The sequence below is a fragment of the Granulicella aggregans genome (genome assembly GCF_014203275.1).
In the GTDB taxonomy this organism is placed as follows: Bacteria; Acidobacteriota; Terriglobia; order Terriglobales; family Acidobacteriaceae; genus Edaphobacter.
The window spans coordinates 1-57,671 of record NZ_JACHIP010000014.1; the positions used below are offsets into that span (position 1 = coordinate 1).

47 protein-coding genes and 4 pseudogenes (1 of these 51 running past the window's edge) are annotated in these 57,671 nt (G+C 55.6%); 19 read left to right on the forward strand and 32 right to left on the reverse strand.

Going from position 1 to position 57,671, the window contains the following annotated elements:
* Positions 1-417: 417 nt before the first annotated feature.
* The gene (locus HDF16_RS24915) at positions 418-726 is read right to left on the reverse strand and encodes a hypothetical protein (RefSeq protein WP_184222761.1); all 309 of its coding nucleotides are present in this window, start codon (positions 724-726) and stop codon (positions 418-420) included.
* A 109-nt stretch (positions 727-835) separates the two neighbouring features.
* On the opposite strand from HDF16_RS24915, the gene HDF16_RS24920 reads away from it, so the two are divergent.
* Together HDF16_RS24920 and HDF16_RS24925 are read left to right on the forward strand one after the other, a co-directional pair.
* A complete protein-coding gene (locus HDF16_RS24920) occupies positions 836-1,027 on the forward strand; it encodes a hypothetical protein (RefSeq protein ID WP_184222763.1) in 192 nt (63 codons plus the stop codon).
* 10 nt (positions 1,028-1,037) lie between these two features.
* Positions 1,038-1,295 (forward strand): hypothetical protein, encoded by a 258-nt coding sequence (locus HDF16_RS24925; RefSeq protein WP_184222765.1) that lies wholly within the window; start codon positions 1,038-1,040, stop codon positions 1,293-1,295.
* A gap of 19 nt (positions 1,296-1,314) precedes the next feature.
* On the opposite strand, the gene HDF16_RS24930 is transcribed toward HDF16_RS24925, so the two are convergent.
* From HDF16_RS24930 to HDF16_RS24940, 3 genes are read right to left on the reverse strand one after another with little or no spacing between them, the layout of a single operon-like run.
* On the reverse strand, positions 1,315-1,638 hold the full coding sequence (locus HDF16_RS24930; protein WP_184222767.1) for a hypothetical protein: 324 nt from the start codon (positions 1,636-1,638) through the stop codon (positions 1,315-1,317).
* Positions 1,635-2,363 carry an SOS response-associated peptidase gene (locus tag HDF16_RS24935; RefSeq protein WP_184222769.1) on the reverse strand — a complete coding sequence of 243 codons (729 nt, stop codon included), beginning with the start codon at positions 2,361-2,363 and terminating at the stop codon, positions 1,635-1,637. Before HDF16_RS24935 ends, HDF16_RS24930 begins: the two co-directional genes overlap by 4 nt.
* Before the next feature lie 3 nt (positions 2,364-2,366).
* Positions 2,367-2,606 (reverse strand): hypothetical protein, encoded by a 240-nt coding sequence (locus tag HDF16_RS24940; RefSeq protein WP_184222771.1) that lies wholly within the window; start codon positions 2,604-2,606, stop codon positions 2,367-2,369.
* A 170-nt stretch (positions 2,607-2,776) separates the two neighbouring features.
* Between HDF16_RS24940 and HDF16_RS24945 the strand changes: the two genes are divergently transcribed.
* Both HDF16_RS24945 and HDF16_RS24950 read left to right on the forward strand, forming a co-directional pair.
* The gene (locus HDF16_RS24945; RefSeq protein ID WP_184222773.1) at positions 2,777-3,211 is read left to right on the forward strand and encodes a PA2169 family four-helix-bundle protein; all 435 of its coding nucleotides are present in this window, start codon (positions 2,777-2,779) and stop codon (positions 3,209-3,211) included.
* 130 nt (positions 3,212-3,341) lie between these two features.
* Entirely contained in the window at positions 3,342-4,259 is a 918-nt protein-coding gene (locus HDF16_RS24950) for a Ku protein (RefSeq protein WP_184222775.1), read from the forward strand.
* A gap of 1,428 nt (positions 4,260-5,687) precedes the next feature.
* On the opposite strand, the gene HDF16_RS24955 is transcribed toward HDF16_RS24950, so the two are convergent.
* Entirely contained in the window at positions 5,688-8,318 is a 2,631-nt protein-coding gene (locus HDF16_RS24955) for an ATP-binding protein (RefSeq protein ID WP_246410012.1), read from the reverse strand.
* 7 nt (positions 8,319-8,325) lie between these two features.
* A pseudogene (locus HDF16_RS32130) lies at positions 8,326-8,625 on the reverse strand (hypothetical protein); the annotation flags it as partial.
* 596 nt (positions 8,626-9,221) lie between these two features.
* Between HDF16_RS32130 and HDF16_RS24970 the strand changes: the two are divergent.
* Positions 9,222-9,608: a response regulator gene (locus tag HDF16_RS24970; protein WP_184222779.1), complete on the forward strand. Its 387-nt coding sequence runs from the start codon at positions 9,222-9,224 to the stop codon at positions 9,606-9,608.
* Positions 9,609-9,782: 174 nt separating this feature from the next.
* Here the strand turns inward: HDF16_RS24970 and HDF16_RS24975 are convergent, their stop codons facing one another.
* On the reverse strand, positions 9,783-11,174 hold the full coding sequence (locus HDF16_RS24975) for a PAS domain-containing sensor histidine kinase (protein ID WP_281383565.1): 1,392 nt from the start codon (positions 11,172-11,174) through the stop codon (positions 9,783-9,785).
* A gap of 125 nt (positions 11,175-11,299) precedes the next feature.
* Positions 11,300-12,796, reverse strand: a complete 1,497-nt coding sequence (locus HDF16_RS24980; RefSeq protein WP_184222867.1) for an ATPase domain-containing protein — start codon at positions 12,794-12,796, stop codon at positions 11,300-11,302.
* Between the two features lie 419 nt (positions 12,797-13,215).
* On the opposite strand from HDF16_RS24980, the gene HDF16_RS24990 reads away from it, so the two are divergent.
* Positions 13,216-13,560 (forward strand): (R)-mandelonitrile lyase, encoded by a 345-nt coding sequence (locus HDF16_RS24990; protein WP_348641424.1) that lies wholly within the window; start codon positions 13,216-13,218, stop codon positions 13,558-13,560.
* Between the two features lie 256 nt (positions 13,561-13,816).
* Here HDF16_RS24990 and HDF16_RS24995 read toward each other — a convergent pair whose 3' ends face one another.
* The 4 genes from HDF16_RS24995 to HDF16_RS25010 form a co-directional block, all read right to left on the reverse strand.
* Entirely contained in the window at positions 13,817-16,108 is a 2,292-nt protein-coding gene (locus HDF16_RS24995) for a hypothetical protein (RefSeq protein WP_221313147.1), read from the reverse strand.
* Positions 16,109-16,378: 270 nt separating this feature from the next.
* Positions 16,379-17,941, reverse strand: coding sequence for a family 43 glycosylhydrolase (locus HDF16_RS25000; RefSeq protein ID WP_184222783.1), 1,563 nt, complete (start codon positions 17,939-17,941; stop codon positions 16,379-16,381).
* Positions 17,942-17,946: 5 nt separating this feature from the next.
* On the reverse strand, positions 17,947-19,542 hold the full coding sequence (locus tag HDF16_RS25005) for a GH39 family glycosyl hydrolase (RefSeq protein ID WP_246410031.1): 1,596 nt from the start codon (positions 19,540-19,542) through the stop codon (positions 17,947-17,949).
* Between the two features lie 88 nt (positions 19,543-19,630).
* Positions 19,631-23,389, reverse strand: coding sequence for a TonB-dependent receptor (locus tag HDF16_RS25010; protein ID WP_184222787.1), 3,759 nt, complete (start codon positions 23,387-23,389; stop codon positions 19,631-19,633).
* A 235-nt stretch (positions 23,390-23,624) separates the two neighbouring features.
* Between HDF16_RS25010 and HDF16_RS25015 the strand changes: the two genes are divergently transcribed.
* Both HDF16_RS25015 and HDF16_RS25020 read left to right on the forward strand, forming a co-directional pair.
* Positions 23,625-24,971 (forward strand): hypothetical protein, encoded by a 1,347-nt coding sequence (locus HDF16_RS25015; protein WP_221313149.1) that lies wholly within the window; start codon positions 23,625-23,627, stop codon positions 24,969-24,971.
* Between the two features lie 490 nt (positions 24,972-25,461).
* On the forward strand, positions 25,462-25,665 hold the full coding sequence (locus HDF16_RS25020; protein ID WP_184222790.1) for a hypothetical protein: 204 nt from the start codon (positions 25,462-25,464) through the stop codon (positions 25,663-25,665).
* Positions 25,666-25,801: 136 nt separating this feature from the next.
* On the opposite strand, the gene HDF16_RS25025 is transcribed toward HDF16_RS25020, so the two are convergent.
* From HDF16_RS25025 to HDF16_RS25055, 7 genes and pseudogenes are all read right to left on the reverse strand, one after another.
* Complete coding sequence (locus tag HDF16_RS25025) at positions 25,802-28,408, reverse strand: protein kinase domain-containing protein (protein ID WP_221313153.1); 2,607 nt, start codon at positions 28,406-28,408, stop codon at positions 25,802-25,804.
* Between the two features lie 823 nt (positions 28,409-29,231).
* Positions 29,232-29,645, reverse strand: coding sequence for a hypothetical protein (locus tag HDF16_RS25030; protein ID WP_184222794.1), 414 nt, complete (start codon positions 29,643-29,645; stop codon positions 29,232-29,234).
* Positions 29,646-29,785: 140 nt separating this feature from the next.
* Entirely contained in the window at positions 29,786-30,001 is a 216-nt protein-coding gene (locus HDF16_RS25035; RefSeq protein ID WP_184222796.1) for a hypothetical protein, read from the reverse strand.
* A gap of 45 nt (positions 30,002-30,046) precedes the next feature.
* On the reverse strand, positions 30,047-30,331 hold the full coding sequence (locus HDF16_RS25040) for a hypothetical protein (RefSeq protein WP_184222798.1): 285 nt from the start codon (positions 30,329-30,331) through the stop codon (positions 30,047-30,049).
* A gap of 890 nt (positions 30,332-31,221) precedes the next feature.
* A pseudogene (locus HDF16_RS32135) lies at positions 31,222-31,527 on the reverse strand (PGN_0703 family putative restriction endonuclease); the annotation flags it as partial.
* 231 nt (positions 31,528-31,758) lie between these two features.
* The gene (locus HDF16_RS25050) at positions 31,759-32,430 is read right to left on the reverse strand and encodes a hypothetical protein (protein WP_184222802.1); all 672 of its coding nucleotides are present in this window, start codon (positions 32,428-32,430) and stop codon (positions 31,759-31,761) included.
* A 71-nt stretch (positions 32,431-32,501) separates the two neighbouring features.
* Positions 32,502-33,479, reverse strand: a complete 978-nt coding sequence (locus HDF16_RS25055; protein WP_184222804.1) for a formylglycine-generating enzyme family protein — start codon at positions 33,477-33,479, stop codon at positions 32,502-32,504.
* Between the two features lie 200 nt (positions 33,480-33,679).
* On the opposite strand from HDF16_RS25055, the pseudogene HDF16_RS32140 reads away from it, so the two are divergent.
* Positions 33,680-33,904, forward strand: a pseudogene (locus HDF16_RS32140) (winged helix-turn-helix domain-containing protein); the annotation flags it as partial.
* Positions 33,905-34,513: 609 nt separating this feature from the next.
* Positions 34,514-35,998 carry a tetratricopeptide repeat protein gene (locus HDF16_RS30965; protein WP_246410014.1) on the forward strand — a complete coding sequence of 495 codons (1,485 nt, stop codon included), beginning with the start codon at positions 34,514-34,516 and terminating at the stop codon, positions 35,996-35,998.
* Between the two features lie 213 nt (positions 35,999-36,211).
* Here the strand turns inward: HDF16_RS30965 and HDF16_RS32145 are convergent, their stop codons facing one another.
* From HDF16_RS32145 to HDF16_RS25070, 3 genes are all read right to left on the reverse strand, one after another.
* Positions 36,212-36,430 (reverse strand): ECs_2282 family putative zinc-binding protein, encoded by a 219-nt coding sequence (locus tag HDF16_RS32145; protein WP_432432282.1) that lies wholly within the window; start codon positions 36,428-36,430, stop codon positions 36,212-36,214.
* Between the two features lie 10 nt (positions 36,431-36,440).
* Complete coding sequence (locus HDF16_RS25065) at positions 36,441-36,686, reverse strand: hypothetical protein (RefSeq protein WP_184222809.1); 246 nt, start codon at positions 36,684-36,686, stop codon at positions 36,441-36,443.
* Between the two features lie 615 nt (positions 36,687-37,301).
* Positions 37,302-38,801, reverse strand: a complete 1,500-nt coding sequence (locus HDF16_RS25070) for a hypothetical protein (RefSeq protein WP_221313155.1) — start codon at positions 38,799-38,801, stop codon at positions 37,302-37,304.
* A gap of 543 nt (positions 38,802-39,344) precedes the next feature.
* On the opposite strand from HDF16_RS25070, the gene HDF16_RS31675 reads away from it, so the two are divergent.
* Positions 39,345-39,866 (forward strand): helix-turn-helix domain-containing protein, encoded by a 522-nt coding sequence (locus HDF16_RS31675; protein ID WP_184222813.1) that lies wholly within the window; start codon positions 39,345-39,347, stop codon positions 39,864-39,866.
* Positions 39,867-40,137: 271 nt separating this feature from the next.
* Here the strand turns inward: HDF16_RS31675 and HDF16_RS25080 are convergent, their stop codons facing one another.
* Positions 40,138-40,992 (reverse strand): helix-turn-helix domain-containing protein, encoded by an 855-nt coding sequence (locus HDF16_RS25080; protein ID WP_348641429.1) that lies wholly within the window; start codon positions 40,990-40,992, stop codon positions 40,138-40,140.
* Positions 40,993-41,170: 178 nt separating this feature from the next.
* Here HDF16_RS25080 and HDF16_RS25085 point away from each other — a divergent pair, with 178 nt between their 5' ends.
* The 4 genes from HDF16_RS25085 (at position 41,171) to HDF16_RS25100 (ending at position 44,769) form a co-directional block, all read left to right on the forward strand.
* Positions 41,171-42,106, forward strand: coding sequence for a cysteine hydrolase family protein (locus HDF16_RS25085; RefSeq protein WP_221313159.1), 936 nt, complete (start codon positions 41,171-41,173; stop codon positions 42,104-42,106).
* A 97-nt stretch (positions 42,107-42,203) separates the two neighbouring features.
* The gene (locus HDF16_RS25090) at positions 42,204-43,760 is read left to right on the forward strand and encodes a tannase/feruloyl esterase family alpha/beta hydrolase (protein ID WP_184222817.1); all 1,557 of its coding nucleotides are present in this window, start codon (positions 42,204-42,206) and stop codon (positions 43,758-43,760) included.
* 99 nt (positions 43,761-43,859) lie between these two features.
* Entirely contained in the window at positions 43,860-44,318 is a 459-nt protein-coding gene (locus tag HDF16_RS25095) for a cupin domain-containing protein (protein WP_184222820.1), read from the forward strand.
* A 103-nt stretch (positions 44,319-44,421) separates the two neighbouring features.
* Positions 44,422-44,769, forward strand: a complete 348-nt coding sequence (locus tag HDF16_RS25100; RefSeq protein WP_184222822.1) for an EthD family reductase — start codon at positions 44,422-44,424, stop codon at positions 44,767-44,769.
* 73 nt (positions 44,770-44,842) lie between these two features.
* Here HDF16_RS25100 and HDF16_RS25105 read toward each other — a convergent pair whose 3' ends face one another.
* From HDF16_RS25105 to HDF16_RS25125, 5 genes are all read right to left on the reverse strand, one after another.
* On the reverse strand, positions 44,843-45,571 hold the full coding sequence (locus HDF16_RS25105; RefSeq protein WP_184222824.1) for an AraC family transcriptional regulator: 729 nt from the start codon (positions 45,569-45,571) through the stop codon (positions 44,843-44,845).
* A gap of 739 nt (positions 45,572-46,310) precedes the next feature.
* On the reverse strand, positions 46,311-46,895 hold the full coding sequence (locus tag HDF16_RS25110; RefSeq protein WP_348641425.1) for a nucleotidyl transferase AbiEii/AbiGii toxin family protein: 585 nt from the start codon (positions 46,893-46,895) through the stop codon (positions 46,311-46,313).
* The gene (locus tag HDF16_RS25115; RefSeq protein ID WP_184222828.1) at positions 46,814-47,119 is read right to left on the reverse strand and encodes a hypothetical protein; all 306 of its coding nucleotides are present in this window, start codon (positions 47,117-47,119) and stop codon (positions 46,814-46,816) included. Before HDF16_RS25115 ends, HDF16_RS25110 begins: the two co-directional genes overlap by 82 nt.
* A gap of 9 nt (positions 47,120-47,128) precedes the next feature.
* Entirely contained in the window at positions 47,129-47,731 is a 603-nt protein-coding gene (locus HDF16_RS25120) for a type IV toxin-antitoxin system AbiEi family antitoxin domain-containing protein (protein ID WP_184222830.1), read from the reverse strand.
* A 396-nt stretch (positions 47,732-48,127) separates the two neighbouring features.
* Positions 48,128-49,213, reverse strand: a complete 1,086-nt coding sequence (locus tag HDF16_RS25125) for an IS110 family transposase (protein ID WP_184222832.1) — start codon at positions 49,211-49,213, stop codon at positions 48,128-48,130.
* Between the two features lie 225 nt (positions 49,214-49,438).
* Here HDF16_RS25125 and HDF16_RS25130 point away from each other — a divergent pair, with 225 nt between their 5' ends.
* Entirely contained in the window at positions 49,439-50,548 is a 1,110-nt protein-coding gene (locus HDF16_RS25130) for a hypothetical protein (protein ID WP_184222834.1), read from the forward strand.
* A 446-nt stretch (positions 50,549-50,994) separates the two neighbouring features.
* Here the strand turns inward: HDF16_RS25130 and HDF16_RS25135 are convergent.
* Positions 50,995-51,816: pseudogene (locus tag HDF16_RS25135) on the reverse strand (IS91 family transposase); the annotation flags it as partial.
* On the opposite strand from HDF16_RS25135, the gene HDF16_RS25140 reads away from it, so the two are divergent.
* On the forward strand, positions 51,736-51,966 hold the full coding sequence (locus HDF16_RS25140) for a hypothetical protein (protein WP_184222838.1): 231 nt from the start codon (positions 51,736-51,738) through the stop codon (positions 51,964-51,966). The pseudogene HDF16_RS25135 and the gene HDF16_RS25140 overlap by 81 nt on opposite strands.
* Before the next feature lie 2,585 nt (positions 51,967-54,551).
* On the opposite strand, the gene HDF16_RS25145 is transcribed toward HDF16_RS25140, so the two are convergent.
* Together HDF16_RS25145 and HDF16_RS25150 are read right to left on the reverse strand one after the other, a co-directional pair.
* On the reverse strand, positions 54,552-54,959 hold the full coding sequence (locus HDF16_RS25145; RefSeq protein WP_246410022.1) for a low affinity iron permease family protein: 408 nt from the start codon (positions 54,957-54,959) through the stop codon (positions 54,552-54,554).
* 25 nt (positions 54,960-54,984) lie between these two features.
* Complete coding sequence (locus HDF16_RS25150; protein WP_184222840.1) at positions 54,985-55,572, reverse strand: ferritin-like domain-containing protein; 588 nt, start codon at positions 55,570-55,572, stop codon at positions 54,985-54,987.
* 559 nt (positions 55,573-56,131) lie between these two features.
* Between HDF16_RS25150 and HDF16_RS25155 the strand changes: the two genes are divergently transcribed.
* Together HDF16_RS25155 and HDF16_RS30350 are read left to right on the forward strand one after the other, a co-directional pair.
* Positions 56,132-56,866, forward strand: a complete 735-nt coding sequence (locus HDF16_RS25155) for a Crp/Fnr family transcriptional regulator (RefSeq protein ID WP_184222842.1) — start codon at positions 56,132-56,134, stop codon at positions 56,864-56,866.
* Positions 56,867-57,182: 316 nt separating this feature from the next.
* Entirely contained in the window at positions 57,183-57,431 is a 249-nt protein-coding gene (locus HDF16_RS30350; protein ID WP_221313160.1) for a hypothetical protein, read from the forward strand.
* 58 nt (positions 57,432-57,489) lie between these two features.
* Here the strand turns inward: HDF16_RS30350 and HDF16_RS25170 are convergent, their stop codons facing one another.
* Positions 57,490-57,671, reverse strand: partial view of a hypothetical protein gene (locus HDF16_RS25170; protein WP_184222848.1) — the 3' portion only. The gene runs 76 nt beyond the window's last position; 182 of the gene's 258 nt are visible here — the last part of the coding sequence; its start codon lies beyond the right edge, outside the window — the gene reads right to left on this strand; the stop codon is at positions 57,490-57,492.

The window sequence follows — 57,671 nt, forward strand, 5'->3', positions numbered from 1 at the left end:
CCTGCGCCTCAATCAACGCCCACGCAAGACGTTGGATTTTGAAACTCCAGCTAGTAAACTCCATGCCAGTGTTGCATCGACCGGTTGAGACCGCCCCTGTTTTCGGGCAATCAAGCTGCCCTGGACCGTCTCGCGGTGTGAACTTGGTCGAGATCCCGTTTCGCGGGAGCAACGCCAGTCTTGACCTCTCAACGAGCAGGCAGCCTTCATTTAGAGAATTGCTCTTCTCTAGGGCGATTGGCTGTCTTTGGAGCCAGGGCAAGGATCGAATGAACATCACCTCTTCGCAAAGAGATTTAAGTCCCGATGGCGGGTCGCTCATCTTTGAGATTGGAGTCGCCATGAGTCCGGCGTCATACCTTTCCGGGAGCGATCACAGCCTCGTCGCAGCTGCGGCCGGTTCCCTTCCCGCAGCGCCTAACGCATGGCGGCGGCAGTGGCGATTAGAGCGGTCGGAGTGATCAGCGCGTCGATCTGAAAGACGGGGATCGCTGCCTCTTCGGCTAAGGCGCGTAGCGTGCGGCGATCTTGCTCAGGTGCCGTGTGGCAGACAATCAGCAATCCATAGGCCGTCTTCGAATCCAGCTTCGCCTGGATCTCCGGCAACGCCTCCGCCATGTCAGTAGTGAACCCGGCAATCTGAAGCACGCGCCGGCGCGTATCGAGCAGGATTGGGTCCCGGCCGTAAAGCAGCAGAGGCCCCGCATTGGACGGGGTTATTTGCAAGGTATTGAGACAATACTATCTTTTGCGGCGAAGTGTGCTCAATCCGACATAAACGCATCGGACGACGAAGGGGTCACACAAAGAGCCACATCGACCTGAAACGAGGAACATGGACGATAACCGAAATAGTCTGGAAATTCTCGTGAACCTGATCTATCTGGCGAAACACAACACCGGCGATGCCGCAGCAGTTGAGCATTACCTCTCGCAGGCGGAGGAACAGGTTTCGCGGCTTGTCGCTATTTCTCGTCAAAAAACGGACCCGCTGCTGGCAAGACCGGCCGCCTCTAGTGCGTCATAATTGACTGACCATGAACACAGCAACAGAACTTGAACGCCATAGCCAGGCCCTACTGGCTGGCATTGCCCGGCAGGTGAGTGCTCCCGCGTTCGATCAGCTGGTGGCCAATGTTACGGATGCCCTCGCTGCCAGCCTCGCCAAGGGCGACAGGATCCGTGTTGCAGGTACGGATCAGCGTCTCACTACCAGGCTGCAGGTCTTGAATGCCCTCAATCAGGGCTATGCGATCAAGGTCACAGCAGCTTCATTAATTCTGCAGCAGCGCTAGCCTTCGAGCCGATCAAGCGTTAGTCCCGCCCCGGCTGCGCGGCGAACCAGTCAGCATAGGGTGTGTTTTTGGCCAAGTGCCGATTCCAGTCCTGCGCGCCGTCCGTCCACCAGACCGGGCCGCGTTCGCCGAGCGCCTTCTTGGCCGCGTCGACCCGCTGCCGCGCCCTTTCCCTGCCCTCTTCGTCGCCAGCGCGCATGGCGCGGCCCTTATCCCGCCTGGCTTCCATCAGCGTGTGCGTGAGCTCCTCACGGCGGTCTGCCGGCAGGCCGGGGTTGGAGCAGCGCCACAGGCGGCCACGCACGACGAAATAGCGTCCGTCCGGCGTGACCGGGTACTTCATCCGACCGAGCTTCGAACTGGAAACGTTGCAAGCGACGCGCCGGGATTGGCGATCATGTCTGGGCCGTTGTTTGAGGGCTTGCCGACCATGGGATTGGCCTCGTGCATCTCCATCGCTTCCGCCTCGTAAGGCCGCAGGAGATCGACTGGCAGGCGTTCGGTCTCCCCGCGATCGAGCCAGCGATCGTAATCGCGCGCGTGCAGCATGACCGGAATTCTGGAGTGTATTTGGGCCATCAGCTCGTTTGCTTCGGTCGTCACCATGGCGAACGACTGTATCCACCTGCCGGTGTCGTCTTTCCATGCGTCCCATAGGCCCGCAATGGCAAAAGTATTGCCGTTGCTCATTTCCATCCGGTAGGGCTGTTTCGGCGGCTTCCCTGCTTCCGGCCACTCATAGATCCAGCTCGCCGGAACCAGGCAGCGACGCTTCTTCATTGGCTCGCGCCAGCTCGGGGATGATTCGACCTTATCGGCGCGGGCGTTGATGGTGCGCAGGTTCTTGATGTCGGCAGCGCTCTTCGTGAAAAACGGGATCAACCCCCATCGCGCCATGACCAATTCCCTTTCACCGGTCTCGCGGTTTTGGCGGATGATCGGCTGATCGGTCGAAGGCGCGATGTTGTAATCCGCGACCGGAAACGCCATGTCCGGCAATTCACCACTGACGTTAAATTGTTCTGCGATCTTTTGCTTGTCGCCGCGCCTTCCGTAGCGTCCGCACATGCTCTAGACCTCGTTGCAGTCGCTGCAGTTCGCGAAGTGATCGAGGAAGGCGTGCCACAGCGGATGCACGCGCAACTCTTCGTCGGGCGGATCGCAGAAGCCGTATCGTTCGGCAATGGCGTAGAGGCGCGGCGCGTCTTCGGATAGTTGTCGAAGGAAGGATAGCCCTTCAGTGCAGGCAGGATATTCGTCCATTATCCATTGCGCGGCGAAGTGGAGCTCGGCAGGCGGCGTGTTTGGCATAGCGCATTCTTTCATGGCGATGGACTGTTTTAACGACCCATTCCACCCTCAATCGGGCAATTTTCGAGGTGCGGCACAACTTGCAAATAAGTCTTGCTACGCTTCCCGGAGGTGCGGCAACACAACTCAAATAGGACGCCTAGCCATCGTATGTCGAGAGGTGACACACAATGGCAGTCGAAGTAAGCAGCTCAATTAAAACCGTAATAGAGGTCCTCCATGATGGACATCAGGGCTTCGCCAAAATTGGGGAGCATCTGGAAGATCCGTCGGCGAAGGCGTTCTTCCTTAAGGAAGCCGAAACTCGTCAAACCTTCGAGCATGAGCTAAAGACCGCGGCCGGATTGAGTGGCGAGGATGTCGGTGGCACTACCGCCGGTACCGTCCATAGAGTGTGGGGCGACGTGAAGGCGCATCTGGGCGGCGGAGACCATACTCTTCTCGACACCGCCGAGCAAGGCGAGGATGCAGCAAAGAAGGCGTATAAGGAAGCTCTTGAAGACAGCGATGTCACGATAGCTGTAAGAGAAGTCCTCGTAAAGCAGCAGTTTCATATCGTCGCTTCACATGACAAAGTGAAGGCACTTCGGGACAGCAAGGCATAGTTCAACGTTCTTTTCCGCCAGCAAGCCCTCTTCGGAGGGCTTCTGCTTGCCTAGAACCTTCTAAGTATGGGCAATCGCAAGACATCCATCGCCCTGCCGCCCGAATCTGATCACTGAACAGAGGTGCAACATGGCACGTCCATACTGGTCAGGTCAGGTCCAGATCTCACTCGTCTCATTCGGTGTCAGCCTATATGTGGCGACGGAATCGAAGAGCAACATCAGCTTCCACCAAATCAGCCGGAACACCGGCGAGCGCGTGCGGCACCAAAAGGTACTGGAGAGCGCTGCTGAGACCGGTAACCAAATGCCCGGTGCCGTGGTTGAGAAGAACGAGATCGTCAAGGGCTACGAGTACAGTAAGGGCCGATACATCATCATCGAGCCGGAGGAACTCGACAACTTGCGGGTGCCTTCCAAACACACTATCGCCGTCTCCCAATTCATCGAACAGGCTGAGCTGAATCCGGAATTCGTCGAGAAGCCGTATTTCGTCGTTCCAGAAAATGCGGCTCAGGCCGAAGCCTTTGCGGTAGTGAGGCAGGCTCTGCTCAAGAGCGGCAAAATAGCTATCGGCAAGATCGCATTCTCCGGTCGCGAACATATCTTCGCTCTGACACCGGCAGGTACTGAAGGGCGAGGAATGTTGGGCTATACGCTCCGGTACCAGAATGAGCTTCGCAACCAGATGGATTATTTCAGGGACATCAAAGAAGCCGAGATAAGCGAAGACTCCCTGGAACTGGCGGAAGCCCTGATCGCGAAGAAGTCAGCCAAGTTCGACCTGAGCAAGTTTGAGGACGGATATGAAGTAGCGGTCAAAGAGCTGGTCGACGCCAAGATCAACCACCTGCCTATTCCCGCCGACGAGATTCCCAAAGTCCGGCCGGCGAATTTGGTCGACCTGATGGATGCGCTTCGAAAGAGCCTCGGCTCAGAGAAGCCAGTGCCAAAAAAGCCTTCGATAAGCGAAAAGTCTTTGCCTTCCAAAGGCATTGGCCTGGTGAAGACACCTGCCAAGGCCGCCGCGAGACGCAAGTCCGCCTAGCTCCGAACAAAATGCAAGGTTTCGTGGGAAGTCTCTCGATTGAGCTCTCGATCCCACAGACGTTTCGTATTAGCAGATGATTACGATGTTAAGTCAAAGCAGGTTTTTTGCACTCGTGGCTAAGAATCAGAACTGCTAAAGAATAGAGCAGCCCCGGTTTGGCCTCTTCGTGTTGTGGGTGGCTAACGCAGCGTCGGACTCAATTGCTCCATCCTCCAGACGGGACCGCCCTCGTAAAGAGCTCCTTCCTCGCGAACGAACGCAGGCGGCTTGCCGTCCTGCAGCCAGATATGAAGTCGGGTGGTCGCTTCCGAATGACGGGTGCAACGACTCCAGCGAGTTGACGTGGAGCGTAAAGTCTGTTGCCTTGCGTCGAAGGGTTCCGACACTGAACGCCGTTGTGCCTGTGGGTTTAATAGAAACATGGATCAAACGAGGCTTTTTGCCAGCAACGATGTAAGAAACCTTTGTCTCCGCGGTTGACGGAGAGATGTTCACGAGCAGGTTTGGTGGGAGCCCATTCGATACGTCTTCGGGCAGATCAATGTGCGTTTGAGTGTCGGTTCCACCCTCGTCGCGCCAGATGAGTTCGCCATCTAAGGAGTTGATCAGAAGGTCAATCGGCTTTGGAAACCACGGGCCATGTTGTCTATGGTGATCCGAGAGAAGGCGGAACACGCCTTTTTGGGAAAAGATCGTCTCATCGTCGTCGATTGAGCCGTCGCGAAAGTGGAAGGTCAATCTTGACGTGACCTGATTGCCGCGCACAGTCTGGGTCGACTCGCCGGTTGCAATGATCTTTCCGTCAAAAGTCCTCAGCTCCAGGAATCCGTGAGTTGAACCTTGCGGATAGCGCACGCGGATCGTCTCTGCACTTGCTATGAGGGCTACCGTTGAAATGAGCAGGGCTGTTCCGAACCATGTCCTGGAAAAAAGCACATGGCCTCGACTTCGCCGCAGCGGATTCTATGTAGTCTCTTCGTATAGGGGGCGCAACGGACTATCTGGATGCTAAAACTCAACTTCTAAAACTTGACTCGTTATTTAGTCGGTGCGCCGCTAAGCACGTTATGGCTACTGAGCGGCCGCACGGGACTGCGCCATGTCGCTCATGCGGAGGTCAGTCTCCGCACTTCTCGCACCAATAATTCTGGGCCATCCATGGCTTCGACTTGCGAGTCTTCGACACTCAAATTACTTGGCAATCTCGCCGTAGCGTGGATCACGACGAGGATCTTCGAGGCTGGAGACTCGCGGTGAGTGAACTCTTACTTTCTTGTTCATCCACTCCGATGCTAGAGCAAAGCACGTTCAGGTCCGTGCGCGTGGTTGTCAGAAATTGCTCAACGCGCAAACGATCCGTGGCCGTCTCAGGAGAGATCCCGTTCCAAAGTTCACTCTCGCCCTGGGGGGAATCGATCCTCGAGATCATATACCACTACGTAGGGGTGGGAGCAAATTATCACTTGGCTTGAATGGCAGGGTCATCTTCAATTGGGCTCCTTCGCCCGTCTTGCTTTCCGCGACCAGGGTGCCTCCGTGTCGTTCTACAATCTCTTGCGAAATGTAAAGCCCCAGCCCGTTTCCGAGATCTCCTTTGGTGCTGAAGAACGGTTGGAAGATAAGCTTTTTTATCTCTTCATTCATACCCGGTCCACTATCGCCGACAACAAATTCTGTGTTCCCCTCCCTTGAGCATGCTGACAGGCTTACATGACCCCCAACCTGCACGGCATCGAGAGCATTCGAAAAAAGATTCACAACGACCTGCCGAATCTGTCCCAGGACACCGAAGAAGTGCGCTTCCCGTCCGATAACCGTAACCGTTACGTCGCGGTTGCGAATCTTGCCAGCGAATAGGCGCAAGACGTCATCGAAGAGCGCTCCCGCAATTCCTTCCTCTGCACTTTGCGAGCTTTCCTTCGACCAACGAAGCGTTTGTTTGGTGATTCCGGAGATCCTCTCCAGCTCATGATCTGCCATTGCAATGTAGGCGATTGCAGGATCGTTTCCACGTACCTCCTGGCTGAGAAGATAGTGAATGTTGGTGATTGCTTCGAGCGGGTTATTGATCTCGTGAGCGATGAAACTCGTCATGCGCCCCGTGAGCGCAAGCTTCTCGGTCATCTTGAGAGCTAGCTCTCGCTCGCGGCGTTCAGTAAGATCCGTAAAGGTGCCTACCCAACCGGCCCGAACTCCACCCGCACCCTGAAAAGGTAGAGCTCTCACGAGGTTCCATTGACCTGCGTCACCGTCTCCATCGTTTATGCGCAGTTCGACCTCAAACGGAGTCTCTGTCGCGATCGCATTTACCCATGCAATCCGGCAGCTATCCTGATCTTGGGCCGTCAGTTGATCCTGCTCGTACCAAATGCCGCTGCCTCTAAGGCCTCTTTGCCTCCATCTCTTATTGACGTAAGTTAGTTGCCCGTCGTCCCCGGCAGCCCATATAAGGTTCGGCAGGGAGTGTGTCAATTGCTCAAAACGTGCTTCGCTGAGTCCTACAGCCTCTTCGGCACGCTTAAGGCTGATCGTCATAACAGCAGTACGAAACTCCTGGGCTGATTGAACCTCCATGTCAGTCCACGGAACGCTGTGTCCATGCACCCGCTCTTGCCACGCGCCAAAGGAATTCCGGGGATGCAAGCCTAGACCCTGATCTCCGAGCTTGACCGGTTCTCCGGCCCAGGTGACCGTACTAACAACCTCCGGGCGAAACCACATCAGATAGCTTTGCCTCACGTCTGAGAGGCGCACCGCCAGGAACCCGCTTGCTTCATTCCTGATCCGTCCGGCCCAATCACACACGTCCTGCATATAGCTCGTCTGATAGAGGTTCGAATGAGGTTGAGCATCCATCCATGCGGTCAACTGGATGACGTCCGTTTTCGTCGGAGTGCTCCCACCCAAAATGCACCTACCGTCCATAATGAGGGCGGCGCCGTTCGCGTTGGTCACCTGCTGTAGTTCATCAATTCTGGACACAAGTGCGGCCACATAGTTGTGCTCCGCAGCCATTTGGGTGAGCAGATTTCGTTGTACAGAGTGAAAGTGTAGAGCCCTTTCAAGCTCCGTTGCGCTCCGGAAGGCGAGCAGTTGCGTACTGACCATCTTCGTCAGCAAATCACATGCGCTCCGGACCACGTATGGCACGCTTCGCGGTTCAGCGTGATGACAACTGATCAGTCCCCAGAGACGTCCTTCGAAGACGATGGAAATGGACATCGAGGCCACCGTTCCCATGTTTTTCATGTACTCAAGATGAATGGGCGAGACGCTGCGAAGAATCGAGGATGAAAGGTCAAAATCCTTCATCTGTCTCGAGGCGGCTCCCTTTAGGGGCGAGGGGGTATAAACGGCGTTCGGGATGATCCTCACTGTATTCGCAACGTACAGCTCTCTGGCCTGCTTAGGAATATCGCTGGCCGGGAATCGAAGATCGAGATAGCTTGGCAGGACCCCATCGTTCTCCTCAGTGAGAACGGTCCCGTTGCCCGACTCATCGAAGCGATAGAGGAGGATGCGGTTGAAGCCGGTGAGATCCTTGACTTGAGTTGTGATTGCCCGGCAAAGCGCCATCTCGTCTCCGAGCTTGCTCAGCTTCCCTACAAAATTAGTAATGACAGCATTCATCAACTCCGGACTAACCAACCGGTCGACCCGCTCGAACTCAAGCACACGTCGTCCGTCCACCAGATGTGTGACAACGCTGTACAGATCCTGCCGAAGAGGAAACGACCCGAGATAGGTGATTTGACCGGCGGCCTCACTATTGTGGACAAGCGCCCGGACCACCGCGAGAACCTCGCGTTCAAGCACCGTCTCAACGGGCGTACCCAGGATGAGTCGTAGAGGGACTTCGAGGAACTCTTCGGTATTTTCACTCGCTGCGACTACTGATTCGTTTCTCTCGTCGAGCAACAGCAGAAAGCCATGTCTCTGGATACTCCCCGGGATCCTAATGGGTTCGTCTTCGCAGTTCTCGATCGTAGTCCGGATCTCGTCTGCCGACTTCGACATCGACGAATGACTGCCTGTGCCCGCTTCATCTTTGTTCATTGCTCATTCACTCCCCGCACTCCAGATGTTGCGTTGTTTCAGATAAGAAGGGTCGCGAGTTCGGACGTTTCATCCAATCGCCAGACACTTGAAACATCTCTCGAGCCGCTTTCATGGCAAGTTCTGATTGCTCGTCGGGAATCCTTGTTCGCAAGACTTCACAGAACTCTCTCCACAGTGAATCTGTGCGTGAGGCGTGGCCGCGAAAGAATGCGCTCCCGCAACCGGCCTCCAGGCCCAAGCTCAGCTCTACATTCTTCGCGATGATCTGGCCACCAACGTAGGCCCTTCCATGACGTACATGCTGCCAAGCAACTCCGCTTCTAGAGTCATGCCAGGTAAAGTCACCTGCTCTACGCCACGATCCTGAACGCCAAAGAACTTGAGGTCTTCCTTAATCACACCAAGCCTTGTTCTAGCCGAAAGACCTCCTTGCAGCCACTGCGGAGCTCGCTGTGCTGCCGCCTGCTCCCACGCAGAGACGATTTCGTACATCCGAAGTAGGCAAATGAGGTACTCGTCCCGTTGTAATGTGGAATCATCAAAGGCATGATTCTTTCAACGGCCTCATGCTCTAGGGACGTCTCGCGCCTCAGTCGTTCAACATCCACAATGGCACTCCTCTAAGACCGCTCAAGTTCAATCCACTTGTGGATCCGTCTCGGCTGTCTGATTCCAAGAGCAGAAAGATAGAGACTGGCCCAATCATGGACTACTTTTCAGGTGCGTGCCGCCTTTTGTCAACGCGCCAGCAGCGTTGGACTCTAGAGAAGACTGTGTCCCCGCGGACAGACAAGGCCCGCGGATGCAGCTATCATAGTTTTCTCTCTACACACAAGCCTCGAAGCAGTTCGCTCTCGTTTGTGTCGGCCGAGGTACTCATTGTCCAATAAGTCAGCTCCAATGGTGTTCGTTGTAGACGATGAGATCGTCATCGCCGAAACTCTCGTCACAATCCTCAAGAGATGTGGCTTCGAGGCAACTTCCTTCAACGATCCGCTGAAAGCTCTAGCAAACGCCGAGGTTGGCGCGCCGGACATGCTCATTTCCGATGTAGTCATGCCGCAGATATCCGGGGTGGAGCTTGCTATTCGCCTCAAGGCTCTATGCCCCAGTTGCAAGATTTTGCTCTTCTCGGGACAGGCACAAACAGCTAATTTGTTAGAGAAAGCTCGCGAACTGGGCCACGACTTCAACTTACTCACGAAACCCGTCCATCCCAGGGAGCTCCTCCGTCAGATCCGCGAACAACACGATGGCTGGATGCCGGGGGAAATGACTGGAACATGAACGGCTACGCCGAGCATCGCCTTATAGAAGCGAACTCGAAGAAATGGTAATCATCACTAATCTTTCACTGATGATGGTTTGGCCTGTTTTTTGTGTCAAAGCACGTCGGGACGCTGTAAAGAGGCCCTGCAACGCTTTTCTTCACTCGGGCATACATTGAAAGACGATTCTACGCTAAAGGCCTACATTCAATGGGATGAATAGCATGAACACTGTCCCGCTCTTCCCGGATGTAATGCTGGATCGTACCCTTAAATCGCCATGATGCTTCTCGATGATCCCCCAGGATATCCAAAGTCCCAAGCCTGTGCCGTTGATACCTTTAGTTGTATAAAAAGCATTGAAGATTTGGCGTGAGATGTAGGCGTCCATCCCGTGGCCAGTGTCAGCAATGGTGATGCGGATACCGGCTGCGCCCGTTTTCCTGGAGTGCGAATCACTTGTGTGGATCGTCAATCTTCCGCCACTCTTCATAGCATCCACAGCGTTGCCAACCAGATTGTTCAAGACCTGACGTATCTCTCCCTCGAAGCAAGTGGCGAGGGCTACGCTTCGCCGTCGCACTTTCAGGCTGATGGCTGAGTTCTGAAGCCGTCCTCCAAAGAGACCCAATGTTGGTTCCAACAGTTCATCTGCCGAGACAGCGCGGGGATTGGTCGATTGACGGTGGAAACGCAGGGTGTGGCTTACGATTTGGGAGACCCTGGAGAGCTCTTGATCTGCCGTATCAAGCAATACTTTCATCTCAGGCGAAACTGCTGCGTCCGTTCGAGCCAGATACAGAAGATTGGTTACGGCTTCCAAGGGGTTGTTGATTTCGTGCGAGATCGAGGCAGCCAGCCTACCCACAGCAGCGAGCTTTTCGTTCTGTATCAATGCCGCCTCGGAGCGTTTTTGCTGATCGATGTCCGTAACGGAAACTACACCTCCTGTCACTTCGCCTTGAACGCTAACGATGGGTGCCGCTGCCAGACTGATCCAAGCTTGTGTTCCGTCTCCACGCTCATAGAGATACTCCTCTGCAGGCAGCGCGTGTCCCGCGCTCATGGCTCTCGGCAGGGGAAATTCTGCTCCTTGAACTCGCCTCCCGTCGCCATGGAAGGCTACCCATTGTCCGTGTTCCTCAATGTCTAGGCTCTTCCGTAAGGGATGTCGCAAAATCTCATCAAGTCGCTGATTGCCTCTGATGATCTCCCCAGAAGCCTTCGCCAGCACCACACCTACAGGAAGGTTATCGAGCATTGCTTCCAGTGTCTCTCGCTCGTGCTTCAGCTCAGCAACGACGTCCCGGACCTCATACTGCTTGATTCGTGCCCGAAGAGCAGCTCTAACGCTGCTGACCAGAGTCGCAGTGCGGATGGGCCGCTCAAGCAAAACAGGCGACCCGAGGGGAGCCCGCTCTCCTTGGAGCGCGATGCTATGAACGGTTTCCCGCCCGCTTCCTGTCAAGATCAAAATGGGAAGGTCGGACCAGTGGGGCTGATTTTGAAGAAATGCTCCAATCTGCCGAATAGCGTCCAGGCCTAACGCCTCTTCCGCGATGAGAAGGGGACCGAGCGGGTCCATACTTGCATCGTCCAAGCGTAGCGAAGAGAGACTCACAGTCTCCGCAGGGACGCCGCTGCGATTGAGAAGATTCGTTACTAATTCCGCGTCGCGCCCGGTGGGCGCGATCACCCGCACCACAAGACTCACTCAGGCCTCGTTGTCGCGTTTAGCGCAGGGTTGATCGAGTCAGGAATTCCTGTGAGAACCCCGCGAAACTCCTTGAGCGGTCCCCCTACTTCCAACCCACCTTCTCCAAACTTGAATTCGCGTAGAGTACGCTCGTGACGCCCGATCCGCTGTTTCAAGACAGAAATGACCTGACGTATCTCTCCTTCAGCTTCGAAGTACCGCAAAAGCACGACGGTGTCCGCCAAATAGCTTACATCTATCTCCGTGTGCATATTACCGACAAGTCCGTGTTGTGTGAGAATGATGAACGTGATCACGCCCTTTTGATTCAGGAAGGCGATCAACTCATGAAGTTGGAGGAGTAAATCTCGCTCCCCTGTCATCGCATTGAGAAAACCGTTCAGACTGTCAATGACGAGGATCCTTGTGTCCTTCTCCTCGACATCAGATTTGATCTGCCAGATGAACTCTCCGGGCGAGAGTTCCGCAGGATCGACTTGGGACATCGATAGGGTCCCACGTTTGATCTCCTCGCCAACCGCGAGGCCCAAATCTTCAGCCCTCTCTCTAGCAGTACGGAGCACCTCATCAAACGCGTACACGATGGCCCGGTCACCCCGCTTTGCCGCGGCGTAGGCGAATTGCATCGCCAACGTGGACTTGCCCACGCCAGTTGGACCAATAAGGAGCGTGGAGGATCCTCTATTGATACCACCGCCAAACATGCTGTCGAGAGAAGGAATTCCACTTTTCGCGCGTTCTGTAGGGAACGTGCTCTCGTGCTCGTTTGCGATCAGACGTGGGTAGATTCTTACCCCACCAGTTTCGATCGTGTAGTCGTGAAAGCCTTCTCGAAACGAGCTCCCTCGAAGCTTAAGTATCTCGATCTGCCGCCGCGTCGCGCCGTAAGACTGCGGAACTTTGTCCAGCCGGAACACTCCGTGAGCAATGCTCTGCAGTTGCATGTCGCTGCCCTCCGCTGACCGATCGTCGAGGAGAAGGACAGTGGTATCTCGACCCGCAAAGAACTGCTTCAACGCCAGAAGCTGCCGGCGGTAGCGCATCGTGTCTGCGGCTAGCAACCGCAACTCCGAAAGCGAATCGATGACCAGACGAGTTGGTTTTCTCTCTTCGATCAATTCTGTGAGTTTCTGAATTGTGAAAGCCAGTTCCACTTCGCTTGGATGGAAGACCGTATATTGCTGATCAGGGCTTAGGCTGGCTTCCTCCGGAATGAACTCGGCGATCGACAGATCTTCATTTTTCCAACCGTGAGACCGCGCCGAGGCCTCAAGTTCGCGCTTCGACTCCGAAAGCGTCACGTATAGTGCTGCTTCTCCGGCCTTGATCGCCGTGCGGATGAATTGAAGCGCCACCGTGGTCTTTCCAGTGCCCGGGATCCCTTCCAGGAGATACATCTGCCCTGAGGGCAGCCCCCCAGACAGTATGTCGTTTAGGCCTTGAACGCCTGTGTCGATTCTTGGAGGCAAATCAGCGATAGCCGTGAGCATACAGTTCGTCATCCAATTCGAAGTAGGAGCAACTCAACTAAATTTTTGATGCACTTGTCCCCAAATCGGTTTGCGCTCGGCGGGGATATGACAAGCAGGTGACACAATGGCAGTCGAAGTAACCAGCTCAGTCAAAACCGTGATCGAGGTGCCTCGCCGTTCCGTCCGGCTGCGGTCTTTTCCTCGAAGGTATGGCAACGATCCGGTAGCTCTGCAGGACTTTCTAAAACAGCAGCCGATAGGGCGGATGGGCAGGCCGGAATAAATTGCGGCTGTCGTTCTTTGGTTGTGCAGCCCGGCATCTTCTTTCGTTCTGGGCGTAGCGCTGCCCGTCGATGGCGGTTTTGTCGCTCACTAAGGAGAAGAACAATAGAAATCAAGATCAATGGTTCGCAACCATTCCTAAAGGGCCCGGAAGATTGGTTCACGGGACCGTTCGCATTGATCCGCTCTTCGATCGGTCCGACCCGGCCCAAGTAAGTGGTGCCAGCGTCACGTTTGAGCCGGGCGCACGTACCGCCTGGCACACGCATCCGCTGGGGCAAACTCTCATCGTCACTGCTGGTCTCGGTTGGGCGCAGAAGGATGGAGAAGACGCGCAGGAAATCCCGCTCGGTGACATTGTCTGGTTTGCCCCTGGAGAAAAGCACTGGCACGGTGCCAGCGCGAGGACCGCTATAACTCACATCGCAATTCAGCAAAAGCTCGATGGAAAGGTGGTCGACTGGATGGAGAACGTTACCGCCCGGCAATACTGTGAATGAACCTCGCTCTTGTAAGCAACTGCCTAGATGCCCGCCTCAGCCGTTAACCGACGGTGCCTGAGGCAGTCGTCCCTTGATTAGCCTTGATATGCCCTCTTCGTCAGGATGATTTTGACGAGTCCGAAATTGCCAATGCAGTCATTGAGAAGAGCATGGCCCCTAAGAGAATCTCTCGGAAGATCACATTGTGAGAAACTGCAGGGGTCGGCAGGTCGTGTGTTCTGGCTTCTGGTGAGGTGAGCGGACAAAGAAGCGCCTAATCGGGATCGCCATAGAAGATGCCACGCCCGTGGGTACCGACATATATACGACCGAACTGCTTCGGGTCTCCGGCAATCTGTAGGATCAAGCCCCACTGGTGCTGATCGTCGTTGATGCGCAGCCAGTGGCGACCAATATCCGTGGAGCGAAAGATCCCAGCCTCAGTCCCGACCTTCCCTACGAGATATAGCGTGGGATAGCCAACTCCCAGCGCGGCTTTCCCGAAGCCGAACGCATGGATCGCCTCCACATCAGGCAGGCGTTCAAAAACATCGCCATGCAGGTGATACAGGCCGTTGAACGCCGGTAGCCAGAGATCGCCGGACGCGCCCGGCGTCGCATAGAGTCGATCCTGGCCTCCGCGTACATCTCCTCGCGCCGCACCGACAGGTGAAGGCCCGTCCGAATATGTAAAAGAACGAGTCTCAAACGAGGCGCCTGCATCGACACTGGTGAACAGTCGCAGGTCCCTCAGTGAAATTGCGTAGAATTTGCGCGGTTCCATCGGGTCAGCAACCACCCGGGTATCGGGGGGAAGCGTTGAGATGGCAGCCCACGTGACACCCCGGTCGCGTGTGACGTAGGGCACATCATGCTCCGGGGTCCAGATCCATACGTCACCCTCTGAGGACACGGCCACTGATCCAGAATGGCTGTCAGGCCTGGGTGGGGAAGCCGCGGGCTGCCATGTCGTCCCTCCATCTAAGGAAATGCCGATATTTTGCGCATGGTGGTCCGCATTCTCGCCCGTGCGCACGACAATCTGTGGCTGCAGCGTGGCCGAGACGATGCTGGTGGTATTCCCGAATCGCGGGTTTTGCGATGAACCTTCCGGTGCAGGAGAGTCCAGGGAGTGATGGGTAAAGCCGCCGTAGTCTCCAATCGCAGAGAGCAACGGCGGACCTGCTGTCGGACTATCCAGTTGAAGTCCCACGACCTCTTCAATCCCCGGCGTGAACAATTTCCAGTGCGTGGGGCGGCCGTGATCGATGGCTTCGAGGTCGTAGGTCTCCCACCCTCCATAGCCAGTCGTGAAGACGGCGTGGCTGCTGTTGCGCGGGTCAATCTCGATGTCGAACAACCAATGAATGCCGGTCTTTTGGACATACGGCGCGTTACTGTAATCGAAGACTCCGGCAGACGTCCCACCCTGCGTGAAGATCTTTCTCCAGGTAGCGCCTCCGTCCGTGGAGCGGAAGATCTCTTCGCCCCCGGCCATGTAACGATTGTAGGTGCTCACAATCACCGTTTGCGGGCGCTGGGCGTCCACGGACACACCTGCATAGCCGAACTCGCGGCCACCCGGAACGGGACGGTCAGGGGTGATGTCGTTCCACTTTCCGGTTGCGGTGTTCAGCTTCCACACGCCACCGTCCTTCATCGGCGTGGGCCCGGGCGTGCTGCCGTAGGTGACGTAGAGAGATCCATCCGTAGCTAGAGCCGCACGGAGCGGACGATTGCTAACGGGTTCATCCGGGATTGCAGCCCAGGTGGCACCCGAGTCATGCGACACAAAGAGATTCGAGCGGCCCTTGAGCGACACACCTATATAGATCGTTGCTGTTGGTTGCCGCTCGCGCTCTGCGTGGCCGAATTTCACGAAGACAATGCCATCGCCATGTATGGGCATTCGCCTGTAGCGGTCTCGCGGAGTCTCGCCGGCCACCGGCGGAGGCGCGCTCGCTATCGTCTCCGTGATATCCGGAAAGCTTGCGATCCGAGACCAGCTATCGCCTCGGTTCGTCGAACGCCATAGTCCGTCATGCCGCGTGCCGAGGTAAAGAACTCGACCGTCGCTGGGGTCAACGGCCAGTCGCTCGCCATTGCCACGCCCGTCTTCGTTGCCGCCAAATTTGATTGGGACGTCGATGCGCTTGAAGTGCTTCGCCTCATCGTCCGAACGCAGAATCGCGCCATTTGGCGTAGCCGCATTCGTATAGGTTCCGGCGGCGAGGTAGACCACTTTCGCGTCGTTTGGATCGAGCGCGATCGACTCGACCCCCATCAGGTTCAAATCCTTGTAGGGGATGAAGTCAAGAATCGGTGACCATCGATGGATCGCGGGGTCCCACTTATAAGCTCCACCCATATCTGTTCGGGCATAACGGATGTCGGTAGCAGAGGGATGAAAGACGACCCCGTCCACAAAACCGCCGCCAACAATCTGCACGTTCTTCCATGTGTATGGCACTCCTGGCATGTCGGCCGCAAAGGCCGTAGCGGTCATCCAGAAGAAGAAGTGCAGGGCCAGCCAGCATCTCGCGAAGAATGGTCTATCCGTCGTCATAGTTGGCTCAACCGCTGAAGGATTTCACCCGCCGAGGCTCCCATTACACAGCTTCCCGGCTGGATCAGCGGGTCATTCGGGGCCACAACTCGTCCCTCGTTCCAAGCCTCTTGGCACCGCCACCCCAATCCCGAATGGTAAGTCATATTAAATCGTTCTCGCTTATGTCCACACCACCAGCAGACGACCTCACACCGCAACTGGCTTGGCCATACGAAAGAGAGAATGCTAACTTTTGCGAGTGCCGGATAACTCAAACTGTCCTCCACACTACTGAGGTAAGTTCACGTTCGGCCAATACCGAAACCGCTTGAAGGTTGCGCTCTTCTCGCCCCAAGCGCACAACGCCGGGCGCACGTCGAGAAAGCCACCCAGCACATTGTGGTGCATGCCTGAGATCTCCGCGGACTCCTCGGTGCGTTGCCAGGTCTGGCCGTTGACTCTGAAGTAGAAGTCCACTTCCTGACAGTCGTTCACGATGCGAAGAGTAGCGCTCGTCAGTGCCGTGTCAGCGTGGTCGAACGTCAACCCGTTGCCTACGCGAACATGGAGGCCCGTTGAAGATATTGTTATACCCGTCGCATGTTGGGGGTCATAGAAGAGAAGCAGGCCAGCCTCGCAGCCCGGTTCCACCGAAACCTCCACTTCGACCGTGTAGGAGTGTCCACCCACGGGATTCGTGAGCACCGAAGAATCGCTTAGCGCCTTGCCTCGTGCGGCAAGCTTCAGAAGACCCTTCCCTGTCTCGAAGCGCGCCGGATCGTACTCGTGCCAGAAGCCCCATTGAAGCCCAAGCTTCGGCTGGTCGAAGTGATCGGAAGGATCGGAGAACGCCAACTGTTTTGCGCCACGCACCGGCATCGGGATGGAAGAGTCCACTGCGATCTCTGGGGAGACGTGGAACCATCCATCGCTGGTCCACTCGACGGGCAGCAGAAGCAACTGCCGCCCAAGCGTACGATACCCATTCTCGTAGGAGTGGACTGTCATGTACCACCTGCCGTCTGGCGTGTCGACGAGACGTCCATGTCCAACACTCAGCCAGCGATCATCGCGGGACTGCGTATGCACCACGGGATTGTACGGCGAGAACTCCCACGGCCCTTCCGCGTGCTGGCTGCGTGCGCTGATCACCGAGTGGCTGGTAGCAGGCCCCCCGGTACCTCCTTCAGCCACGTTCAAGTAGAAATAGCCGTGATGTTCCAGCAACTTCGGTCCTTCAAGGCAGGTGCATTCAATCCGCGTGGATTGCGGAAGTGGCCAAGGCGCGAACACCTTACGGGGCGCGGCCTTCACGCCCAGGCCATCTGCCGTCAGTTCCACCATCTGACCACCGTTGATATATAGAAAGCGGCGGCCGCCCTCTGCTATGTGAGCAGGGTCGATCGCATCAATTCCAAGATCGATCGGCTCGCTCCATGGGCCCGCAGGATGCGCCGCGTGAACTACATGAATCCGGTTGTTCGCCGGAAAGTAGATGTAGAAGTGTCCGGCGTGCTCACAAAGATAAGGTGCCCAGATACTGCCGTAGTAGCGCAGCAAAGCCGCGGCTACGGGAGTCCAGTTGACCAGGTCCCGCGAGTGCCAGATGAGCAATCCCGGCGCGTAATCAAAGCTTGAGTGCGTGAGGTAAAAGTCGTCACCCACTCGTATCGGGCTCGCGTCCGGGTGGTCACCACCCATGATGGGATTCTGGTAGACAGCGCTCGGGCCTTCCGCCAGCAGATGTTGAAAGCCTGGCTGCAATGCCAGCGTGAAGGAGGTCACAGAGGCCTCAAGAAAGAAGCGTCGGCGCGTGATCCTGCTTCGTGTTGTGGGAGAGTCTTCGTTCATAGCTCTCATTTCTTTCTCGATGTGCTTTTAAGTGTAAGTAGAACGATATCGTTGCTCCGCATAGGTACAGACACTGTGAGCTCGCCGTTCTCATCGCTGCGAAGATCCTGTTGCTTTTCCGGCAGGTCGCGCGTGAGAGCATTCAGCTGTTGCATCTGCGCGGCGCTGAGGTCCTTCGGAAGACCCATCCTGATGTACGCCGAGTATGCGTCGTTAGCGTCGTATCCAGTACGGTGCATCTCCACCCGATACCTTGTGCGGGGCAACATATGGGTGATGTGAAACTCGATGGGTCGAGTTGGAACAGAGGGAATGAGCTTCGTGTAAAAGGAGCGATTGCTCACGCGCTGCTGCGGCTGCTCGAACTCCCACAGCACCGCTGCAATGTCATTTCCGTTTCTCGAAATCATGGATTGCGCATCGGTTGAAGTCAGTGCATCGCCGCGCAGCGCGTGGAGATACTTGTAGGCAAAGAACGCTGGCTTGCGAATGCCGTCGCGGTTCATCAGGCCAAAACCACCTTCAAACGCTGCTGTCGGCGGGCCGGGCTCCTCGAACAAGTCCGTATAGGTCCAGTAGCTCATGCCCTGTACGAGACCTTCGCTTGCCTTCAGCTTGCTCAGGATGTACGCAGCGCTGATGTAGGAGTCGTGCACAACGTCACGAGGCGTGTAGCTCGTACTCCACTCCGTGAAGTAAACCGGCAGTTTGGGGAAGGCCGAAGCCGCGACCTGCTCTCGGACATGGCGCACGTCGCCAACGATCGCGTCCGGCGACGGAGAAAGCTTGGTGTCACTCTTGCCGTTCTCATCCAGGAAACCACCATCGACCCCGTAGGTGTGCGTGGAGACGAAGTCCACATCGGCCCCGCTTTGTTTCACATGGCTCAGGAACTCGGGAACCCATGCTGCGCCTGCGGTAGATGGGCCGCCCACGCGGAGAACTGGGTCTATGCCCTTAATCGTCTTCGATGTCTGATCGAAAAGACTGAAGTAAGCCTGCTGATCTCCACCCTCCCAGAAGCCTGACAAGTTTGGCTCGTTCCAGACTTCGAAGAACCACGTTTCTACCTCTGGCTTTCCATACCGTTCTTCGATGTGGCGAACGAAGGCGGCTACGAGGTTGTTCCAGCCCGCGGGATCCGGGTGCGAGGTGTTGCCCTTCCAGTAGAAGATGCTGCTCTTCGACGTCGCGAGGGCTTCCGGGGTGAAGCCCAGTTCCACGAACGGCTTGATGTGCCGGGCAAGGAGATCGTCATACAGCGCATCGATCTTGGTCCAGTCGTATACGGTCTTGCCGTCCACGATGCGGACGGTCTTCAGTAGGTCGTGAAAGATCGCGTGGAAACGGATGTAGCGAAATCCAAGCTCGTCCACCGCAGTCTTCAGCTGGGCCTGGCTGACATCGCGCATAAGTGTGCCAGGATAGTCAGAGCCCACTGAGAGATCGTAAAAATGATCGATTGGAATCCCAGACTGCGCGGCGTCCGTAACGATAATCCGCTTAGCCGGCTGCTGGGAATCTGCATGAAACGGCGAGTCAAGAAAAGAAGCTAGAAGCAGTGTTGACAGTCGGGCAGAAGTACCTGAAGTCCATTTCAAATCAGTTGCTCCGGTGCGATGGGGTGATTCCATTCAGACAGTTCCCTGCTCGCGGCGAAGAGCAATCTCGCCACGAGCAGAGACCAGCCTAGAAGGTGTACTTCAAGGAGAGCTCCATGATCCGGCGGCCTGCCTTGTACGCCGCCGTTCCGAAGCCGAGGGATGGGTCAGCCTTACCATCGGTGAAGCCTGTCCCATTCTGGTTGTTTAGGCTGATCTGGTACTCATTCGTAAAATCGCCGCTAAAGGTAGTCAGAGGTGAGTTCAGGAAGTTGAAGGCCGCAACTCGGAGCTGGACGGACTGCTCCTTCGGTAGGGTGAACGACTTCTGCGCGCTCAAGTCGTTGGAGACATATGCCGGGCCGCCGAGAAACGGGTAGCGATACGGCCCATTCTCCAGGAGCTTGGGGGTTGCGAAACAGTTGCCGTTGATGAACTGATGGCTTCCCCGTCCAGTTCGTGGATCACAGGTCAGCGCCGGCTGCAGACTCACGTCAGGCGTTCCCAGGAACACAGAATTACTGATCGTGATGTAGTTCGGGTTTGCCGTGCCATCGGCAAGAGTCTGCTGACCAATGTTTCCATTCACGGCAAATCCCGGGTTATTGGTCGTGGTAGGAATATCCGGCCCACTCTGGATCGTCGTGATGCCCGAGAACTCCCAGCCATTCGCGACTCCGCCCACGAATTTGTTATGGATAGGATTGCCGACCAGGACGGTGTACGAGAGGTTGAAGATATGGCGACGGTCGAAGCTTTCCGAACCATAGTTGTTCCAGACATTGAATGGGTCAGCGGGATTACCGGCATTGTCGGCACCCCGTATGCCTAACGCTTTGCTGAACGTGTAGTTGCTATTGATCAACAGGTGCTTCGACTCCTGGGAAAGTCCAAGTTGCAGGCCGTTATAGTTGGCAAACAGAACGTGGTTCGGCACGTCGATGGCACCGTACTGTACGTTGGCCGTGTTCAGAGGACGATAGTGATTGGTGAGCACGGTCGACAGGCCCGCCGTAGTCACCGCGCAGTTCGTACCCGTCGGATTGATCCCCGTTGGCGCCAACACGGTACCTGTGCAAGTGTTGCCCGAGGTCGTCCCTGTGAACGGATCGGGCTTGTAGAGTCCGCCGATCGGGATCGCATTGACGTTATCGAGTGAGATGGTTTGGTTGCTTCCATCGTTCAGGAGGAAGCGGCTGTTGTTGCCGACGTAACCAACCAACAGATTTATCTTTCCAGGAAGCTGCTGATTGAGAGTTACGCTGTAAGTATCTGTCAGGGGCTGCTCGCGATCTCCTTTGGTTAGACCGTAGTATGTGCCCGGAGCGCCGGAAAGACCGATCGTAGCTGAGTTAGCGGGCGTAGTCGACGCGCTTAGATTGAGACCACTTATAGCCTTGAGTGAGATCCCTCCACCGCCAAGATTTACAGTATTTGTAAACTGTGAGTTCTGCACCGCATTACCCGCTGCGCCCTGAGAGTCATGAGCGCGATACTCTCCCCATCCTCCGCGAAGCACTGTCGTGCCATTGCCAAATACATCCCATGCCGCACCGAATCGCGGTTCCAGGAAGAATGGCTCAGAATGGTTGCCAGAGGTTGGCAGACTCTTGTCGTACGCGTGCCAGTTGAATCCAGGATAGGGAGTTGTAGCCGCTCCACTCGCGATCAGCGAGGGGTCGAAGATAGCGATACCGTTGCCATAGGAATCGTTCCATAGGCCAAGGTGATGAACCCGCAAACCATACGTGAGGGTCAAATTTCGTTTGATCTTCCAGGAGTCGGTCGCGAAGAAAGCATTGTTCCAGAAGTAAAGGTTGTCGGCCACCAGGATGTTCTGCTGCGAGTAGCCGCTCACGTATCCCTGGTAGTTGTTGGCAACCCAGTTTCCGGATAGCGTCGCCGTGCTGCCGTCCAGGTCAGTAATCTGAGAGCCTGCGCCGGGGAAGTAGTACTGGCTTAGAGATCCATTGGTGGATGCAAATGCGATGCGGCCATTCGCGATCAGGCGCTCGACGAAGACGCCGAAGACAGCCGTATGCTTGCCCCATACCTTCGTGAAGTTATCGCCGCCCTGCGGCGTGAACTTCTTGGAGAATACGGGGGAGAGTGAATAGTCCGGCGTCAATTGACGGGGCAGACCGCTCTGATCGTAGTAGTTGCCCAGTTCCGGCAACGGATGGCGTCCGTTGGCAAAAGCTCCCTGGTAGGGGTAGTCCGTCAAGGTCGCCGGATTGGCACTCGTGAACCCGGCATTCAAATAGGCGAGGCTCGCAAAGAGCTGGTTGGTTGCCGTCGGGGAGAGGATGGTTGTAAGGTTTGCTGCCGCGCTCTGGGAGTTGACCGTGCTCAACCCGCCACCAGGTGTATTCAACTCGCCTTGGTTGTAATAAGGAACGCCGGGAACGCCGGAGTTGCCACGCTCTACCGTGTAGCGCCCGAAGAGGTGGTTGTTCTCGGACATTGCGAGGTCGACACGCGAGGTCACTTCGTACAGATCATTGTTCACGAAGTTGGTTCCTTGCCAGTTGTAGGGGTTTGCCGTGGTGGGCACGTTATTCGGCAGCGGCATATTCTTGAAGATCGCCGCAAAGCCCGGATCGGCGTATGCAGCCGCGATCTGCCCGCCCACGATCGCAGTCCCATCTTTAGCGAAGGTCGGCACCGTGTCGATGTTCTGATACGCTCCGTTGCCGTAGAGCGCGGGTCCGAGGTAGTTCTGCAGCTCCGTCGCGCTGAAGTTACCATTCCGCATGTTCTGGGTCGGCACCAGGGCGTGGACGAGAGCACCCGCCGCGCTGCCATAAGCGTAAATTCCGCGCTGAGCGTAGTCTTCTCCCCCAGCGAAGAAGGTCAGCTTACGAGTCTTATTGAAGCTTGTGCCGGGGATCAGAACTGGACCTCCGACGGTGAAGCCTGGATAGACCTCGCGATCCGACGACTTCGGCTGCTGCGTCGCTTTTCCCAGCGCGTCCGCCGAATCCAGCTGGGGAGCACGGGCATAGGTGTAAAGCTGACCGTGGAAGTGGTCGCCCCCCGCTTTCGTCACCGCCGAAACGACCACCGGGCCATTGGCTACCTCTGCTCCGAAGTTCGAAACGTTTACCTTAACCTCGGATACCTCGTCATAGTTCACATTTTGCAGAGCCGCGCCGTAGTTCCCGGCATCCGTTATGTCCGCTCCATCCAGCAGGAGATATACGCCCGAAACAGGATTTCCGTTCGCTGAGTAGTTTCCAAGTGCGCCGTTTACCGAAACCTGGCCCGGATCGTAGGCGGAATTATTTACACCCTGGTTCGCAATGGCGAAGCCGGGCAGGATTTTGAAGAGCTCCGTGACGTCCCGGCCCTCGACCGAAAGGTGCTTGATGTCCTCAGCCGTAATCAGGTTGCTGCGCTCTCCGGAGTCCAGCGGCACGTTGTTGTTGTCCGCACTGATGGTTACCGTCTCTGTGTTGCCGCCGGGGGTCAGTGACAGCCCCGATATTGCTCGGCTGTCGCCCGGATCTAGATGGATGCCGTTTTCGGTGAAGACCTTGAAGCTTGGGGAGGTAATGGTGATGTTGTAGTCACCTGAGTTCAATCCGGCGAAGGTGAACGATCCGGCCTGGTTGGAGACTGCAGTCCGGGTATCCCCGCTCAAGGCGTTCTTTACGACAACGGTCGCACGGGGAACGACAGCCCCCGTGTTGTCCTGAACCGATCCGGAAAGAGTGCCGGTGATTACCTGAGCCTGAGCTCCGGGGAGGCAGACCAGAGCCGCAGGCATTCCGTATAGGCAACTGGCAAGAACGCAACCCAGAACCTTGTTCCGCCGGTTGGATCCTTTTTTCGTTTTGATATTCATCTTGGTCTCCATAAGAATCAGTCGCAGAACGTCTTCATCGGCGTTTTTTCACACACTGACATCGCGACTTCGCTTGAAACGCTCTACAGCGCGCAATCAAACGCCCCGAAGAAAGCGGTCTTCAATGTGCCATACTGTGCCATACCTCGTTTTCGTTGACAATAAACGATTTAGCATGCCCCCGGGAGGATGTACTATACTCCGGTTGAGGGGATGCCATGCGGGACGGTGTTATGTGATTACCGAGCATGCGACTGGACATCCTAATGGCGTCGTGGGCCAGGCTGATGTCCTGGTCGCGCTCGATCAGATCCTCGCTAGTCGCCCATTCCGGACATCGAACCAATGCAGCGGTCTGCTTCGGTACATCGTCAAGCACTCCCTCGCAGGCGAGGACAATCTGCTGCGCGAGCGAGTGATTGGGGCAGAGTTGTTCGGTCGCCCCGCCGACTACGAGACCAGCGAAGATCCGGTCGTCAGACTTCGGGTCTCAGACGTCCGGAAACGGCTCGCGCAGTACTATCTGTCGGCAAGGGACCAGCGCGAAGTCCAGATCGAAATCCCATCCGGGAGCTATCGCGCAACCTTTCACTGGAACGCGGAGGCACCTGCGACTCGCAGCTTGAGAGAGACTGAGGCTCTTCCGGGTGAGCTCATTCCTGAGCCAGATTCCGCGCTGCCGACCGGGCTGACAATCCATCCTGTAGCTGTCGAAGTGGCGCCTTTCGAAGCAACAGATGTACCCCTGCACTCACGCAGAGGCGCTCGCGTCGCGGTAGCGGCCGGCGCGCTTCTGTTGCTCATAGCTCTCTGCGTAGTCGCGCTGATCCATGCCCGCTCCCCCAATCGAGCGTTCCGGGCTTTTTGGGCTCCGTGGATCGGCAGTTCGAAACCGGTTCTCATCTCCATTGGCAGCAACGCGGTTTATCGCTTTCAATGGGATTATGTCGATCGCTACGCCAGAGAGCACGGGCTAGAGGCCTCAGGCCAGGAGTTCTACATTCCACTCAAACACGGAGACCTGATCCCCGCAGACGAGTTGCAGCCCGCTTATAACAGCTTCGTTGCCATCGCTGACGTCTCCGCGATCTCGGACATCACCACTGCGCTGACGAAGCAGTCTGTTCCCTTCCAGGAGCGTTTCCCCGACGATATTTCCTTTGCTGAACTGAGGAGTAATCCGTCGGTCCTTGTGGGCGGCTTCAACAATCCGATGACGATTGAATTGACCAAGAGTCTGCCGTTCGTCATGCGCTCCGGAAGTGAAATTATTGAAACGGAAAAGCCAAACCGAAGATGGGCGCTTCACATCCACGTCGGCTCCCATGACACGGCTGACTACGCGATCGTTACCCGGCTTGCAGGAAACAGTGATGAGCCGCCGTTGATGAGCGTCGCCGGCCTGGGAGGCTTCGGCACACAGGGTGCTGCCCAGCTCGTTGCCGATCCGTCGGCCGTTGCCGCCCTGGTGAGCGGTCTACCCAAGGGCTGGGAGAGAAAGAACCTTCAAATCGTGATCGGCCTAAAGATAAGCGACTATAAAATTGTCAGCCGAGAAGTCGTCGCTACCCGTGTCTGGTGAGCTTCAACACAATGAAGACCAACAGCTTCTGAAGCGAAGATACATCGTGCCAGCTCGACACTTCAAGACTCAGAATCGCCGCAGCCGTCCAAAATGCGAGGTTGAGCGTGTGGGTCCGCATCGACGCTGGTGCGCCTGTGCCCTTCATGCTCCGGCCACGCAAAATCTCTCCAGAAGTTAAGTTTCGCCATCGCTTGTTGAAAAGGCCATAAATGCAAGCGGTCACGCCCATCACGAGAATGACTCGAGTGATCAGTAAAAGCGATTGAGGAAACACCATCGCGATACGGCACCAGATCGACATCTAAGAATGAATATGGCTTGGGTGTATCGGCGGGCGAGGAGCACTTCACCTCCTCGAAAGTCGGTGTTTTGGGAAAGAACGCGGTTCCAGCCCCCGAACGGGTCGAAGTTGGTCATAATCCCGTTTACCGCGAACGATCTCCATAGTTTGATCGCCAAATGATCTTCACCGGGTTAGTCATCGAGGATGACTAAGATCGAAACCAGGCGCGTGGATGCCACCACTTGGAGGCAGACGAAGCTGGACATCGACAGCACCATGAAGGCAACCCGCGCTGCATGGCCTGATGGTTCGGCAACTTCGGGCTTCGCTGGTCAGGTGTACCTGTATCTCGTTCGCAACTACATGCGGCTGCTAGATGAGATCTACGATCTCAACATTTCGCAATGAGCTAAGTGATTCCTCTGCGTAGTCCGATCCTGGGAGTTGCCCACGACAACTCCGGTTATCAGGGTGGGGCGTGAGGCCCATATGCTTCCTCTGCCCGACAGAAGCCTCAGGGGTGTGAGTAGATTTCACTGATCACTCATTTGTGTTCGAGCGAGAGCGCGTAGACATCGCTGCTTCCAAGGTCACGGAGCAGAAGAGGGGAGTCCGAAGGGTCGAGGCCCAGCCACAGACCAAGAGCGCCCGTGGGGCGAAAATTCTTTAGGTCTACGACGACCTGCGGCGTTCCACCTTTGGCAGGAATTTTCAGCACCGCCGGATTGCTGCCTGCGTATCGCAGCAGATACAGGTAATGGCTGTCGCTGGACCAGTTCGCATACGCAAACAGACCTTCGTAGGGTGTCGACCAATGTTTAGTTTTGAGATCGAAGATGTTCAAGGTAGAGAGATCGAGGGAAGATGCTTCAATAGACTGGCCGTCTGGAGACCAATGTGGTGAGAACTTGTCGTTTGCTTCGGGCAGGGCTGTCTGTTGATTGGTCGCCAGATCGAGAATATGAATTGAGCTGTCTTTGTCGGGTCCGCCCTGCAAATTGGTAGCAAAGAGAATCTTGCTTCCGTCAGGAGACCAGCTGGGATCGGTCTGCTGTGTTTGCTCGCCGGGTAGAAGACGGCGGGGCGTCCCGCCCTGCGTGGAGACAATCCAGCCTTGTTCGCGGTCTTGCGGTGTCCGGGCCATGAATACGACCTGGGAGCCATCCGGCGAGAGACTGATCCACTCTGGAAACAACGGACTATCGGTAAGCTGCACACGCCCGCTTCCGTCCCTGTTGGCTTTCCAAAGATCGCCTTCGGGATAGGAGACATAGGCTACGGTCTGCCCGTCTTTGGAGAAGGAAACCAAACTTGCAGAGACACCGTCGAGGAAGGGCTCAAACTGGCGGGATTTCGGATCGTGACGCACAAGCTCTCCTCGACTCGTCGATCCGAGCGAAAAGAGGCTCCTGCCATCTTTAGACGGAACGACATTTCCCCATCGAAGCGGACTTGATGTTAACTGGAATGGCTGCCCGGAGGGTCGATGAAAGAGGCTCCGCCGATCGTCCAAAGCCCAGATCTGCGATCCTGGCCCGGCAACGAAGAAGAAAAACTCTCCGTTTGCGGACCAGGCACCGCAGCATTTTTGGCTGGTTGCATGCCAGCCAGGGAAGAGCTCATGGAGGTTCGAGCCGTTTACCGACATTTCCCAGAACTTCTTGTCTCGCGCGAAGCGGATGCTCTGGCCGTCTGGCGCGATGTTCAAGGAGGTCATATCGCCCCCCGCTCCCAAAGGAGCGAGCTTATGCGGCTCGGTGCCATCACTTCGCATCTGGTAGAGGTCGTGATTCGCGGTTGCGTAGAAGATCGACTTGCCGTCCTGGGACCAAAGGGCTGTTGATGCGTTCAAGAGGTAGCGCTGCGCGCCTCCGAGGATGCGGACGGTGTAGAGCGGCGGTGCAGCCGTCACGCCTGCTTCATACGATTGGACCAACAGTGTTGAGCCGTCTGGAGAGACGTCATTGAGGTAGGGATTCTTTAGCGAGGTGTGGAGGGTCTCGACCTCTCCTCCGGAGATCGCGACCTCCTGAATCGGATACGAAATGCCCGGATTGAGATAGATCCTGCTTCCATCTGTTCCGGCTGCGTCCCCAGCATTACCAATGTGGGTGATCTGCGCGTACTGCGTAACTTGCAGCGGAGGTGCGTAGCTTTTTCGCGCGACCAGATACCATCCGGCGGCGGCGACTAGCACAAACATGGCCAGCAGACCGGCAGCCGCAGTGAGGCCACGGCGGGGAAAACGCCGCACTACCGGGATAGCCGGAACTTGGAACGAAACGCCCGATTCTGTGAGAGCTTCGAGAGCGAAGGCAAGGTCGGAGGCGGATTGGAAGCGTTGCTCAGGGTTCTTTTCAAGGCAGCGATGAACGATGCGCTGCAGCCCTGGTGGCGTTGTTGGGGCGAGTTGCAAGATGGAGGGCGGATCTTCGTTCAGAATTGCGGTCATGGTTTCCACCGCGGTGGCGCGGTGGAAAGGGCGAGTGCCACTGAGCATCTCGTAGAAGACGGCCCCGAAGGCGAATATATCAGTGCGATGGTCGACTTTTTGTCCGCGAATCTGTTCGGGGGACATGTAGCCGGCGGTGCCCATGATGACCCCGGGATCGGTAGCGTGCGTCAGGGTGGGTGCACTGCCGTCGGAGTCAGTTGGAGTCTGCGTCAGCTTGGCAAGGCCAAAGTCGAGAATCTTGACACGGCCGCCTTTGAGGACAAAGAGGTTCTCGGGTTTGAGGTCGCGATGGACGATGCCCTTTTCGTGAGCAACGGCCAGGCCGTGCGCTACCTGTGTCCCGGTGTCGATCGCTTTGCGCGCGGATAGAGGCTTACGCTCGACCAGTTGACGCAAGGTCTCGCCTTCTAGCAGCTCGGAGACGAGATAGGGTAAGCCCTCAAAGATGCCGAAGCGGTGGACGGCGAGAATATTCGGATGGTTCAATGCGGCAGTGGCCTGCGCCTCCTGCTCGAATCGGCGCAGACGATCTGGATTTTGTCCGACGGCCGCGGGCAGGATCTTGATAGCAACGTCGCGTTTGAGGATGGGATCTCGGGCGCGGTAGACCTCGCCCATCCCTCCGGAACCGAGAAGGCCGAGAATTTCATATTCGTCCAACAGGGTGCCAGAAGCCAGTTGCATAGTCAGGGGCATTATATCCGCAGCGCCGCCCCTTCCCTGCCCTTGCATCTCCGCTTTCGTCGCGCGTTTAGGCTAAGCCCGAGAAGCCGGAAACTGCTATGGATTCAATCGGACCGTCGGGTCTCGTATGGAGCAGTGATCTCACTGATGTCCAATCTCGCCAAAGACATACACAATAGCAATGGGCCCTATGTCTATCAGGTATCACGCCATAATTACCGTTCGCCTCGCCAAGTACGAAGGGCTTCGCCAGTTTTGGGAGCCAGGCTAGACCTCGAAGCGGACTGTCTCGTGTTTGTCCAGAACAAGCCCCGCACAGCAGCGCACGCCGAAAGGTTATCGGCGCTCCAAGCCTCAGTCCGTGCCGCCCGCCCAGCCGACCCTGGCGTCCATAGAGGCAGCTCGGTGGTCTAGACCTCGTTGCAACTATCACAACTGGAGTAGTGCTGACAGAACGCCATCCACAATGGGTTTCGTTTGAATGCGGGGCGTGTCGGATCATTGAAGTTCACACGCTCCGCCAGTGCGAGAGCGTCGGCGACGCCTGGGCGAACTTTAGCAACAGTTCAAGGCCTTGCTGACAGTCTGGAGGTTCTTCCGACATGGTCCAGACTTTCATGATTTGTTGCTCTTCTTTGGTCATTCTCACCGCGCCGTCCTTGACGCGCTTTTGCTCTCTCGGATGAACGGTTTCATAGTCGTCGGCGCGATGTTGAACGAAGGAGCTACCTCCCGCGGGCAGCTCTGCCAGCTTGCCGTGACGGAAAGCCTCGGCGATAGGCTGCTTGTGGGAACGGCGGTAGCGGCGGCCACAGATGATGGCAGATTTTCACCGTTAGCCTTTGGGATACGCCACCAGGACCAACGAGCGCACGGCTCCTAATTTCGGACTAATCATTTCTCGGGTCGACCAGTGTCTGACCTGAATAACAAAACGTTCGGGACCGTCAAAGGCGTGGAAAACAGCGTCGGCATCAAGCATCTCTGAGCTTGTGTCAAGCCGGGGGGCGACTACCAAGCATTTGATCTTGGGATGAAGGGCGTTGGAAGCACGTATGTCTCTCTGTTGTGAGTCTGGCGGGAGGCTTGAGCAGACGACGAGAAGATCGGGTCGCTTCGTCTGCATCAGATCCGCCGGAATGGACCCATCGAGCACCGTCTCTACAACGAAACCGTTCAATGAAAGTATTTGGCGACGGGTCTCCAAGAGAACCGGGTCGGCACCATGAATCAGGATTTGCTTCGCCATAATTACCTCAGGTGCCGATGAGACATCGCCCGATTCTACGGGCGCGCCGCGCGTTGGTCTGTGTGATGCAAGACGCAAGAAAAATTAATTGTTGATCCGAATGCAAACTCAAGCCTCGACATCAAAACGTACCGCTCATCTCAAGACTTCAGCCCCAGAGTGGCCGCCAGCCTCGATACTTGCTCCTCAGCAGTCGTCATGTATCCGACGACCTTCTGACTGTCCTCGGATTCACGCTTCGTAAGGTAAATCAGGTTTGCGAGGATCTCAAGTGCGATATGGGCTCCTTCGTCCATGTGCTGGTTGACCATCATCGCTCCCCGAGACCCTATGACCTTCGAGCCGTCCTTCAGCATTGATGGCTTTGATAGGCACCCGGTTGGCTCTGAGGTTTGACCTCTTCAGTCTTGCCACCGTCCACCGATCTTGCACTTAACCTCCTCAAAGGCATATCTGTTCGGGAATTCCACTGTTTCACCAACCCTCAACCTGCCGACAAGGTGACTCGCGAGTTCAAGAGAGACGACTTGCCCGAACTCCTGTTCAAGCGTTCCGGTATTTACAGCCCACCATTCGTGTAGCTCGGTCTCGGACTTGGCGATAAAGTGGACTGTCTCCAGGTGGCCTGCAAACTCGCCCTCGCTCAATAGTCCAGGCATCACCGTCAGTTTGAATGTTTGGTTCATCGTTTGCTCCCGGTGAGCTTTCCGTACGGGAGATCGCCTAGCAGAAATGCCTTAGCGATCTTCTGCTTCGCAGCCTTGATCCTTACGGCCACAATCCTAAGCCCAGATGACATATGAAGGGTTGCCGAAACCCCTGTGTTTCGCTCCGTAGGGCCGACGCCCCACGAGACTTCTTCTCGGGACAGCAGCATTCCAAGTTGTTCCAGCGGAACTCCGTCCAAAGCGGCTTCTACCATTGCGAGTTCGTCATGAAGTTCGGCAACGCGCGAATATCTACCTCCACTATCGGAAGAAGTATTAGCTTCAGATGTGAGCAAGGTAATGAGCTGCATTCGTTGTTCGGCAAGAGACATTGCATGGGCCCTTGTCATTCGAGGACGCTAACAGTTTCATACAAGCACTCACGAGGGGAATGGAGGTTTTCAGAAGTCAGCCGTAACTGACCAAAGGTATCTGTCGGGCGAAATTGTGAGTACCGTCGGTATGTCAACCATTCAAAGGCGGTTGGAGAGCGGGCCACCATCCGACCGTTCAGTCTTTTGGCCGGATTCGCCTCTGCGTGAGCAGCTCAGGGGGACATTCATGGGTCTGATCAGCATCGTTGTGCTGTTCGTCACTTCGGTGGCTGACGATCGTGAGAAGGCAACCGGGGCATATGGAGTCGCGTGATCCGTCTAACTTGGCGCGGTGGTTTGCGTCTGCATAGTGTGTTCATCCTTTTTGGCTGTAAATCATCAGATGCGAGAATCCGGTGTCGCGACCGCTTTATTCATCTCAACTTTAGGTATTGTTCTTAGTCAGATGAAGCCAGATTGAACCTCTGCCCATACCTATCGCAGCGTTCAGTGCGTATTTGACTTCTTGCATCAACTTAGCCCCGCCTTTCACCGTCATACCTTCGCTCTTACTGCGAATAGCATACTTGTCCTCAAGGAAAGTTTGTAGTGCAAGAGGCAGAACGGCTGCGAGTTCCTGCCAAGTGAAAAGTTGAAGGCGAGAGCGTAGGTCGTGCGGCTTGCGGCGGCCATAACCCGATGCCATGCGTCGATTAGATCTGGCCGCCGACGGTCACAGATGACGCAAAAACGAGACTCCGGGTTAGCGTATGCGGCGAGGACGTTTCGGATGAGCTGGTAGGAGGAGACCATGCAATCAACGATCCGAAGATCCGCTGGGTCGAACACCTCGTGGAAGTGTGCATATCGAGTGGCAAACCGAACCGGACCCGTCTAAAAGTCCCGCTCTGTGAGCTTTGATTCGATCAAAAGATTCCCGACTTGAGATCAATCTCCGTTCGGTCGTGCCTGCCGCCGCACATCGGGGTGCGAGGCCGAAAACACTTCCGAGAACCGAGTTTCATGGGTCGACTGTTCTGAGTGTGGATTCTATGAGTGCATTGGCCTGGATGCAACAATCGAAAGTGGCCATCACATCTGCGGCGGTTTCCGAAAATGAAGGCCCATGAGAATGCACCAGAGCGGGAACAGCGTGAATCCAGGAACCCCGCTCAATCCCAACCCGATATGGAAGTTCACATCATCCCCGTAGGCCATGGTGCCTTTCGAGAAGACAACTAGGCCCCCGTTTAGGAAAAAATTCAGTCCGACTCCCAACAGGCAGATTGCCGCGACCCCTCCCAGTATCCTCAACCAGCGCGGCATAGACCGCCGATTTTTCCAATTAACAAGAGCGAGCCAGACACCTACGAGCCCCATTGGAATCATGAAGAGAATGTCTGACACGTCTGGATCGACCAGAGCCGCGCATCGAAGGAGCGCAACGCCACCCAAAGCCACAATTCCCAATATCGCGATCGCACTACCTGAGCCGGAGTGCCGTCGCCCTCGAAAGTCATGAAGCCACACCGCCAGGGGAATCACTAAGAGCGCCTGCCCCATTGAAGTCAAGAATTGAAGTGTCAAGAGTTGCTTGCCCATAGGGTCGATAGCTCCCGAGGGCTGCATCTGGAGCGATGGTGTCACAATGTAGACAATCAAGCATCCGAACGAAAAGATGCCAAGGATACCGCTCAGAATTGCTAACCAGAGTGGTAAGCGATCTATAAAATAGCCTTTAGCCGTAATTGTCGAAGCAAGCATTATGAGATCTCCTGTTTCTAGGGTTTGGATTTCGCTCCAATACGAGCCGCACGAAGTAAGTTCTCTCACGATCAATCAAGGTCTCTCGCAACACGAATACCCAGGCCGCTGCTCTTATATGTCTGAAGCAATTGGCCCGGGGAGGGAGCCCAGTTTCGAGATGCAGAACGGATCATCGCCGGCGTATCGCCCCAGTCCCCGCCACGAAGCATGCGATATGCACAAGAGTTAGTTCCATTCATCGCGGCAAATTCTCCGGTCGCCCGGATCGGAGCGGAGACGACAAATGCTGAGCCATCCGTCGGCAGCCCCAAGTAGTCCTTCGAGAAGCAGTCTTCAACCCACTGCATTACGTTGCCATGCATGTCGTAAAGGCCGAACTGATTTGGCGGAAAGGAGCCGACTGGCGAGGTGCCCACCCATTTATCGCGGCCGGCTGCGACGCCGTATCCAGCATGATCGTCGCCGCCGTAGTTGGCGTTTTCATGGCTGGCAGTCTGGCCCCAGGGGTAGGGTGTTGTCGTCCCTCCACGCGCTGCGTACTCCCACTCCGATTCCGTCAGCAGGCGGTATTTGTGACCAGTCTTTTGACCAAGCCAGAGGACATAATCGTGGGCGTCGCTCCAGCTGACGCAGACCACCGGATGTGTATCGTCTTGCTCAAACCCGAGATTCATCCATGATGCATTTGCTTCGTGTTCTTTAGGCAGCATGCTGTAGTCACATCCTTTGTCGGTGTTTTGCTCTGTCGACCGGACGAATGTTGTCCACTCCAGGCGGGTAACGATGTACTTGGCTGCCGCGAACTTCTTAATCTTTACTTCACGCTGGGGTCCTTCTTCGTCAAAGCGCCCTGGCTCGTTTGCAGGCGATCCGATCTGAAACGTACCCGCGGGAATCACAACCAGCTCCGGGCATTCGGGACAGTCCTGAAAAACTGCAGCGGTTCGGGCGGGTGTGGGGTCACCGGTGTGTACAGTCTGACCGGTAGCAAACGGGTGCACGGCCATAAATGCGAGTGCCACATACACTTGACGATTGATAAACATGAATCCTCCTTTGCGATCGGGACGACGTGTGAAACTGCTCTCAACTTCGTCGTTCGAAGAGTAGTCTGGCGGCACACCGGTGTTGGAGTCATGCCTTGCTGGTGATGTTCTTGTTAGGCTTTTGTTAGGCGACGCTTTCGAGGGCGACATTGACGTATCTCTTTGATGAATATGAGCTTGACGATCTGAACTTCTGTCTGATGCGCGATGGGCAGAGAGTCGCCCTTGAGCCCAAATCACTGCGTGTCCTTCTCCTGCTCGTGAGCAGGAGGGGTCTATTGCTCGAGAAAAACGTAATCCTCGAGTCTGTCTGGAAGGACACTTTCGTGGAGGAGACGACGCTCACACGCGCAATCGCTCTTATTCGCAAGCAACTTGGAGACGACCCGCGGAACGCGAGATTCATTGAGACAATTCCTACCCTCGGATACAGGTTCATCGCGCCTGTCAAAGTTCAGCAAGCGATCATGGAGCCGGCAACTTCAGAATCATTAGTCGAAGATCCGGCGCAAGCCGCTAGAGTCGCAGTCGAGCTGTCTGCTTCGTTACCGGCATCGCATCCTCCTGTTCAAACCGAAGCTGCGAAGATTTCGCAATCCAAGCGACACTCCTTTAGGATCTTCAGCCTTGGCGTCGCGACTACATTTCTGATCCTGGCCGTAACCGTCGGAAGTTTCCGTTGGATACGGCGCAACACACCGGTTCTGACCGGGACGGACACCGTCTTACTGGATGATTTCCGCAACTCGACTGGCGATCCTGTCTTTGACGACACGCTCCGCCAGGGTTTGACCGTCCAGTTGGAGCAGTCTCCCTTCCTGAGCCTTGTTCCCGAAGAGCAAATTCAGCAAACGCTTGGCTTGATGGGACAGAGTCCTAACGTCACTCGGACGACGGAGCTCAGCCACCAACTCTGCCAGCGCATGGGGGCGGCGGCTATCCTCGATGGATCCATCGTCCGTCTTGGCGATCAGTATGTCTTGGGCCTACGAGCGACTCATTGCCAGACGGGAGCACTGATCGATGCCGAGCAGGTGCAGTTCGCCCACAAGGAAGAGCTCCTCGACGCCCTTAGCCGGATTGCCAGCAAATTTCGCACCCGCGTTGGAGAGTCGCTGGCGTCCGTCAAGAACCGCGATACTCCGTTGGCAGAAGCTACAACACCATCTCTCGAAGCACTAAAAGCCTACAGTGCTGGTGTTAAGACTCTTGGCTCAAGCGGCAGTACCACCGCACTTCCTTTCTTCCGCAGGGCGACCGAGCTGGATCCTCAGTTTTCCATAGCCCACGCGTGGCTGAGTCGCATGTACGGCGATCTCGGCCTGGACGACCTCTCGGTGCTAAGTGCCCGACGAGCCTTTCAATTGAGGGACCATGCCAGCGAGCGCGAGAGATTTTTCATCGACGCGTCTTACAACATCCTCGCTACCGGAGACCTCGCAAAAGCTCAAGAGATCTGCGACGCATGGGCCCAGGCATATCCTCGCGACTCGAGCCCCCACGGTTTTCTTTCCGGTCTAATCTATCCCCCTTTCGGAAGATATGAAGAGGGCCGTCGCGAAGCGAAAAAGATGATCGAACTTGCTCCCGACCTATTTGTCGGATACATGAATCTTGTGTCGAACGACCTCGCCCTCGGTCAGTTTGATGATGCCGACCTAGTCTTGCAGAACGCATCCAGTCGAAAACTCGTAGGAATTAACTATCCTCTTGACCGGTACATACTTGCCTTCCTTAGGGCAGACGAGACAGGGATGAAGAACTCTGCTTCCGAAGTCGAAAAAATGCAGGGTTCGGCGCCATGGATGATCATGATGCAGGCGTATACGTTCGCCTACTCTGGCCAGTTTCATCGTGCACACGAAGAATTGCGTCGCGAAAACGTCTTCACGCGACAAGATTCGCCCGCTCAGTTCGCCGCTTATAACAACGCGGTCTCAGCTATGATAGAGGCCCATTCGGGGGACAGAGAGTCTGCATGGCAACACGGACTAGCCTCCCTTAAACTCTCAAGAAACAAAGACAGCAGCTATCTCGCCGCCTACGCCCTCGGCCTAGCTGGAGACATACTGCATGTAAGGGAAGTCGCGGACCATCTCGAGAAACACTTTCCAATGGATACCAAGATTCGGCTCCGTCAGGTTCCGACTCTTCGGGCCCTGGTAGCTCTAAATCAGCAAAACCCGGCAGAGGCTCTTGAGCTACTTCAGCTTGCCGCTCCGATAGAATTGGGCGGAATACCCGATGCGGTTTACATTCGCGGAAATGCCTTTCTAGCCCTAGGTAGGGGTAGAGAGGCCGCAGTAGAATTCCAGAAAATCATCGGCCATCGCGGCATACTAATCAACGAGCCCACCGGAGCACTTGCGCTGCTTCAGATTGCGCGTGCTTACGCACTATCCGGCGAGATAACTCGCGCGAAGATAGCATATGAACAATTTCTGAATCTCTGGCAGAACGCAGATCCGGATATTGCCATTCTGCGACAAGCGAGGAGAGAATATTCAGCTTTGAGGTAAGATTCAAGGGATGACCACGGCATAAATGCTGTGGCGACAGACTAAAGTACCAAGCGGGTTGGCCTGTACTGAATCGTCTTTCTTACAGATCTAAATCTCGACTGGCGATTACAGGCATTGACGCGAATCCAAGGCCCCTGAGACTAGGCAACCGAAGCGCTCCTCAGATAGGCAATTCATACAAAGTCACGGGAGCCGGTACGACGTAGTCATTTATTGCGCCAGCATGTCCTTGAGCGCTCCTAACGTTATCGACGAGACTTGGGAGGCGATCTCCTCCTCGGTTAAGGGGTGACCGCAATTTGTGCATTCTGCTTCGACAAGATTAGACGGGGAGAGTAGCACCGCGTCCGTCTGAAAAGTCTGTTCGCCGCAATCCGGGCACCGCAGTGGCGTCTTATATTGCAACATTCTTTCGTAGTCGATTGGCATGGAGTGTTCCTCAAAACGTACTGTCTTTGGGCATATTCTTTGCTTGTAATGCCTCAAGCTCGGCTTTGTGTTTATCAATGAAGTCCAGATTCACTGGATCTACACCGGCTTCGCGTGCTTTCTGAGCTCGCTCCGGACCGGGCGCAGAAAGCGCGCTGGCTAAAGCGGACTGAAATAGCGTGACTTCTATCAAGACAAACTCGTGAACTGTGAGACCGTGTTCAATGATTGTCGCCTTCAAGAGAGGAACGGCCACAGTCCGTTTTTCGACCGCTGCGAGATCTTCATGTTTTTCTGCATCGGTTTCTAGAGCGTCTTTGAGTTCAGGATGATTTTTACCATCCTTGGCAGCGATCCCAATGTCTCCCAGAATCGAGTAACGTTTGGCATCGTGAGCGTGTAGCGTTGCATTTCTTGAAGGTCCTTATCTCGCGTTTGCCCAGGAGAGGCCACGCTGCTCAACGCAGTGACTGTTGCTATGATCGACACGACAAAGATGATTCCTCGGATTCTGTGCACAAAAAACTCCCCTGCCTAAAATTGACCTCGATCTGCATGGCCCATCTTATGCTCAGTACGGCAATAGCGAGAAGCTTTTTTCGAGACGCTTGAGTCGCTAGTCTCTTGTTTCTGCCAAAGCGCTTGAAGAGCGCCCGATCGAGCCGCCTTCCGCGACGCGCGGCCCGCGGCCAAATGTAAGCTCAAGAATGGTTTCATGTCCATTCGGTACACGATTGGAGTAGCAATGACTGCTGCGGTATTTATTTGCTTCGAGGCAAGGCGTTCATTCGGTTTGCGTTTCGCTTGATCTTCTTACCGAGCGCTCCTGGGCCAACCAGACCGAGGCAGCAAATCACGCAACACGAGCATTCTAAAGTGTTTTTAGGAAAGATATGAGGGCCTTACGGTCGTCAGCTGACAGATCGAGGCCGTAAGCATGGCCCAGCACGGGAAACGGCTTGTTCCCGTTAGGCCTGAAGCCGGTAGGGACGTAATCAGGCTCTAGCCTTCGAGGGTCAAACCAATCTTCCAGATTGGCACACCAGCCACTGTGTCCGAACATGCTTCTATACCAGAGCCCCCGCAACGAAGGAACCTTGTAGTAGCCCGTGCCACGCCTCGTTTTCATAGTAAGACCTGAATCTGTGCCAACGGATGTCTTCATGATGTCGTATTTGAATCGGTGATCCGACGGAACGTCGAAGCCAACCGTTGGAGTAAGCCTGTTGTTCGAATAGCTTGGCAAACTGTGACACCTCGCGCAACCTTCTGAAACGAACAACTGCTTTCCCCGGAGGGTCAGCCGGCTTGGCTTATTTGGATTTGGAGGAGGCTTGAGCGAGTAGACATATTGAGTCAAAGCATAAAGCTCTTCATCGCTGTAGCGGCCCCCCACCGTGATCGAATCGGTCGGATCCGGCGGTGTTTTGAAGTTCAGGCCAACGGGCACGAAACCGCCAAAGCTTGACAGACTATCTCCCCCCTGATTCATTGCCACGTAACGCATGAAATCGACGGGCGCGTTCTGTGGCTGCAGTCCAGTTCGATCGAGGTAGCGACGCTGTTTGACCCCGATCAAATCAGGAATCTGGACGGGATTGACGAGACTTGTTCTATGACGAGCATTCACTCCAGCGGGAATTGCAGCAGATAGCTGTCTCTGCTCTCGGTCGTTCATCGTCACAACCTCCTCGATCGGATCCGGGTGCAGCCACGGGACCGAGTAGAGAGCGCGGTTTAGTGGAGGCGGTACAGGCGATGATTGTGCCAACGCCGCACCAAAGGGAATGTTCCCTTGAGCGCCATTCACTACTTTGCCATCACTCATGATCCTTGTATGACACATCGCACAGGAAAATGTTCCCAGCTCTACCTTTCCCTTTTCACGGACAACGTAGAACATAAACGGCATTATTCCTTTTGAGTTAACAGGCATGCCGCTTTTCCGCCACCAGGTTTTATTGCGTACATCCGAAAGATTGAACACCGGACCCACATCCCCGTTGAAGAAGACCGAGGCTTCAAAAACTAAAGATCCCGCTTTAACAAAGTCCTCCTCTGTGTCAAGCTTCGGATGGCGTACGCCCCCATCCCAAAGAATGATTGGCTCAAGCTGCTTTAGGCGATCCATGTATCCCGCTGGTTCGCGATCCGGCGCATAGACCGGATACTGCTTGTAGATCGGCCTCAACGGAATCTGGTAGTAATAAGCAGCGGGCACGGCCTTCGGCGAGCCTACTGGGTTCGCCAATGGAATCTCAAGCGTATTCATAGCCTTGTCATCCCAAGTTTTGGGGATGACGGGCGGCTGATTGACGCGTTTTGTCTGAGCCGGCGCGATAACCATCCAGAATGCTGCAACTTGGATCAACAGCAACCTAGACATGTGAGAAACGAAAGTAGATGGCATTGTTAACCTCAGGTCGCACTTGAAGCCGTGCAAGTGCTCACTTCGAGGCTTACCGATGGGAACACTATCGACCCGTCGGGAGGACTGCGCATAGTAGAAAAGCGACATCCTGCGAAAAAGCAGACTCACCTCCGAAATTAGATTGCGGTCATGACTGGTTTGCTGGCATTCTCGAGAAGGGGTCACGGACATTGCGGACCATTCAGTCAACAGTGCCGAGGCGTGAGCTGTTGCCTTTCGTGCGTGTGTTTGCACAGAGATCAATCCCTAACGGCTCATGCGCCGCCCAAGCCAATGTTGCCACGTTGGAACAAGCGGTAGGGTTCTACCTTAGCGGAGAAACCCATCTCGTGGCCCCGAGCGGATTGAGTAGATTGGCACCGGAAGTGACGGTGTTCGGATCATCTACATACCCCTACGGTGGTGCGAGATTCTCGGGCAACGTAGTTGGGCTTGGCGATATTCCTTCGCCCTTGGGGCCTTCAGCAACTCTTTGGAATTCCCGTGGCAGGCCTCACGAACGCCGATTGCGACGGACGCGCTTTACTTGGCAGAAGCACAGAAGATTTGCTTCATCGTTTGCAAGAACGTGAGAGCTTTGGAGAAAGAGTTCAAGCCGCGGAGGATTTCTTGCTTCCCTTCGCAATCAATGCGCGCGCCCGAACTCTGATGATGCGGACTGCGGCACACATGATCAATAAGAAGGGGACGGTGGCGATCAATGATCTGGCCAGAAGTATAGGCCTGAGCTTAAGACAGTACGAGCGTCGCTTTGCCGATGAGGTAGGAATGTCACCAAAGTTATTCTCCCGGGTGACTCGCTTCCAAACGGCACTTGATACGAAGCGAGTGGAACCTATGAGATCCTGGCTGAGCATTGCTCACGAGTTTGGCTATTTGGACCAAACACACATGGTTCGCGACTTCCGTAGCCTCAGCGGAACTGTACCGGGCCAAATTCTGGTTCAAAGCGGTGACCTTCAACCTTGGTCTGTTACTGCTCCGATGAAAGTTGTGGCGTTGTAATATTTTGCCCGAGACATGCGCGACAGCCATCTGAGATCGCTACGACTATGCTTGCGGCTCCCTATTTTACTTGGCTTTCGTGTATCGGTGTTGTAGAAAGGACCGGAGTGACCGGAGATCCTTGAACACTAAGATTCGCTAGAGCTTGACAGCCTTAATAACAATACGGCCCCGATCGGTTTGCAGCGGCTGCACGGTCCAGCCTTTTTTATGACCCTGAGGGCGTTGCCGGAGGATGTGTAGGTTTAACCAAAGACGGTCTGCGAATGAGCTAAAGGCTTATGAGATGATCAGTGGCTATCTGTCCAATTGCCCGCCCTGGAGAGTCCCCGGTAAACGCTTTGAAGTCGCGGATCATGTGCATCTGATCAAAGTAGTTCAGCTGGTGCGCGATCTCGGCCCATGACGGAGAGCCGTCCGACTTCATTCGCAGGGCTCGTTGGAATCGGGCAATACGCACAAGCATCTTAGGCGTCAGCCCCGTGTAATCAAGAGATCTTCTTTCCAGTTGACGTACCGTCATACCTGCCATCGCGGCCACATCGAAGATTTTAACTGTAGGCTCCGGCCCGATCAACTGATTCAGGGCTCGGTGAACCTTCTCCAGCGGCCTGCGGGATGCCATTGCGTTGGTCAGGAAGTGATCAAGCAGGATCACTCGTTCGGGAAAATGTTTGGTATTTCCGAGTTTTTCGAACAGATCGGACACATCGCTACCCAACACCGAGTGGCCCTCAATTCCTAGGTCAGCAAAGACCAATGTCGGAATTCCAAATACAGCATGGAAACCTTGGGGTCGGAACAATACCGTTAGCGCCTCCACGTGATCACGAATGATCAGACAATATGTGCGTTGACTCATCGGTCCAATAATCCCTATTTCTGGTGAGCGGAGCGTGATGTCACTGCCACAGACCGGCACCTCAAAGTGTCTTCCGAATTGAAATTCGAGCATGACGCCCAATCGTGCAACGACTGGCTCCGCAATGTTTCGATCGACGGGCCCGGACTCGCGTTGGACATACGACCGGATGTAGCGGCGCAATGGAGGATGTGGCAAAGCGGACTGGACTTTGAGCACGGCAACAGCCTCTCGGAACAAGTTGATTCTATTACCCATCTTCATATTGGGTGTGGATCGCAATCCAGCTTCCTTACATTACTCCAGTATGGGAGACGTCTTATGCGTGCTCCCAGCACGGGTCGACGTTTACAGGAATGTCGCATTTGTACTATACGGGCCCCATGTTGTAACGGAAAGTGGGGTCACGACTGGTCAGCATCGACCAGATTCTGGAGGCAACATGATTAACGATCAGCAGGACCTAAATAGGAGTCAAGGAATGAGTAGGCGAAAGGCACTGCGTTTAGCCGGAGCTTTTGCGACGGCCTTCTCGCAAGGCGCAGCCAAGACTTTGCTGGCAGAAATAGTGGACACTCAGGCAACTGAACAAGTGGGCCGCCGTATAAAGATTCCCGCAAAGCCGGCACCTATTGAGGTCGACTTATCCAAGACTGCCGTGATCGTCATCGATATGCAGAACGACTTCGTCAGCAAGTCAGGGATGCTGGACCGTCTCGGAGCCGACATTTCCATGATTCAACGTGCAGTAGCCCCGACGTGTCAATTGATCGCGGCGGCGCGAAGACTTGGGATGACAATCATCTACTTGAAGATGGCTTTCAAACCAGATCTGTTGGATGTCGGACCCGAGGGCTCGCCCAATTGGATCGCTCATCAATACGCAGGAGTTGGCAAAACGATGACGGCACCAGACGGCAGGGCTGGTCGAATACTAGTCCGCGACACCTGGAATACGGAGGTTGTGGCAGAGCTTGAGCCGAAAGCGAATGACATCCAGATCTATAAGCATCGTTACAGTGGTTTTTTTGAAACCGATCTCGATGCCAGGTTGAAGCAACTCGGCGTGCGGAAGCTTCTCGTCACCGGGTGCACGACAAGTGTTTGTGTCGAGTCCACAGTCAGGGATGCCATGTTCCTGGACTACTCGTCGATCGTGTTAGAAGATTGCGTGGGTGAGCCACTGGGCAATGACCTCGCAAGGACTAATCACGAAGCCTCACTCTACGTAATTGCTGGCCGGAATTTTGGGTGGGTGTCAAGCTCGGCGCAAGTTATCGAATCGATGAATCAACATGTAAATCTGCATCGAGATGGGGGACACCGCCTGCGGATGGGGAACGCTCAACCCCCGCAACGGCAACAATCCCTCGGTTGACGGCTGAAGATCAGCGGCCACTTCACCCACGATGTCGCTTTTTTACTATGTGCGATCTTCTACAAGTCCGATACTCCGTAGAGACAAAGGTGTCCAGATGAAAGTCATCATTGCCGCAAAACGGATGTTTCTTCGAGTGTTCAAAGTGTTCTGTTGGGCCTTTCTGATGGCGCCCATGGCCCACGGGGTCACATGTGAAAGTCTGAGCCGCCTACGGCTATCGGAAACCACGATCACGCTTGCGAAATTTGAGACGGCAAGCACGTATAAGCCGGATGCCTGGCGAGTGAAAGGCCCTTTACCTCCAACGTCAGATGGGCTGCCGTCGTTCTGCCGTGTTGTGGCGGAGATCACCCCGGTCCCCGACTCGAAGATCCTGATTGAAGTATGGATGCCGGTTACTGGCTGGAATGGCAAGTTTATGGGAGTTGGTAACGGCGGCTGGTCAGGTCAAATCTGGTCTCCGTTTATGGGCGCGGCTCTTCGACGAGGTTACGCAACCGCCTCCACGGATACAGGACACGAAGGCAACGGCGAGGATGCAGACTTCGCCTTGGGCCATCCTGAGAAAGTAATCGATTTCGGATACCGGGCCGTCCATGAGATGACACTGAAAGCAAAGGCTATCATTGCGGCTTACTACGGAGGCGCACCGAAGTTTTCTTACTGGGACGGGTGTTCTTCTGGTGGCAGACAAGGCTTGAAAGAAGCGCAGCGTTTTCCAACGGATTATGACGGCATCATTTCGGGCGCTCCTGCGAACGCTATGGCCCATGTGAGCTCAAGTGGCGTCTGGATTGCCCAGTCGAACCTCGAAGATAATAGGCGTATTCTCTCTGAGGACAATCTGCGTTTACTGCACCAAGCCGTATTAGAAGCCTGCGACGCTCGTGACGGTGTAAAAGATGGGGTCATCGATGATCCTGAAAGTTGCCATTTCAACCCCAACATGCTGCTTTGCAACGAATCAGGCTCAAAGGCCTGCCTTACTGCGTCACAGATTCAGGCGGCTGCAAAAATCTATGCCGGGCCCAAAAACCCTCGCACCGGAGAGCAGGTCTTTCCCGGACTGTCACGCGGAAGTGAGTTGGGGTGGGGAGTGTTCGGGGGCATGTTGCCGGAGCCTCCGATCGTGGCTTCCTACTTCAGGTTCTTGGTCTTCAAATATGCGGCTTGGGATTTCCGTGACTTGAACTTCGACGGTGATATCGCCAAGGCCGATTCGCTAGACAGTGGGACCATCGCAGCGACCGATCCAAACCTAAAGGAGTTCTTTGCCCATGGCGGAAGGCTTCTCCTTTACCACGGTTGGAGCGACCAGATGATAGCGCCAGAAAATACGGTCAATTATTACAACTCGGTAACCGCAGTCAGCGGGGCCAACTCTCAACAGTCTGTTCGTCTATTCATGGAACCCGGAATGGGTCATTGTTCTGGGGGCGAGGGTCCGTACGAATTTGATAAAGTCAGCGCTCTGGAGGATTGGGTGGAACGGGGGAAGGCCCCAGAGCTCATTGTGGCAGCGCACTTTCCCGGTGATCCTTCTGTTCACAGTCCCGATAGGACGCGGCCTTTGTGTCGCTATCCAAAGAAAGCCCGTTATAAAGGGGTGGGCAATACCGATGAAGCGTCAAGCTTCACCTGCACAAAATAAGGCGGCCAAAAGAGATTAGGACGAACCTCCGGGCGCTTTGGCTTGAAGCTTTTCATTTAGTAATGTGTGGTTCTACGGGTCCGGGGGTCGGAGATGAGTATGTATAAGCTGTGGGCCGTGCCGATATTGGTATTCCTTATCGCGGTTGGTGATCACCCTTTCGTTCGCGCTCAATCGTCCGGTAACCCCGCGCTTCCATCATGCGGCGCTGGCGACGTCAAGGATGGCAATCCGGGCACAGGGCCCTCAGTAATCAAAATTAAGTTTCGACCCGGCTGTGTCATTCCGTGGCATTGGCACACGCCGAACGAGCGCGTCGTTATGATCTCCGGATCGGCCAAAGCTGAGATGAAAGGCATGGCCCCCGTCATGCTCAAGCAAGGAGATTTCATTGTGCTTTCCGCTAAGCAGGTTCATCAGTTCACGGCTACGACGGCGGTAGAGATTTATGACTTTTCAGATTCGCCGTTCGACATCCATTATGTGGATGCGACTGGCAAAGAAATTCCCTATCAGGATGCGCTCAGATCCACGCAACCGGCTGCTACAAAACCTTAGGTTAGCAGGCAGGGGTACCCGCGCCTCAATTCGCGGGCGCCGACGAGTTCCAGCCATTGATGTTGGCTGAAGCGAGTATCTCGTAGAAAGTCATGGTGAAAACATGGTAAAGGTTACTATCCTATATCCGAACTCTTTGGAGAGCCGCTTTGACGTTGATTATTATCTCGAGAAACACATGCCACGTTCTATCGAGCTGTTGGGTGCCGCCCTTAAGGGTGTGTCGGTGGAGATCGGAATGGCTAAAGATTTGACGGGCGGACTACCTCCTTTCGCCGCAATCTGCGCGTTTACCTGCGAGAGCCTTGAGGCATTCCTCACGGCGTTTGCGCCGCACGCATCGGAACTGCAGGGTGACATGGAAAACTACACTGATGCTAGAGCTATCGTTCAAGTAAGTGAACTGCGGATAGAAAACGTAAAGTACGAACACACGCAAGCACGTAGCTGACTTGGCGATTAGATCTATTTTCCCCGGAGGTCACGGCGCACACTTCCACCGAAGCGTGCATCACCTTCCAGCTTTATCTCTCAACACCAAGCGGAGCGATGGCAGACCAAGGCTGCAGGTCTCCACTCTGCTCAATGGTTGTTGTCGGTGCGCTACCCGCGAGGCTTTGGAAATCTCGGATCATATGCATTTGATCAAAGTAGCCCAATTCATGTGCAATGCTCAGCCAAGAACGACCTGAACCGAGGCGTTTCGCATCAAGCGCCCGCTGGAACCGAGTAATCCTTGCAAAAATTTTTGGTGTCATTCCCAGATCGTCCGTGAAGCGGCGCTGGTATTGTCGAATGCTTAAGCCGCTGAGATGGGCGAGTTCTTCGATGCGCGTTGCACCCTTGCTGCGATAGAGTTGGTTTGCACTCCTCATGATGTCTGTGCGAACGCAGGCTGCTTTCGCCAGAGGCAGGAGAAAGCGTTCCGCGATCTCAATACGCTGCGAGAAGGACTTGCTTTCAGCCAGTTTTTGCCACAGATGGTCCGTCGTCTTTCCAACGAGCTCTTCTCCTGCAACATCGATATTCGCATGGACCCTCGATGGAATGTGGAAGAGTTGCCACAGGGCGAGTGGCCGCAGGAAGATGCCGAAAGCAAGGATGCTACCGCTAAAACTTGCGCACCCAACGCCGGGTAATGTTTGCGTGCCCAGGATATGAAATGGTGCAACGGTCCGGCTGCTGCCATCCGCATACTTAAGTGTTTCAAGATCCCGGAAGTTAAAAGAAAGGATGGATTCAAGTGAAGCCATAGGAGCCTGGTCGAAAATTGCGTCTCCGCCTACGGCTTCACGTTGAGCGAAGCAGCGGACAAACTCGCGAAGCTCCGACCGGGGTGGAGCAGCCTGAATGGTTCGCACAGGGGTACCTCCCCATCACCGTTTCTAGGTAATCACTCTAGCAAGTCTGTTCGTATTATCCAACCTAGATGCCGCACGCATCATTGTCGAACAAGACGATTGGCGGCCCTGATGAACGCGCATCCCGGGGTTATCGGCTTTGATAATGACAACCAATCGCCAACGCGCTCAACGAGCAATCAAAAACCACTCTTTAACCTCGGAAAGTCGTGTCGCCGGTACCAGTGCGTTCGGGATGCGGCGAGGCAAGTGTTGCAGATGCCTCCATCGCATCTCGCGATGGGAACTCATTCGTTCTCGCCTGCTTCGTGTCGCTGTCTATGAGGACGGCCACGTCGAGCGGCAGATCATATGTGTTGAGGCATCGCGATCACCGAGAAGAAAGCAACATACATTAAACCCGATTTGAATCCCGAACCCTTCTTCTTAAGTTAGTCATTGTAAACAACTTATTAGTGTAAGTTGCTCGCCAGGGAACCACTAGCTCTGAAACCAAAGGGGATATTGGCTTTTCCACAATTTTCCCCAAGTTCTTCCCCAAGCGTAATTAAAGGATGTGTATCCTGGTTTACTGCACTTCGTCGGACTTACCTCTGCGATCGGACGAAGCGGACGTGAACCGGAATCTCTCCTACGTTTTCGCTAGCAAGTCTAAGAAGACCTCGAACCGCGACTCAATCTCAGCGGCCGAAGCCGTCGAGTAGCCAAGCTCTTTCGCCAGCACTTCAAGCTCCGGCTTCCACTCCGCTGCGATCTGAACGGTCGGCGGAAAAACATGGGTAGCGCGTTCCTCGAACACCTGTTCCGCCGCCGCTCTTACTTTCTTCGCGTCCAACTTGCCGAGCATGTCGATCAACAGAATGTCGAGAACGTAGCGGGCGCGGCGCGCAGAGTATGGCCCCGTGCAGGCGTGAAGTTTTTGAGCGACTTGTTCGCTCAGATTGAGGCAGCGGATCGGAGATGGGACGCGTAACCCCATCGCGGCAAGTCCTCGAATTGTTGGCACGACAAATTCCACCGCGCCCCGTCCAGATGGTCCCAAATCAAAGTCGATCGTTTGCCACGCGCGGGTTCGGTATCGGATGGCGACCAGTCGAACCGCGTCCACCTTGTCCATGTTCAAGCGCTTCCTTTTCAGGAGAAAGGTGAACTCATCGAAGCCCAACGCAACGGCATCCTGAAATGCCCGCAGTCTCTTTGACCGTTCGACCGGCACACCAATCCGATGTACTTTGTCGCTCGTGCTCCCTCGGCGAATCTGAGTTCAAGAGCACCGCCCTTCAGGTCGTAGCTGTCGAGGATACCTTCGCTCACCGCTCGTTCAAGAACGCCGCAAAGCGGCGAGAAGAAAACGCGACGGCGAAGACGCTCCTGCGCGACGCCCTGCTCCTTGGCGACTCGGGCTAGTGTCTTTTCGAGGCGTTCAACTGGTTGCGCCACGATGCACCTTCACCTGGTTCCGTTCGTTAAAGGTGAGGAGACAGATGAAATCCGGGTAATGAATCTCCGAAGCCTAGTTGCCTCGGCGTTATTGAGCAGTCCCTCGCGGAGAGCGTCGCTAACGGACTGCCGTGCAACATCGGTTCGGTGCGTCGCCACGAGAACATCCATGATGCTGCGGGTCACGGTCGTAACGGGTAGACCTTCATGCTCTCCGATGTCTTGCGGAGAAAGAACGGCTCTGTGGATCGCTACCCACTCCGGGCACTGCCGACGCATTCTTGCCGAGGTGGGAACTGTAAGGTTTACGCGCGATGGATTCGAATCGGAGATGCCATACAGTAGCAATGCTGTCTCATGCGAAAGGGCGATGTCTTCTGGCCCTTGGCTGGCCTTCGCCCACAGCACGGCTTCGCGGTATTGAGCCAGACGGTCTGACGGGTAATGAGCAATCCGATAGACCCCCCTGGTCATGCGTTCCAACCGGCCACGCTGGGCAAGACGGACCAAGACGGAATCCTGTATGCCGGCGGCGCGCGCCTCTTTCGATGTGAGTAGGCCGGCATGCTCTTCGGCGAGTGCAAACAGTTCGTCCATGCGGGTGCGCGGCATTCCCTGTTTTTTGCCCATCACACCCGGGATGTCAATATAGTTCTACTATTGAATGATATTGACAATTCCAAGAGGTGACCGTTGTACTTTAGCTGGCACTTGAGACCCGGTCGCTGTTCACATGAGCGTTTTCTATGAGCAGGTCACTGGTGTCAAGGGTTTGTTCTTTGTTTTTTCCTTTATTGGGCTTTTGCTTTTGTTGTTGTTCTCGGATTCGTTGCTCTCCACCGGGTTTCTATTCGCACTCTGTATGAGCTGTCCTGGTGCAAGCTCGGTGCCGGTTGGGGTTCGAGAGGAGAGTCGATGCTGCCATTTATCGGTCGGCCTTCGAAGACCAAAACGCTCACGCAGTCATCGGAACACGGTGTCGTTGCAACGGGTGAACCTATCGATCTCTCAGGCAGCTTGTTCATAGAACGGGATGTACGGCTCTTGCGTGTTCCAGAGGTGATGAAGCAGCACGGCCAGCTTGCGTGCTACCGCAACGACTGCCTTACTCTTGGCCTGCTTGCCACCTCGGGCGGCTAAGTGCAGACCCCACTGTCGCAGCGCCGAGTCTCGTCCGTGCGGTCGAAGGATGTGGTTCGAGCACTCGATCAGTAGACTTCGGAGATAGGCGTTGCCGGCATGAGTGATGCCAAGCTGAGGATCATGATCTCCGGACTGACTTCGACGCGGCCGTAGGCCCAGATAACAACCAACATCGCGACTTCGTCCGAACCGCTCCTTGCTTCCGAGCGTTAGCACGAAGGTTAAGGCGGTGAGGTGGCCGACGCCGTGAACCTTCAGCAGCGCCTGCGTCTCCGGATACTCGGTCTGGCCGAGCTGCTGTATCTGCCGGTCGTACAGCTTGATCTTTACTGTCATCTCCGCGATCTGCTGAAGTACCGGACCGAGCGCCTGTGCCAGTCCAGGCGGTATAACGGCCAGGCTGCGCTGGGCGAAGCACGTTGTGGCGGAGGCAGGCATACGGTGGCCGCACGACTTCGTCAGGCCACGAACGGCGTTCACCGCAGCGGTACGCAGTCGCACCAGCAGCGCTCGCGCACGGATCAGAGTCAGAGCCTGCTGTTGCTCGACCGTGCGATGGGCGATCGGACGAAGGATGTTCGGATCAAGCCGGGCATATCTTGCCAGCTTCTCAGCATCGACCTGATCGCTCTTCCGGTCACTGTGGGAGATCGCCCGCAACTCGCGTACGTTCGCCACGATGACTTCGTGACCAAGTTCCTGCAACTGTGCGCTGATCCAGATCGAGTGTGTCCCAGCCTCCATTGCAACCCGCGCTGGAGCCACGACAGTGAACCACTTCTCGATCGCCTTCGGGGTAGTTCTGAAGCGGCCACGGTCGACCACTTCTCCGTCCTGGTTGAGGGTGCAGTAATGACTCCAGACATCGCCAATGTCGATGCCGATCGTTAACTCGACCTTGGCTTGCCTGCGTGGAACTTCAGCGATGAGGTGTTGCGCTGGATTCTTCATGGGAACAGTCTGCTCCTCCTTCGGAGGACCTGCTCATCCCATTTATCGGGAGTAAGGGCCCTCTTGTACGAGAGGCTCGCCCAAGCGGACGGTTGGGATGAGTTTACTCCGCGTAGCCGCGCATTGCTCAGGTGACTGTGGTGCCTTCTACTTCCGACTTAGCTCTAAAAACTCAAAGAGGCGTTCGATCGTCTACCTTGTGTCGACGAAAAGAGATAATAACGCATGGTAAAGATGGTTAGAATCATCCTTGATTCGTGGCGCATCGCAGCGTTGATGATCGTGCTCCTTTGCACCTCTTCGTGGTGCGCCTCAGGCAGACCTCAAGTGAGCCCGGCGCCACCCGATGCGCTTTCCCGCTTGGTTGCTCTGCATCTCGCCCATCAGGAAGGAAAGGTCAACGCTTACTATTCGAACGGCCTCAAGGCCCTGGCGCTTCGCGATCAGGCAAAGATTGCGGCCTGCGCAACCTGGTACAGTCAGCAGCTCCATATATCCCTTCCTGTCACACTCGCCGTGCTCAACAAGGGTGACTGGGATCGGATTGGGCGTCTAGCGGACTACCCCATGGCCGAAGCGTTTCCCGAGGAAGGCAACGTCATTTTCATGCCCGAGTCCTTCGCCAGCTTTCCAGGGCAAAATACCCACGCCGATCTTGGAAAGAAGCTGGACTTCATAGCCTTGCATGAGACCGGGCATCTTTATCAACGTGCTTTAAATCTCCAAGGACCCGACCTCTTCATGCAGGAGTTCTTTGCCACCATGATGGCGACCGCGTACGCCCTTGAGTTCCGGCCCGAACTTCTCTCAAACACACTCAACTCCCGCACCGGCACAAAGCAGCGCTACACCTCATTCGAGGACATGGATCTCATCTACGACGGGGTTGGATTCGATAACTACGACTGGCTCCAGGTAGAGACGGTAAGGCTGGCGGTCATCATCGTGAAAGGTCAGCACCTCGATGAACTCGTAAAGAGAATGCAAGCGGCCTTTCCTGAAGGCCATGCAATGTCGAACGCAGAGGTCTTCCACAATCTCGAAGCGATCCGGCCCGGCGTCACCGCTCAGGCCGGAGAACTCGCCCAGCCCACCACCCTGCCTCCCATTGTTCCCGGCGAATGTCTCTCAGCGCCCGGGACGGAGGAAGGTATCGGTCACTTCGGGGTCAGGAATGCCTCCGATCACGGCATCTCCGTCGTGGATGATGGCGTGCCGGCCGTTCTACCCCCCGGCTACACTGCCGAGCAAGGCAAGATTGGCTCTCAATTCAAGCTACCCTCGGGCAAATGTATTACCTATCCAAAAACGCCCGGGTACATCCTTCTAAATTGAGCAGCGGCTGCGTTCCTGGAACGATGAAACGCTCTATGGACATCAATAGCTTCCAAATGACACAGTCAGATATCCAACACCCGCAGGCACCCGGATCGGTAATGATAAGTCTTAGTGCTGTATCTGAACCGCCCCTTGTTGAACGTTGATTGTGCCACACGTCTATGGTGGGGCGGTTCGGATACAGCGACTTGAAGGAAGCCGCTTTCTCCGGGGCCGCTGCTCAATGGGAGTTGGATGGAGTTTAGCTGGTCTGGTGGGCTGGCATCGAGGCTTGCGTAGCCGTTGAGCAGGCTGAGAGCCGAGCGGAAGTGTGCTGGATCTGCTTCGGATGTTCAGTCGAGGAACGTGCTTGCGCTTTCGCTGCAGGCGAGCGCAACTTGAGGCGCGGACGGGGCGGGCATGCTGTCGCATGGGTTGGGTTCGAGGCTGGAGTTGAGTGAGCATGCGGCGGCTCCCTCCTGCTGCGGTGGCGAGCGAGGAAGCAATTGAACTGAAGAGAGCCGCCCGACGATGCGCATGGTTCCGCTGCAGAGCGAGCACTTGAGAAGCATGGCGGTTAGCTTGGCTTCGTCTGTGATGTTTTCAGCTCTGGCGTGATCAGCTGAACTACCGAGCAGTCTGAAGCAGAGCGGCAGCAGCTTCGCTGGTTGCCGGTTGGCGAGGAAGGCGAAGTTGCGGATGCGGACGAAGCCGCGTGGCACGAGATGCAGCAGGAAGCGGCGCAGGAACTCGTCTGCGGGCAGGCTCATGACGCACTTCCGGGTGCCATGCGCGGAGTCTCGCCAGCGGAAGCTGACCTTGCCGTCAGCGAAGGAGACCAGCCTGCTGTTGGAGATGCCTACGCGATGGGTATACGCACCGAGATAGCGCAGCGCGTGCTCGGGTCCGCCGAAGGGCTGCTTGGAGTAGACTACCCAGTCGTGACGGAACAGGACTCTGAGCCAGGCGGTGAAGCGGCATGGTTCAGAGAGCGATGCGAGGTGTCCGTGGAACTCCAGCTTGCCTTCGCGGAACGCAGCCTTAAGCCCGGCGAGGAACTTGCCCCGGAAGACACGGCCGAGCACCTCGACCGGAAGGAAGAACGTACGGCGCGAAGAGATCCAGCTGGCATGATCCGGTGCAAGGCCGCCGGCGGCGATGACGCAGTGAACGTGCGGATGATGCTGCAGCCGCTGGTTCCAAGTGTGGAGCACGCTGAAGAAGCCGATCTCCGCGCCCAGATGCCGAGGATCGCGTGCGACCTCGAGCAGCGTGGCGGCACTCGCATGATTCTCGAAACGACGCGAAGGTTTATGGCGGAGCGTATGAAAGCGATCATCAAGACGACCAACGCAGATCACCTTCCAGCTCTGACCATGCCGAAGCCCGTTATCGACATCGTTCTTGAGGCCGCCACATCAACTCTCGCAGGCTAATCTGCTCCGAGCTAGAAGCAGCTTCTTCCGTAGCTATGGGACTCCCCCACTAACGATTCTCACAATTCGCCTAAGCCCAAACCTTTTCACCCTGAACTCGGCGGCGTCCAACGGTCCTCTTGCCCCGCTGAGCCTTGGCAATTGGGATGTGTTCCTTTTAGTTGTGGCGGCGAATTCTATAAGTGGAGGTCTCCTCGCAGACTCTAACTCTGCCGGCCATCTGACAAGAATCGTTCCAGATGTAGTTAGCGCTTCAACGCTATTTCTATACTTCAACGCATTCTCGAGCCAAAGCGCGTTCGCTGTCGCATGACCCAGCGCAGTATTGTCAAAGATCACCCAGGCTTCTGCCGATACCGTTTGTGCCTCAAGCAGGTGAAGCTTATCAGCTAGCGCCTCTAAGCAATTCTGTTCGTAGTTTGAGTAGTAGGTGCGCGGAGTTTTGTGAAGACCCCAATAGTTCAGGCCTGACCACCCTCCAGGGCGGTCGGCTTGTTCGGACCCCTTTGGTGGATGAGCCGTCTTCTCCTCGTCCTTCCTTTACCAAATTACCTTGAACCTCAAAGGCTCCAAGAGTTCCAGGGTGTCCACTGACCAGGTGGGCCCACGCGGAAAGATAAATTCACTGAAAATGGAAGCCACGTTGAGACCCTGCTTTCTGGTGGTGAATCGCGAATTCTCAACGGTATATCGAGCCGCAAGCGTGTCATAGAGACGGCCAAGTTCAATGTCATTTCGGCCTACAGTTCGGCAGATGCAGTGGAAACTCTAGCGGCATACCCGGCGATCACTGGCGCTTTTGTCGATCAACACCTGGAAGGCATTCAGTGGACTGATTTAGTCTCCAAACTGAAGCAAATAAAGCCGAGTCTACCGATCATTGCGGTCGGCATCCAGGGCCATTGCGGCCCTCCTGAATACCAGTCGAGCGGTTCAACCCCGCAAAGCTCTTGTATGTGCTTCAGAGTTGCTGCCTGGGGAGACTGCCGCGATCGAACAGACGAACAGAACATTGAGCGAATCTGAAAGCCGAACGTCTCTAATCGAATGGAACATATGACCGTACGGGGGCGTTGAGATGGCGGTAAGCCATGATCCGGTGGGGACTCAACCAAGAGTTTGAAGGCAACTTGATCCTCAGCAGATTTGCGGCTTGCAATAGCGCGAATCCGACGATGTAGCAAATGATCCGCAGCGCTGCAAATTTCTCTTTAGGACTGAGGAGGATTGCCTTGATCGAGCCATTGACACTCTTTGCAAAGATAGTGCCGCAACGACAAATAAGGTTCTCAGATCGCTCCGTTGGGACACAGTAGAGCATGAGCCAGACATGGCCGCAGGAGCAGGTCCGCTCGTCAAAAGACATCTCGCTGTCCATGGGATGCCCCTTAGTTTTACTCGGAGTCGCTGGCCACTTTCTTGATGCTGTGCTGCTTAGTCGGATCGTCATAGGTCAGCCTAAAACTGCCTCCATTGTCTGAGCGTTGGAGCTGTTTGAAATTTTGGCGGAAAGTACCGCCGAGGCGGTCCCCCAAAGGGAACCGGCTCGCTTTTACATACGGCGACTTGTCCACCGTCATCTTGGATGCTATAGGAGGTGTTACAGAGACATTCTCTCCTGTGATTCACTGGCGTGGAAATTGCACGTTTGAGGGACAAACTGACTCGATGTGGAGCTCTTCGCAAAGAGATCCTATCGGGCGAGTTCCATGGATTAGTCGACATCTTGCCCGGCGATTCCCTAGCACTTGCAAGCAAGTGTTTCAAGATCCTTCGGGTTCGCGACGCGGACCTTACTGCGGGTATATTCGATGAGACCTCGATTCTGCAACTTCCCCTTCGATCGCCGATTGTGGGCCGCTAGGATCGGTCAGGCTATTTTCAGGAATTCTGATTCAGCGTGAACTAGATAGGGCAGGCATCTATAGTGATCGGCGTCTTTGGATCGCTATCTAGCACTAAGGGATCCACCTTTAGATCCTCATTCTTGCGGACGAACGAACCTCTCAGAGCAGGTCGAACGTCGTTAGGTCCGCAATAGTAGCTTGAGAGGCATCACGTCCTTCGAGGGTGTAAGTTGGTGCTTCTGAAACTAGAACGGGTGAAAGTTCTGTGCCCCGTCTAATTTCACCATGCCAGTCGTAAGTAGATTCGCCATTGATACCTCCTACCAGATCTTCACGAGAAGACCTTATCTGGAGCGTCGTTCCGAAATGCAAGCAAGTTTTCAAAAAATGACGGCCTCGACTCTTTTGCGGAAGAAAAAAGGTTAAGCAGCCGGCAACAAGGAAGCAGCAATATGAACAGCTAATCGGCGGAGCGCCACCTGTCGGGTCCGCCGCCTGACATATGGCGGCCCGCTCGGCATCCGGATAATCCTCCAGATTCAGCTTCTTTGCGTGGTCGATCGCTTCCTTCTGGGCGCCATGCACGCCGCTTGCCCGGTGGGCGCCCTTCTCCGTCGTCGGGAATTTGCCTTCGGCATTTTGCTCGATGAAGAAAATGCTTTCCTGTGCTCATGCTGTTCCCCTTTGCGGTGGACGATATCAGATTGCGCTATTCTCGCGGCATACGCCGCGTGAAAGCTATCGGTCTTCACTGCGGCGGCGTGGGCAGGCTTGCGCGCTTAGCGTTCGATGCCGGCCTGCCGCAGTTTTTCTACTTCGCCGCAGCTCGTCCAGCTCGAGGTCGCTGAGGGTCTCGATATCGACCATCTGTTCGCGCGCCTTGTCGATCGCGCGTGCATTCCGGTTCTGCGTGTTCTGGATCAAGAACAGCATGAGGAAGGTGACGATGGTCGTGCCGGTATTGATGACGAGCTGCCACGTATCTGAGTAGTGGGATAGCGGCCCGGTCAGCGCCCAGACGGCGATGATGCAGCCCGTCACCCGCAAAGGCCCATTTGGAGCCGAGCCAGCCGGAGGCGGACGCTGCAAATCTACCGAACCAGTCATTCGTCGTGGGTTCTGGACGTCGACGGGCCGCTTGCTCATAGGTCGTCACCAATCGATCGAACGGTTAAGACGCGCGCTGGCGCAGTGCCGACGCGGCCTTCTTCTCGTCTTCCTTGCTCTTCTTCTCTGAATACTTTTCCTTGCCGGTCTTCGGGCTTTCTTCTTCTTCGGGTTCGCCGGCCGCCGCTTCGAGGATTGGCTGACCCGCCGCAAGGATCTTGGCGGCCGCCCCGGTCTCTTCATCCAGGGTTTCGGTGAGAAGCCCGGTCACGTCATCCAGGCCGAGCACCTTGGTCATGGCGATCGCGGCGGTGTAGCCGGCGATTTCGTAATGCTCCGTGCGCAGGGCCGCGCCGATGATGCCGGAGTCGAAAGATGCGCCTTCCTCGCCCTTTTCGAGCGCGTCCGCGCCCTCTTCGATGACGCCTTCCATGCCGTTGCAATGCTCGCCGGTCGGCTTCTTGCCGAGGATCTCAAAGACCTGCTTGAGCCGCAGGACCTGGCACTTTGTCTCTTCGAGATGCGCTGTGAAGAGAGCCTTCAGCTCCGGGTTTCTCGATCCCTTGGCTAGCTTCGGCAGGGACTTCACCAGTTGATTTTCTGCTGAATAGAGGTCGCGCAATTCGTCGATTAGAACGTCCTTCAGAGCCATGATTTCCCTCGATAATGGAAGCGGAGTATGAACCATGCTCTGAGATGGGGCAGCCAATCGGCCTGTTGTACAGACTAATATTTTTCGAGAGATTTTAAGTTTCATCGAAGTCGGCCTTCGCCATTTTCTCGAGTGCTGACCTCATATCCGGTATGGCCAAGTCAAGATGCTTCTTGACACGCGCCGCCTCGCCTCCTTCAAACGGTCGGTCTATCTGTCCATGCGACCCTGGCTTTACGAGAGGTGCAGGCGAAGCTGGCAAATCGATTAAGCCTATGGGTTCCTGATCGTCTGTCACACCGTGTCCACGGATTGACGGCAGGTCCTCGCTGATCTGGCCGGAAAGGCCGCTATTCTGGTCTATCAGGTCGAAACCCTGATTCCTCCCGCGATCTCATTGCACAGGCAGCCGCAGCCAGTCGATAATCTATGTAGCTTATCCGACATAAGGGCGTAGAATTGCATTGGGCCTAAGCCAACTGCGCGGAAAGCTACCACTCAAAGCCGTCTTTGGTGTCTGCCGGACGACCTCCTGGGTCGTTCAGAAGGCGAGACAGTCATGAACGGCGGCGGATTTGAAAACGGGTTGCTGCGCAGGTTCGACGGAGAGATCATCCGCCGCCTCGATCTTCGACCGCTTGAATTGCCGGTAAATCACGAGATCGAATTTCCCGGCACTTCCATCGATCATCTGTTTTTCATCGAAGAAGGCATCGCCTCGATGACGGCGACATTTGAAGATGGGTCTCAGGTCGAGATCGCGCTCGCAGGAGCCGAGGCTGTACTCGGTACATCGGTGCTGATGGGCACAAAACGCAGCCTGAACCGTGTCTACATGCAGGTTGGCGGGCATGGCTTCACCACCCTGACAGCACGGGCCACTTGCGAATTCAAACGCGGCGGCCTCTTCCAGGACCTGACGCTTCGCTACCTGCAGGCACAGTTCATTCAGTCGGCGCAGACGGCTGGCTGCAATGCCCGTCACTCCATAGAACAACGCCTGGCGCGATGGCTTCTGCTGTGCGCCGACCGGAATGGCGGCCGCGTCCTGCCTCTCTCGCAGGAAAACATGGCCGATATGCTCGGGGTGAACCGGACAACGCTGACCGTCATCGCCGGGCAGTTTCAGCAACGCAGGCTGATCCAGTACACGCGCGGCACGATACAGCTGCTTGACCTCCAGGGGCTGCGGGATGCCGCCTGTGAGTGCTATCTCGTCGTGAAGAACCACCTGCCCAACCTGACGGTGTATGACGACGGAATGCTTGAGGATGCGCCCATCTTGTACCGCTGAAGATATGGACTCCAGAGAGAAAAGGGGCGCTCTATGCACACAGAAGAAGATCGAGGCGGAAATGACGATCTTTCCCTATCCGTGGGGAGCCTGATCATGGGCGTTGCAAAGGCCCTAGTCGATCTGGCCTATCGGGTTGAGGTCGAGATCGTGGCAAGGAGACCGGCACAGTCCTGATCCTCGGAGTTGCGCCTGAAGACCTCGCTAAATTCGTCGGAGAACACGAGCGCATAGCGCGATCTTTACGAATGCTCATAATGGCCGCCGGAAGGAAACACAGCGAGCAGTTCAGGCTCGAAATCTGAGAACATCGCTGATGGGGGCCGCGACACCTCAAAAGGCTATGCCGCTATCGGCGGGGCGCAGCCTCGCTCCGAAGATTGAGGGGGAGCGGTGGGTCAGGCTTCGGCTGCACGCCGGCGTATGTCTTCAGGCTGACGCCGACGATCCGCGCCACCCGGTGCAAGGCGGCAGCCTCGGCCTCGGTAACCTCGGATGGGGAAGTCGAGGCGACGGCCCAACGACTGCGCGGCGCATTTCTAAGATGGGCGGAAAGGTTGGCTAGGTCGCGTAGCAGCGTTTCTATCGTGGCAATTTTCTCGGCGTTTGTCATGGCGGCAAGGCTAATACTGCTCCAGAACGAGGGGAGCGGGGGTGGCCTCGATCGCGTACCCCTGATTGAGGGCGTTCAATACCTGCAGCCTGGTCGTGAGCCTCTGATCGCCGCCCGCGACAGTAATCCTGTCGCCCTGGGCAAGGCTGGCCGCAAGCGCATGCGTGACATTTTCCACGAGCTGGTCGAGCG

Excerpts from the sequence above, each read along its gene's own strand:
- HDF16_RS24970 (WP_184222779.1), top strand. The coding sequence starts at position 9,222 with ATGGTGTTCGTTGTAGACGATGAGATCGTCATCGCCGAAACTCTCGTC.
- HDF16_RS24975 (WP_281383565.1), bottom strand. The coding sequence starts at position 11,174 with ATGGACCCGCTCGGTCCCCTTCTCATCGCGGAAGAGGCGTTAGGCCTG.
- HDF16_RS25120 (WP_184222830.1), bottom strand. The coding sequence starts at position 47,731 with ATGCCGCGCACCCGCATGGACGAACTGTTTGCACTCGCCGAAGAGCAT.
- HDF16_RS25130 (WP_184222834.1), top strand. The coding sequence starts at position 49,439 with ATGGTAAAGATGGTTAGAATCATCCTTGATTCGTGGCGCATCGCAGCG.
- HDF16_RS24925 (WP_184222765.1), top strand. The coding sequence starts at position 1,038 with ATGAACACAGCAACAGAACTTGAACGCCATAGCCAGGCCCTACTGGCT.
- HDF16_RS24930 (WP_184222767.1), bottom strand. The coding sequence starts at position 1,638 with ATGAAGTACCCGGTCACGCCGGACGGACGCTATTTCGTCGTGCGTGGC.
- HDF16_RS24945 (WP_184222773.1), top strand. The coding sequence starts at position 2,777 with ATGGCAGTCGAAGTAAGCAGCTCAATTAAAACCGTAATAGAGGTCCTC.
- HDF16_RS24950 (WP_184222775.1), top strand. The coding sequence starts at position 3,342 with ATGGCACGTCCATACTGGTCAGGTCAGGTCCAGATCTCACTCGTCTCA.
- HDF16_RS25095 (WP_184222820.1), top strand. The coding sequence starts at position 43,860 with ATGTATAAGCTGTGGGCCGTGCCGATATTGGTATTCCTTATCGCGGTT.
- HDF16_RS32145 (WP_432432282.1), bottom strand. The coding sequence starts at position 36,430 with ATGCCAATCGACTACGAAAGAATGTTGCAATATAAGACGCCACTGCGG.
- HDF16_RS25145 (WP_246410022.1), bottom strand. The coding sequence starts at position 54,959 with ATGAGCAAGCGGCCCGTCGACGTCCAGAACCCACGACGAATGACTGGT.
- HDF16_RS24935 (WP_184222769.1), bottom strand. The coding sequence starts at position 2,363 with ATGTGCGGACGCTACGGAAGGCGCGGCGACAAGCAAAAGATCGCAGAA.
- HDF16_RS24920 (WP_184222763.1), top strand. The coding sequence starts at position 836 with ATGGACGATAACCGAAATAGTCTGGAAATTCTCGTGAACCTGATCTAT.
- HDF16_RS25000 (WP_184222783.1), bottom strand. The coding sequence starts at position 17,941 with ATGAACGAAGACTCTCCCACAACACGAAGCAGGATCACGCGCCGACGC.
- HDF16_RS25085 (WP_221313159.1), top strand. The coding sequence starts at position 41,171 with ATGATTAACGATCAGCAGGACCTAAATAGGAGTCAAGGAATGAGTAGG.
- HDF16_RS25125 (WP_184222832.1), bottom strand. The coding sequence starts at position 49,213 with ATGAAGAATCCAGCGCAACACCTCATCGCTGAAGTTCCACGCAGGCAA.
- HDF16_RS25040 (WP_184222798.1), bottom strand. The coding sequence starts at position 30,331 with ATGAACCAAACATTCAAACTGACGGTGATGCCTGGACTATTGAGCGAG.
- HDF16_RS25090 (WP_184222817.1), top strand. The coding sequence starts at position 42,204 with ATGAAAGTCATCATTGCCGCAAAACGGATGTTTCTTCGAGTGTTCAAA.
- HDF16_RS25030 (WP_184222794.1), bottom strand. The coding sequence starts at position 29,645 with ATGGCGAAGCAAATCCTGATTCATGGTGCCGACCCGGTTCTCTTGGAG.
- HDF16_RS25100 (WP_184222822.1), top strand. The coding sequence starts at position 44,422 with ATGGTAAAGGTTACTATCCTATATCCGAACTCTTTGGAGAGCCGCTTT.
- HDF16_RS25020 (WP_184222790.1), top strand. The coding sequence starts at position 25,462 with ATGACTAAGATCGAAACCAGGCGCGTGGATGCCACCACTTGGAGGCAG.
- HDF16_RS25105 (WP_184222824.1), bottom strand. The coding sequence starts at position 45,571 with ATGGCTTCACTTGAATCCATCCTTTCTTTTAACTTCCGGGATCTTGAA.
- HDF16_RS25155 (WP_184222842.1), top strand. The coding sequence starts at position 56,132 with ATGAACGGCGGCGGATTTGAAAACGGGTTGCTGCGCAGGTTCGACGGA.
- HDF16_RS24955 (WP_246410012.1), bottom strand. The coding sequence starts at position 8,318 with ATGAACAAAGATGAAGCGGGCACAGGCAGTCATTCGTCGATGTCGAAG.
- HDF16_RS24980 (WP_184222867.1), bottom strand. The coding sequence starts at position 12,796 with ATGCTCACGGCTATCGCTGATTTGCCTCCAAGAATCGACACAGGCGTT.
- HDF16_RS25025 (WP_221313153.1), bottom strand. The coding sequence starts at position 28,408 with ATGCCCCTGACTATGCAACTGGCTTCTGGCACCCTGTTGGACGAATAT.
- HDF16_RS24940 (WP_184222771.1), bottom strand. The coding sequence starts at position 2,606 with ATGCCAAACACGCCGCCTGCCGAGCTCCACTTCGCCGCGCAATGGATA.
- HDF16_RS25055 (WP_184222804.1), bottom strand. The coding sequence starts at position 33,479 with ATGTTTATCAATCGTCAAGTGTATGTGGCACTCGCATTTATGGCCGTG.
- HDF16_RS25050 (WP_184222802.1), bottom strand. The coding sequence starts at position 32,430 with ATGCTTGCTTCGACAATTACGGCTAAAGGCTATTTTATAGATCGCTTA.
- HDF16_RS25080 (WP_348641429.1), bottom strand. The coding sequence starts at position 40,992 with ATGAAGATGGGTAATAGAATCAACTTGTTCCGAGAGGCTGTTGCCGTG.
- HDF16_RS24995 (WP_221313147.1), bottom strand. The coding sequence starts at position 16,108 with ATGACGACGGATAGACCATTCTTCGCGAGATGCTGGCTGGCCCTGCAC.
- HDF16_RS30350 (WP_221313160.1), top strand. The coding sequence starts at position 57,183 with ATGGGGGCCGCGACACCTCAAAAGGCTATGCCGCTATCGGCGGGGCGC.
- HDF16_RS25010 (WP_184222787.1), bottom strand. The coding sequence starts at position 23,389 with ATGAATATCAAAACGAAAAAAGGATCCAACCGGCGGAACAAGGTTCTG.
- HDF16_RS25150 (WP_184222840.1), bottom strand. The coding sequence starts at position 55,572 with ATGGCTCTGAAGGACGTTCTAATCGACGAATTGCGCGACCTCTATTCA.
- HDF16_RS25035 (WP_184222796.1), bottom strand. The coding sequence starts at position 30,001 with ATGCTGAAGGACGGCTCGAAGGTCATAGGGTCTCGGGGAGCGATGATG.